Annotated in this window: 48 protein-coding genes and 1 tRNA gene (1 of these 49 running past the window's edge); 27 read left to right on the forward strand and 22 right to left on the reverse strand. The window is 66.8% G+C overall.

The features are described 5' to 3' along the window. The 7 genes from QU44_RS07735 to QU44_RS07765 form a co-directional block, all read right to left on the reverse strand. A protein-coding gene (locus QU44_RS07735; RefSeq protein WP_033921340.1) for an amidohydrolase family protein crosses the window boundary here: on the reverse strand, nucleotides 1-1,058 show its beginning. The gene continues 2,161 nt to the left of window position 1, outside the view; the window shows 1,058 of its 3,219 coding nt (coding positions 1-1,058); its start codon is at nucleotides 1,056-1,058; its stop codon lies off the left edge, out of view. Between the two features lie 77 nt (nucleotides 1,059-1,135). Then, complete coding sequence (locus tag QU44_RS07740) at nucleotides 1,136-1,630, reverse strand: nucleoside deaminase (RefSeq protein ID WP_033921341.1); 495 nt, start codon at nucleotides 1,628-1,630, stop codon at nucleotides 1,136-1,138. Between the two features lie 40 nt (nucleotides 1,631-1,670). After that, nucleotides 1,671-2,816: an aminotransferase class V-fold PLP-dependent enzyme gene (locus QU44_RS07745; RefSeq protein WP_156141016.1), complete on the reverse strand. Its 1,146-nt coding sequence runs from the start codon at nucleotides 2,814-2,816 to the stop codon at nucleotides 1,671-1,673. Then, complete coding sequence (locus QU44_RS07750) at nucleotides 2,813-3,571, reverse strand: tryptophan 2,3-dioxygenase (RefSeq protein WP_033921343.1); 759 nt, start codon at nucleotides 3,569-3,571, stop codon at nucleotides 2,813-2,815. The genes QU44_RS07745 and QU44_RS07750 overlap by 4 nt, the downstream gene beginning before the upstream one ends. Before the next feature lie 46 nt (nucleotides 3,572-3,617). Continuing rightward, a complete protein-coding gene (locus QU44_RS07755) occupies nucleotides 3,618-4,502 on the reverse strand; it encodes a general secretion pathway protein GspK (RefSeq protein WP_231621659.1) in 885 nt (294 codons plus the stop codon). Continuing rightward, nucleotides 4,499-5,065, reverse strand: a complete 567-nt coding sequence (locus QU44_RS07760; protein ID WP_443018083.1) for a type II secretion system protein GspJ — start codon at nucleotides 5,063-5,065, stop codon at nucleotides 4,499-4,501. Before QU44_RS07760 ends, QU44_RS07755 begins: the two co-directional genes overlap by 4 nt. A 53-nt stretch (nucleotides 5,066-5,118) precedes the next feature. Beyond that, entirely contained in the window at nucleotides 5,119-6,084 is a 966-nt protein-coding gene (locus QU44_RS07765) for an ABC transporter substrate-binding protein (RefSeq protein WP_231621660.1), read from the reverse strand. Nucleotides 6,085-6,098: 14 nt separating this feature from the next. Between QU44_RS07765 and gspN the strand changes: the two genes are divergently transcribed. Then, nucleotides 6,099-6,890, forward strand: a complete 792-nt coding sequence (gspN, locus tag QU44_RS07770; RefSeq protein ID WP_231621661.1) for a type II secretion system protein N — start codon at nucleotides 6,099-6,101, stop codon at nucleotides 6,888-6,890. Nucleotides 6,891-7,033: 143 nt separating this feature from the next. Here the strand turns inward: gspN and QU44_RS07775 are convergent, their stop codons facing one another. The 3 genes from QU44_RS07775 to QU44_RS07785 form a co-directional block, all read right to left on the reverse strand. Then, a complete protein-coding gene (locus tag QU44_RS07775; protein ID WP_033921346.1) occupies nucleotides 7,034-8,260 on the reverse strand; it encodes a type II secretion system F family protein in 1,227 nt (408 codons plus the stop codon). A 128-nt stretch (nucleotides 8,261-8,388) separates the two neighbouring features. Beyond that, entirely contained in the window at nucleotides 8,389-9,195 is an 807-nt protein-coding gene (locus QU44_RS07780) for a DUF1206 domain-containing protein (protein WP_033921347.1), read from the reverse strand. Nucleotides 9,196-9,258: 63 nt separating this feature from the next. After that, complete coding sequence (locus tag QU44_RS07785; protein WP_033921385.1) at nucleotides 9,259-10,305, reverse strand: NAD(P)H-binding protein; 1,047 nt, start codon at nucleotides 10,303-10,305, stop codon at nucleotides 9,259-9,261. A gap of 250 nt (nucleotides 10,306-10,555) precedes the next feature. Here QU44_RS07785 and QU44_RS07790 point away from each other — a divergent pair, with 250 nt between their 5' ends. After that, nucleotides 10,556-10,870 (forward strand): TfoX/Sxy family protein, encoded by a 315-nt coding sequence (locus tag QU44_RS07790; RefSeq protein ID WP_156141018.1) that lies wholly within the window; start codon nucleotides 10,556-10,558, stop codon nucleotides 10,868-10,870. Between the two features lie 9 nt (nucleotides 10,871-10,879). Further along, entirely contained in the window at nucleotides 10,880-11,215 is a 336-nt protein-coding gene (locus tag QU44_RS07795) for a VOC family protein (protein WP_033921348.1), read from the forward strand. Nucleotides 11,216-11,404: 189 nt separating this feature from the next. On the opposite strand, the gene gspE is transcribed toward QU44_RS07795, so the two are convergent. Genes gspE through gspL form a run of 3 tightly spaced genes read right to left on the reverse strand, consistent with a single transcriptional unit; the run spans nucleotide 11,405 to nucleotide 14,489 of the window. Next, entirely contained in the window at nucleotides 11,405-12,907 is a 1,503-nt protein-coding gene (gene gspE, locus QU44_RS07800) for a type II secretion system ATPase GspE (RefSeq protein WP_052134468.1), read from the reverse strand. After that, entirely contained in the window at nucleotides 12,904-13,401 is a 498-nt protein-coding gene (gspM, locus tag QU44_RS07805) for a type II secretion system protein GspM (RefSeq protein WP_033921349.1), read from the reverse strand. Before gspM ends, gspE begins: the two co-directional genes overlap by 4 nt. Next, a complete protein-coding gene (gspL, locus tag QU44_RS07810; RefSeq protein WP_033921389.1) occupies nucleotides 13,398-14,489 on the reverse strand; it encodes a type II secretion system protein GspL in 1,092 nt (363 codons plus the stop codon). Before gspL ends, gspM begins: the two co-directional genes overlap by 4 nt. Before the next feature lie 57 nt (nucleotides 14,490-14,546). On the opposite strand from gspL, the gene gspG reads away from it, so the two are divergent. The 5 genes from gspG (at nucleotide 14,547) to gspD (ending at nucleotide 18,896) form a co-directional block, all read left to right on the forward strand. Continuing rightward, nucleotides 14,547-15,050: a type II secretion system major pseudopilin GspG gene (gspG, locus tag QU44_RS07815; protein WP_033921390.1), complete on the forward strand. Its 504-nt coding sequence runs from the start codon at nucleotides 14,547-14,549 to the stop codon at nucleotides 15,048-15,050. A 3-nt stretch (nucleotides 15,051-15,053) separates the two neighbouring features. Beyond that, on the forward strand, nucleotides 15,054-15,512 hold the full coding sequence (locus tag QU44_RS07820) for a prepilin-type N-terminal cleavage/methylation domain-containing protein (RefSeq protein WP_033921350.1): 459 nt from the start codon (nucleotides 15,054-15,056) through the stop codon (nucleotides 15,510-15,512). A gap of 155 nt (nucleotides 15,513-15,667) precedes the next feature. After that, nucleotides 15,668-16,057, forward strand: a complete 390-nt coding sequence (gene gspI / locus QU44_RS07825) for a type II secretion system minor pseudopilin GspI (RefSeq protein ID WP_033921351.1) — start codon at nucleotides 15,668-15,670, stop codon at nucleotides 16,055-16,057. Beyond that, on the forward strand, nucleotides 16,054-16,827 hold the full coding sequence (locus tag QU44_RS07830; protein ID WP_052134473.1) for a type II secretion system protein N: 774 nt from the start codon (nucleotides 16,054-16,056) through the stop codon (nucleotides 16,825-16,827). The genes gspI and QU44_RS07830 overlap by 4 nt, the downstream gene beginning before the upstream one ends. 11 nt (nucleotides 16,828-16,838) lie before the next feature. Next, a complete protein-coding gene (gspD, locus tag QU44_RS07835) occupies nucleotides 16,839-18,896 on the forward strand; it encodes a type II secretion system secretin GspD (RefSeq protein ID WP_052134475.1) in 2,058 nt (685 codons plus the stop codon). Nucleotides 18,897-18,920: 24 nt separating this feature from the next. On the opposite strand, the gene QU44_RS07840 is transcribed toward gspD, so the two are convergent. From QU44_RS07840 to QU44_RS07850, 3 genes are read right to left on the reverse strand one after another with little or no spacing between them, the layout of a single operon-like run. Beyond that, nucleotides 18,921-19,337 (reverse strand): hypothetical protein, encoded by a 417-nt coding sequence (locus QU44_RS07840; RefSeq protein WP_052134477.1) that lies wholly within the window; start codon nucleotides 19,335-19,337, stop codon nucleotides 18,921-18,923. Continuing rightward, entirely contained in the window at nucleotides 19,328-19,792 is a 465-nt protein-coding gene (locus tag QU44_RS07845) for a hypothetical protein (RefSeq protein ID WP_033921352.1), read from the reverse strand. Before QU44_RS07845 ends, QU44_RS07840 begins: the two co-directional genes overlap by 10 nt. After that, nucleotides 19,789-20,334 (reverse strand): hypothetical protein, encoded by a 546-nt coding sequence (locus QU44_RS07850; RefSeq protein WP_033921353.1) that lies wholly within the window; start codon nucleotides 20,332-20,334, stop codon nucleotides 19,789-19,791. Before QU44_RS07850 ends, QU44_RS07845 begins: the two co-directional genes overlap by 4 nt. Before the next feature lie 183 nt (nucleotides 20,335-20,517). On the opposite strand from QU44_RS07850, the gene QU44_RS07855 reads away from it, so the two are divergent. Continuing rightward, nucleotides 20,518-22,998: a PhoX family protein gene (locus QU44_RS07855; protein ID WP_033921354.1), complete on the forward strand. Its 2,481-nt coding sequence runs from the start codon at nucleotides 20,518-20,520 to the stop codon at nucleotides 22,996-22,998. A gap of 69 nt (nucleotides 22,999-23,067) precedes the next feature. Here QU44_RS07855 and QU44_RS07860 read toward each other — a convergent pair whose 3' ends face one another. From QU44_RS07860 to QU44_RS07880, 5 genes are all read right to left on the reverse strand, one after another. Continuing rightward, nucleotides 23,068-23,421, reverse strand: a complete 354-nt coding sequence (locus QU44_RS07860) for a hypothetical protein (protein ID WP_033921355.1) — start codon at nucleotides 23,419-23,421, stop codon at nucleotides 23,068-23,070. After that, nucleotides 23,418-24,095 (reverse strand): TetR/AcrR family transcriptional regulator, encoded by a 678-nt coding sequence (locus tag QU44_RS07865; RefSeq protein ID WP_052134479.1) that lies wholly within the window; start codon nucleotides 24,093-24,095, stop codon nucleotides 23,418-23,420. The genes QU44_RS07860 and QU44_RS07865 overlap by 4 nt, the downstream gene beginning before the upstream one ends. Nucleotides 24,096-24,246: 151 nt before the next feature. Beyond that, nucleotides 24,247-25,551 carry an amidohydrolase family protein gene (locus tag QU44_RS07870; RefSeq protein ID WP_033921356.1) on the reverse strand — a complete coding sequence of 435 codons (1,305 nt, stop codon included), beginning with the start codon at nucleotides 25,549-25,551 and terminating at the stop codon, nucleotides 24,247-24,249. Continuing rightward, nucleotides 25,551-26,966 (reverse strand): amidohydrolase, encoded by a 1,416-nt coding sequence (locus QU44_RS07875; RefSeq protein WP_033921395.1) that lies wholly within the window; start codon nucleotides 26,964-26,966, stop codon nucleotides 25,551-25,553. The genes QU44_RS07870 and QU44_RS07875 overlap by 1 nt, the downstream gene beginning before the upstream one ends. Nucleotides 26,967-26,999: 33 nt before the next feature. Next, nucleotides 27,000-27,809: a hypothetical protein gene (locus QU44_RS07880; protein ID WP_033921357.1), complete on the reverse strand. Its 810-nt coding sequence runs from the start codon at nucleotides 27,807-27,809 to the stop codon at nucleotides 27,000-27,002. A gap of 107 nt (nucleotides 27,810-27,916) precedes the next feature. On the opposite strand from QU44_RS07880, the gene QU44_RS07885 reads away from it, so the two are divergent. The 15 genes from QU44_RS07885 to QU44_RS07955 all read left to right on the forward strand — a co-directional run bounded on the left by QU44_RS07885 (nucleotide 27,917) and on the right by QU44_RS07955 (nucleotide 39,589). Next, nucleotides 27,917-28,543 carry a hypothetical protein gene (locus QU44_RS07885; RefSeq protein WP_081987923.1) on the forward strand — a complete coding sequence of 209 codons (627 nt, stop codon included), beginning with the start codon at nucleotides 27,917-27,919 and terminating at the stop codon, nucleotides 28,541-28,543. Next, entirely contained in the window at nucleotides 28,540-29,739 is a 1,200-nt protein-coding gene (locus QU44_RS07890) for a DUF4350 domain-containing protein (protein ID WP_033921359.1), read from the forward strand. The genes QU44_RS07885 and QU44_RS07890 overlap by 4 nt, the downstream gene beginning before the upstream one ends. Then, nucleotides 29,736-30,692: an AAA family ATPase gene (locus tag QU44_RS07895; RefSeq protein WP_033921360.1), complete on the forward strand. Its 957-nt coding sequence runs from the start codon at nucleotides 29,736-29,738 to the stop codon at nucleotides 30,690-30,692. The genes QU44_RS07890 and QU44_RS07895 overlap by 4 nt, the downstream gene beginning before the upstream one ends. Then, nucleotides 30,689-31,990 carry a DUF58 domain-containing protein gene (locus QU44_RS07900; RefSeq protein WP_033921361.1) on the forward strand — a complete coding sequence of 434 codons (1,302 nt, stop codon included), beginning with the start codon at nucleotides 30,689-30,691 and terminating at the stop codon, nucleotides 31,988-31,990. The genes QU44_RS07895 and QU44_RS07900 overlap by 4 nt, the downstream gene beginning before the upstream one ends. 145 nt (nucleotides 31,991-32,135) lie before the next feature. Next, entirely contained in the window at nucleotides 32,136-33,131 is a 996-nt protein-coding gene (locus QU44_RS07905; RefSeq protein ID WP_033921362.1) for a stage II sporulation protein M, read from the forward strand. Then, entirely contained in the window at nucleotides 33,118-33,984 is an 867-nt protein-coding gene (locus QU44_RS07910; protein WP_033921363.1) for an RDD family protein, read from the forward strand. Before QU44_RS07905 ends, QU44_RS07910 begins: the two co-directional genes overlap by 14 nt. Before the next feature lie 127 nt (nucleotides 33,985-34,111). Then, nucleotides 34,112-34,324 carry a helix-turn-helix transcriptional regulator gene (locus QU44_RS07915; protein WP_033921396.1) on the forward strand — a complete coding sequence of 71 codons (213 nt, stop codon included), beginning with the start codon at nucleotides 34,112-34,114 and terminating at the stop codon, nucleotides 34,322-34,324. Then, entirely contained in the window at nucleotides 34,317-34,730 is a 414-nt protein-coding gene (locus QU44_RS07920) for a hypothetical protein (protein ID WP_033921364.1), read from the forward strand. Before QU44_RS07915 ends, QU44_RS07920 begins: the two co-directional genes overlap by 8 nt. A 31-nt stretch (nucleotides 34,731-34,761) precedes the next feature. Continuing rightward, on the forward strand, nucleotides 34,762-35,691 hold the full coding sequence (locus QU44_RS07925) for a TraB/GumN family protein (RefSeq protein ID WP_231621663.1): 930 nt from the start codon (nucleotides 34,762-34,764) through the stop codon (nucleotides 35,689-35,691). Nucleotides 35,692-35,770: 79 nt separating this feature from the next. Next, nucleotides 35,771-36,484 (forward strand): TlyA family RNA methyltransferase, encoded by a 714-nt coding sequence (locus tag QU44_RS07930; RefSeq protein ID WP_033921399.1) that lies wholly within the window; start codon nucleotides 35,771-35,773, stop codon nucleotides 36,482-36,484. Nucleotides 36,485-36,648: 164 nt separating this feature from the next. Continuing rightward, nucleotides 36,649-37,203: a TspO/MBR family protein gene (locus tag QU44_RS07935; RefSeq protein ID WP_033921365.1), complete on the forward strand. Its 555-nt coding sequence runs from the start codon at nucleotides 36,649-36,651 to the stop codon at nucleotides 37,201-37,203. Between the two features lie 18 nt (nucleotides 37,204-37,221). Beyond that, nucleotides 37,222-37,482 carry an accessory factor UbiK family protein gene (locus QU44_RS07940; protein ID WP_033921366.1) on the forward strand — a complete coding sequence of 87 codons (261 nt, stop codon included), beginning with the start codon at nucleotides 37,222-37,224 and terminating at the stop codon, nucleotides 37,480-37,482. Nucleotides 37,483-37,582: 100 nt separating this feature from the next. Then, the gene (locus QU44_RS07945) at nucleotides 37,583-38,092 is read left to right on the forward strand and encodes a YbjN domain-containing protein (RefSeq protein ID WP_033921367.1); all 510 of its coding nucleotides are present in this window, start codon (nucleotides 37,583-37,585) and stop codon (nucleotides 38,090-38,092) included. Next, a complete protein-coding gene (gene proC / locus QU44_RS07950) occupies nucleotides 38,089-38,925 on the forward strand; it encodes a pyrroline-5-carboxylate reductase (protein ID WP_033921368.1) in 837 nt (278 codons plus the stop codon). The genes QU44_RS07945 and proC overlap by 4 nt, the downstream gene beginning before the upstream one ends. 67 nt (nucleotides 38,926-38,992) lie before the next feature. Further along, on the forward strand, nucleotides 38,993-39,589 hold the full coding sequence (locus QU44_RS07955) for a hemerythrin domain-containing protein (protein ID WP_033921369.1): 597 nt from the start codon (nucleotides 38,993-38,995) through the stop codon (nucleotides 39,587-39,589). A gap of 32 nt (nucleotides 39,590-39,621) precedes the next feature. On the opposite strand, the gene QU44_RS07960 is transcribed toward QU44_RS07955, so the two are convergent. After that, complete coding sequence (locus tag QU44_RS07960; RefSeq protein ID WP_081987920.1) at nucleotides 39,622-40,140, reverse strand: MarR family transcriptional regulator; 519 nt, start codon at nucleotides 40,138-40,140, stop codon at nucleotides 39,622-39,624. 83 nt (nucleotides 40,141-40,223) lie between these two features. On the opposite strand from QU44_RS07960, the gene QU44_RS07965 reads away from it, so the two are divergent. The 3 genes from QU44_RS07965 to QU44_RS07975 all read left to right on the forward strand — a co-directional run bounded on the left by QU44_RS07965 (nucleotide 40,224) and on the right by QU44_RS07975 (nucleotide 42,319). Continuing rightward, a complete protein-coding gene (locus QU44_RS07965; protein ID WP_033921371.1) occupies nucleotides 40,224-41,321 on the forward strand; it encodes a branched-chain amino acid aminotransferase in 1,098 nt (365 codons plus the stop codon). A 47-nt stretch (nucleotides 41,322-41,368) separates the two neighbouring features. Continuing rightward, nucleotides 41,369-41,443: transfer RNA gene (locus QU44_RS07970), tRNA-Gln, on the forward strand. Between the two features lie 102 nt (nucleotides 41,444-41,545). Next, on the forward strand, nucleotides 41,546-42,319 hold the full coding sequence (locus tag QU44_RS07975; protein ID WP_156141020.1) for a hypothetical protein: 774 nt from the start codon (nucleotides 41,546-41,548) through the stop codon (nucleotides 42,317-42,319). The last annotated feature ends 6 nt before the right edge of the window (nucleotides 42,320-42,325 follow it).

Here is a 42,325-nt window from a genome sequence, read left to right on the forward strand (position 1 = left end):
TTGGCGACGCCGCGCGTGTCGTTGATGCGGAAGGGGATGTCGCTCGCCGCGCCGCTTTCGACATTCACCCGGCGCAGCTTGCCGCCTGCCCAAACGACGATCTCGCGGTCACCGGGCATCCACGCCATGTTGGGATACAGGCCGGTGACCGCCCAGGTTTCCTGCACGTCCTGGTCAAGCGCGTCATAAATCTTGCGCTCCTCACCCGACGCGAGATCGCGGACATATAGCTTGGACTTGGTTGCCTCGCGGCGGACGAAGGCGATCCGCTTGCCGTCGCGCGACGGCGTCGGGCGCACCGATCCGCCATTGCCCGAGACCATCGTCGTCGTCTCGCCGGTTTCGAGGTCGTAACGCTCGATATTGAACAAATTGGTGTTCGAATCCTGGGCATATTCGAAGATCGGACCCGGCGTGACGTTGCGGGTGAAATAGATGCCCTTGCCGTCGGGCGCGAAGATCGGCTCGCCCAATTCCTTCTGGTGGCGCTCATCGGGGCGCTTAACCAGCTTCACCCCGGTGCCACCCGAGACGTGATAGAGCCATATTTCGCCGGTGCCGAGCGAACGCCCGGTGGTGAAATGCTTCTTGGCGGCGATGAAGCGGCCATCGGGCGACCAGCTCGGCTGGTTGAGCAGGCGGAAATCTTCCTTGGTCACCTGGCGCTTGTCGCTGCCGTCGCGGTTCATCACCCAGATATTGTCGCCGCCGCCGCGATCCGAGGTGAAGGCGATGCGGCTGCCATCGGGCGAAAAGCGCGGTTGCACCTCCCATGCCAGCCCCTCGGCGATCCGCGTCGGCGTGCCGCCGCCGATCGGCATGGTGTAGAGATCGCCGAGCAAAGCAAAGGCGATCGTGCCGCCATCGGGGCTGATGTCGAGGTCCATCCAGCTACCCTCGTCGGTCGCGATCGGCACCTGGCGGATGGTCGCGCCGGTGGGGGCGTTGACGTCCCATTTCGGCTTGGCATCGGGCTTTGCGGTCGTCGGGACAGTCTGGGCAGCGGCGGCCCCGAGCGAAATGGCGAGGGCGATAATGGACGCGGCGCTGCGCAGCATGGACGGTAACTCCCTGGGGTCGGCTTGTTATGCCGCGACCCTAGAGCGCCGACCGCACCTGCACAACGGCGGCTGAATCAGATGTTGCCCTGCTCGTCGACCGGCACGTCATCATCGGGACCGAAGTAAAGCTTGGCACATTGCGCGGCGAGCACCCCGCCCTCGATCGACAGATCGTCGCGCCAGGCGTCGCGGATGAAATCGATCGTGTCGATCTGGCGATCCTCGAAATACATCGGATGTACGTCCTCGCGCCCGGCACCGAAGACGACGCGCCCCAGCTTCGACCAGATCGAGGCCATCGTACACATGCCGCAGGGCTGAAGCGTCGAATAGAGCGTCGCGCCGCGAAGCTCCATGTCGCCGATCGCCGCCCCCGCCGCGCGCATCGCGACGATTTCGGCATGCGCGGTGGCGTCGCAGGTTTCGACGGTTTCGTTGCAGCGCGCGGCCAGCACCTTGCCGTCGCGCACGATGATCGCGGCGATCGGCGTGTCCGATGGGTCGCTGCCCTTGGTCAGCGCCAGCGCAATCGCTTCGCGCATCCAGCGTTCGTCTTGCGGGTCGGGCATATGAAATCCTGTTGCTCCGCCCGCCAACGGCTATCGGCGGTTAAAGCTCCGATGCGATCGCGCAAAAGCAATCAATGTCGCGTTCGTCGTGATACAGGCCAAGCCCGATCCGCAGCACATCGCCCCGCACATCGGTGATAACGTCGCGCGCCGACAGCGCCGCCTGCCAGTCACTGGCATGCGGGCTGCGCAAGGCGATGAAGCGGGCCTGCGCTCCCTTGCCCGGCGGGTTGACCAGTTCGGCATGCCCAAGCGGCGAGCGGCCAAGGCCACCGATCAGCCGATCGCGCAGTGCCGCGACGTGGGCGCTGACGACTCCGGTCGAAATGCCCTCGCGCGCCAGCATGTCGCGGACCGCGACGAAGCGGTACAGTCCCGATGGATCGAAGGTAGCGCCGAGAAACCGGCGTGCATCGGGGGCATAACCGACCTGTTCGGGCGGCAGCGCGAGATCGTCGAACGCGCCGTACCAGCCGGTCGCCACCGGGCGCGGCGCAAAGCCGGCGGGGGCATGGAGAAAGCCGACCCCCTCCCCCGCCATCGCGTATTTATAGCCACCGCTGGTGTAGAAGGCGCGATCGGCAATCGCCGACAGATCGGTCTCAACCGCCATGAAGCCGTGATAGCCGTCGATCAACAGCCACGGTCGTTCGGGTCGCGCGACCTGCGCCAGCGCATCGAACCCGCCGACGATTCGGCCCGTGCCGAACATCACCTGGCTGACGACGATCAGGTCGTGCTCGCCGCTCGCCGCGCGATCGAGCAGCCGGGCTTCGAAACCGTCGCCCACCGGCACCCGCTCGACCACAACTTCTCCAGCTTCGACCCAGCGCAGCGCCTGGCGGGTGAAGCTGTGGAACTCGCCATCGGTGGTGAGGATGCGGATCGGGCGGCGCTCGATCGCCGAGGCGATACGCAGCAGGAAATCATGCGTGTTGCTCGAAAAGCAGACGGTCGAGGGATCGGGCAGGTCCAACTCGTGCGCGACATGCTCCTGCGCCGCAGGCCAGATTTCCTCCATCACCCGCCGCCATTTGCGATCGGCGAGGCGCGCGGCGTCTTCCCATGCCGCTTGCTGGCCAAGCCAACTCGCATCGGGCCACAGATGATGGCTATGTGCCGCCATATGCAGCCGATCGGGTGCGGCGGCGGTCGCGCGCTGGAACAGGTGCTTGTAGCTCGTCACAAAGCGGTCCTCAGCGACCAGAGTTCGGGGAAGGCGCGCTTGGGTAAGGTCGCCTCGAGATAGGAAACGCCGGTGCCGCCGGTGCCCTGTTTATGGCCGATGATCCGCGATACCGTCATGACATGCTTGTGCCGCCAGACCGCAAAGGCTTCGTCGAGATCGACCAGTTTTTCGGCGAGCTGATACAGCGGCCACCATTTGGCTTCTTCGCGATACACTTCGCGCCACGCATCCTCGACGCGGCCGTCGGGGGCATAGGGCGCTGGCCAGTCGCGGGCGAGCGCATCGGCGGGGATTGGCAAGCCGGCGCGGTGCGCGGCGGCATTGGCTTCGTCCCACAGGCTGGGGCGTTCGGCGGCTGCACGGGTGGCGGGGCCGTGGCGCGGGCCGTCGCGAAAGCCCAGCATCACCTCGACGGTGCGGAACTGATCCGACTGGAAGCCCGACGAGGTGCCGAGGACGCGGCGGAAGCGCAGATAGTCGGTCGCGGTCATCGTCTGGAGCACGTCCCACGACAGCGTCATCACCGCCTGGATCCGGCTGACACGCGCCAGCGTCTTGTAGCTTTCGACCAGCCGGTCGGCGCGGATCAGCTCGATTGCCAGACCCAGTTCGTGGATCGTCTGGCGCATCCACAATTCCTTGGTCTGGTGCATGACGATGAACAGGGGTTCGTCGTGATGGTCGGAAATCGGCTGCTGCGCGGCCAGCAACTGGTCGAGCGCGAGATAGCTGTCATAGGTTATGGTGGACATGGGGACAGGCTTACCGCGTCGACGACCGGCTAGAAAGCCTTGCGGATCATGCGGGGGCGACGAAGGCGGGAGCCTCGGGCGGGACCGCGGCGTTGCGCCAGCGTTCGACGGTGACGGTTTCGATGCTGCCATCCTCGCGTCGCCGCCGCTGGATCAGCGCAGCCCCCGATTGCGCGGTGCCGCCGATCGTCGCGCGGGTGCGGACCCAAAAGGTGTTCGACGCAAAGCGCGTGCCCGGCGGCGGGCTGACGTTCTGGTCGCTTAAATCCTTCGGCGTCAGAAAGCCCTGCCGCTTGCGCACCGCGATCAGCCGGTCGACCACTGCGGGATCGTTAAACAGCAACAACAGCATCTCGCGATCGGCGGCATTCAGGTTGATCTGGGTGATGCCGGGCAAGGCGGTGACCAGCCGCTGCAGCCGATCGGCGACCGCCGGCTCGACCCCGGCGAGACGGATCGGGCGAAGATCGGTAACCGGCCCCTGCCCGCGCACATAGGCGATCGCGAGCAGCATCTGTTCCTCGTTAAGCCCCACCTGCCGCGCGATCGTGCTGAACATGATCACCGGCGCAGCCTCGCCCGATCGCAGGCTATTGATGTTGAATCGCCCCTCTGCATCGGCGATCACCAGGTCGAACGTGCCGCCATCGATCGCGATACCGCTTTCCGCAAGCGCGCCCCAGGGTTCGGCGGCGTGATCGACCTGCGGGGCCTCGATCGCGTCGCGGCGAAGCGCCACCAGGGCGGAGACTTCGCCGCCGCGCACGATCGCCAGCGCGCGCGAAGCCTCACGCATCCGCAGCGCACCGTCGAGCGCAAGTTCCTCGCGGTTGACCATCAGCAGCACGAGGCCGGTGGCAATCGCGACGAACAGCAGGACATTGATGAGGATCATGCCCTCTTCGCCGGGCGGCGGCGGCCGCTGAGTCACGGAGCCTGCTCGGGGCGGGCGGGGAGCGCGACGACGCGGCGCAGCGTGCCGCGTCCTTCGATGCCAAGCTCCATTTCGATCGCGCGGGGCCAATCCTCCGCTGCTTCCTCCGACAGCGGCCAGCCTGCGCGCCAGCCGCCGTCTTCGAAGCGGAAGTGCGCGGCGGTGACGCCCGACAGCAGCCGCTGCGGCGCGCCGCCGATCGAGCGCAGCAGCGTGCCGCCTGCGAGCGTATAGCGCACCTCGACCGGCGGGCCGCCGAAGCCGGGGGCGACGCGAGTGAAGATCAGGTCGCGCCCGTTCGAGACGACGCGGCCGCGCGCGATCTGTTCGAGGTCGCTCGACACGACGAACATCGCGCGGCTGACGTTCGAGAGCGAATCGAGCCGGGTGGCGGTTCGGACCTGAACGCCGAGCACGCTGTCGACCAGCGCGAGGCCGGCGACCGCGATGAGCGCGAACAGGCCGAGCGAGATCATCAATTCGAGGAGGGTGAAGCCGGCTTCTCCCCTCCCGCTTGCGGCAGGGCAATTCGCATCACCAGGGACATGGACTAGCGACAGCCCCTCCCCCGACCCCTCCCGCAAGCGGGAGGGGGGAAGAAGAGCCCCTGCCCTCATGCGCCCCGGCTCATCGCGACTTTTTCATAGCCGTCAGGCCCCGCCACGACGATCGCCATGTCGCGCGCCACGCTGCCGTCTTCGCGGAAGCGCAAGGGGCCGGTCGCTGCCGGATAGGCGGGTTCTGCGAGCAGCCCCGCGCGGTCGAGCGTGCTCTTTTCGCGAAGCTGGCGGCAGATCGTGACTGCGTCATAGGCGAGTGCGGCGATCGCGCCGGGGGCACCGCCCATCCGGCCTTCATAGGCGCTGGCAAAGGCGCCGAACGCCACCGGATCGGGGCTGGCGAGCCAGGCACCATCGAGCAGTTCGAGCGACGCCGGGCGATGATCGAGCGCCTGGACGGTGCCGAGCAACTGGATGCCGCTGCCCTTTAGATTGCGCGCCGCCGCCATCATCGTCTCGCCGCCGCCGGGGATCATCACCGCGTCGGGCGCGTCGCCCGCGCCCGGCACGACGCCGCCGGGCAGCACCTCGATCCGCTGGACCGCCATGTTGAGTTCGCCCTGCAACGCTTCGGCGGCAGTGGCGGCGGCGGTGGCCCAGGGGTTGCCGTCGCCGATCACCGCTACCCGCCGGATACCGCGAGTGCGGGCGTAGCGCAGCACCGCGCCGGTTACCTGGGTCGCGGTGATCCCCATCACGAAAGCGCCGGTCGATCGCACGGCGGGGTCGTTCGAGAAGCAGATCACCGGCGCGCGGCCCGCGACCGCCTGCACCACCGGGCCGGCTTCGGCGGCGAGCAATGGGCCAAGCACCATCGCGCATCTGGCCTTCATCGCCGCCAGCGCCGCAGCCTGCGCGCCTACCGGCGTGCCGCCGGTATCGAAAACCATCAGCCGCGAGGGCGTGTTTTCGGCAAGCATGGCGGCGCGCTGCATGCTAAGTCCCAGCGCCGAATGGGGGCCGGTCAGCGGCACCAGCAGGGCGATCGGCCGCTTGTCGGCCTTCTTCGCCGCCAGCAAGGGGGATGCGGCCCATGTCGCCGACGATACGACGAGGGTGGATCGCAGAAAGCGAAGCGCTGCCCGCCGGTTCATCGCCGCTACTCCAGGATACAAGAATTCAGGCACGGCGGCGTATTACGCTGTTCGCCGGCATCGGCATAGCCGCTTACGGCGCGGCGATGGTGGCGACGATGCCCGCCAGCGTGTTCCTGAAGAACAAGCCGTGGCGCACCGGGGTGGCGGGCACGGTGTGGAACGGCGAAGTCGGGGTTGCCGGGGGCAGCGTGGTGGCGTGGCGCTGGGCACCGCTGCGCTCACTGACCAGCCTGGGCTTTGCGGTCGATTGGACCGCCAAGGGGCCGGATAGCGACATGGGTGGTCAGGCGCTGCTGCGCGGCGGCGGGGTGCGGCTCGACCATGTCAGCGGGTCGGCGGATGCGTCGCTTCTGGGCGCGGTGTTTCCCAAGCTACCCTTTGCCTGCCAGTTGACGATGCAAATCGAGCTGCCACGGCTTCGGCTGGGCGGCGAGGGGCAATTGGTCGAGGGCAATGCGACGATCGATCCGGGTAGCTGCTCGGCACGCGCCAAGAGTGCAGCGGTGCCCGGGATCGCCAGCGCGACGCCGGCGATGATCCTGACCGCCGAGCATATCGGCACCGAGAGCCGGATCCGGCTGGCCCCGATCGGCCAGCGGCGGCGGACGCTGATCGACGCGACGCTTAGCGAGGATGGCGGGTATAAGGTGCAGTTGACCAAGGATGGCGCAGCGATGCTGCCGTTTACCGGACTGCCCGCGGGGGTCGGGATCGAGAGCGACTTATAGGGTGGAAAGATTTTAGGCTGATCCATCAGTCGTTTCTTCGTCATTCCCGCGAAGGCGGGAATCCATAACCACCGCACCGGAATATGGATTCCCGCCTTCGCGGGAATGATGAAATAAATGCGTCAGCATCGGACCAACCTGTTCTAAATTGCGACCAGATTGTTGAGGTTGATGATCGGCAGCAGGATCGCCAGCACCATCATCAGCACCAGCCCGCCCATCAGCAGCAGCACCATCGGCTCGACCAAAGCGACCAAGGTGGCGACCAGCCCGTCCAACTCGCGTTCGAGCTCGCCCGAGGCGCGGGCGAGCGCGGGGGCCAAGCGGCCGCTGGCTTCGCCGCTGGCGACGATCGCGACGAGCATCGTCGGGAAGACCCCCGATTCGGCCATCGCCGCGCGCAGGCTTACCCCTTCGCGGACGCGCGCGGCGATGCCCAGCGCCTTGGTGCGGACATGGAGGTTGGGGGTGACCGCTGCGGCGGCCTGCAACGCCTCGACCAGCGGCACCGCGCTGCCGACGAGCGTCGCCAGGCTGCCCGCGAAGCGCGCGGCGTTGAACTGGCGGCTGAAGCGCGCGAACGGTTTGGTCTCGCTGAAAAAACGATGCAGCCGCAGCCGGTTGGAGGGCACGCGCGACCAGCGACCGAACAGCAGGAAGCCGATCGCCGCCGCCAGCAACATATACAGGCCATAATGCTGCAACCCCGCACTGACCGCGATCAGCGCGCGCGTCAGGAACGGCAGCGCGGCCCCGCGCGAGACGAATACGCGGACGATGTCGGGGACGACATAGACCATCAGCAGCGCCATCATCCCGAAGCTGACCGTCGCCAGCAGCGCCGGATAGAGCAATGCCAACTGCATTTTTTGCCCATTGGCCTGGCGCGATTCGACGAATTCGGCGAGGTGATCGAGCACGCTGGGCAGCTTGCCCGATTGTTCGCCCGCCGCAACCGAAGCGCGGTAGAATTCGGGGAATGCCTGTGGCTGTTGCCCCAGCGCGGCGGCGAAGCTGCGCCCATCGAGGATCGCGCCGCGCACGTCGGTGAGCAGCGCCGAAACGGCGGGGACTTCAGACTGCGCCGCGACCAGGCGGACCGATTCCTCGATCGGGATGTCCGATCCCACCAGCGTCGAAATCTGGCGGGTGACGGTCGACAATTGGCGCGCGCTCAGGCCCTTACGGCGAAGCGACGGCAGGCGGAACGACCCGACCGACGGCCCGCGATCATTGGCGGGCTCGACCGAAAGCGGCAGCAGCGCCTGTTCACGCAGCGCCGCGCGCGCGGCGGCGGGGGACGATGCCTCGATCATACCCTTGCGCGATGCGCCGCTGCGATCGGCGGCGCGATAGGCATAGGCGGTCATCGTGCGGCCCCTGTCGCGCTGCGCTGCGGGCGAAGGTTATCGCATGCAATAGGGACAGGGACGGTCATGCGCCGCGTTTAAGCACAACCGGCGCATGGAGGACAGGTTTGTCGATGGGGGCGAAGCTATCAGCCGGGCAGATTGACGTGCATGCGCCGGAAACGCGCTTCGATCAGGCTGTACACCCCGAACAGCGCCAGGCCGATGCCGGTCGCGGCGAGCAGCCATTTGCCGCCGGGCTGCGATTCGAGCGCGGCGAGCGCGTCGGCCATGCCGCCAGCTTGGCTCGCGCGGGACTGCCACGCAGCGACGGTGAAAAAGCCCGCGATGATGAGGAACACCAGCCCGCGCGCGCCATAACCGATCCGGCCCATCGTGCAGACATAGCCGGGTGCCGGCGCATTGCCGCGCAATTCGCTGATGAAGTCGCCCTTATACGCCTTTTTAAACTGCTGGAACGCGGCGACCAGCAGCCCGATCGCGACGGCGGCGACCAGGAAGCGGCCAAGTGGCTGTGTCAGCAGCCACGCGGTCCAGTCGCGCGCGCTTTCGTCGCCGGGCGACGAGCCACCTGCGGAGCCGAGATCGAGCGCCAGCTTGGCGGCGGTCCAGGCGAGGATGACGTGCGCGGTGCCGCTGATCGCGTGGGCGGCGCGCTTGAGATTGCCCTTGCCGTCATGCGCGATCCGTTCGGGATCGGCGATGGCTTCGGTCAGCCGCCAGACGGCATAGCCGAGCAGCCCCGCCGCCACGACCGCCAGCACGATCTGCCCGAACGGCCCGCCCGCCAGCGAGGCGATCGCGCCCTGATTGTCGGCGGCCTGCCCCCCGCCCATCGCGGCGGTGATCGCGAACCAGCCGACCAGCACATACACCAGCCCGCGCGCGGCAAAGCCCAATCGGGCGAGCATGGTGGCGTTGGCATCGGACAGCATCGCGATTTTCCCCTTATCGTTGCGGGGGCTTAACCGGCGGCGGCGCGCGCGGTTCCTGTGCGATCAGAACACCGCGTGATCGCCGCGTTCGGCGCTGGCCTGCCCCGCGAGCAATTGCGCGTGATAGCCGCTGAGCGTCTGGGTGCCGGTCGAGGGGGTGGCGTCGGCGTCGTAGCGACCGGTGTGCGGATCGAGCACGAGCATCGATTCAGTGGCGTAATAGCGCCCGATCCGCGCGAGTTCGGCCTTGGCGGCAAGCGTCGGCGCTATGCGGCCAAGCGCCGACAGCACCGCGATGATCGTATCGAGCAGCTTCACCGGCACCTGGCGGAAGCGTGGCGGGCGGCCGAGCAAGGCGAACAGCGCCTCCCCTTGCTGGCGCGGGGTCTGCGCCGGGCCGGGGCCGCCGATCGGCAGGATGCGGTTCCATCGGCTGGGGTCGTCGAGGCAATCGACCAGATAGGCGGCGAGATCGTCATCGCTGATCGGCTTGCACGCGGTGAGGCTGCCGTCGCCGAACAGCAGATAGGGTTTGCCGCTGCGGACTCGCTCGACCTGCCCCGATAGCGATTTGAAGAAAGCGGTGGGGCGGACGATCGAATAGCGCACGCCTGAGGCGATGAGTTCGGCTTCGAAGGCGAGCTTGGCATGCTGGAAGGCAAGCAGCGGCTTCTGGACGCAGATCGCCGAGAGCTGGATGAAATGCGGGATGCCGGCGGCCTTGGCGGCGGCGAGGGCGTGGATGTGGGCGGCATGGTCGATCGCCCAGGCGTCGGCGGGCGCGCCGGTGCGCGAGGCGAGGCACGAGATGATCGCGTCGAAGCTTTCGTTGGCGATGGCGGCGCTGAGCGCGTCGGGATCGGTGATGTTGCCGTGGCGGAGGATTGGGTTTTGCCCCCCTCCCGTTCGCACTGCGCTTGTGGAAGAGCCGTTCTTTTCTTTGGTGGTATCGGGAGGGAAGTTGGCGTCCACGTCGGGCGTTGCTCTTGGGCGCACGAAGCAGATGGTTTCATATCCGCGTGCCACCAGCGCTCGAACGGTCGCGCGGCCGATGGTGCCGGTGCTGCCGAGGACCAGGATGCGGCGAGGCTGTTGGCTGGGGTGGGTTATTGCATCCTCCTCACTGACCGTTCGCCTCGAGCGTAGATTGGGTCCGTCGCCACACGTCCAACCTGCCAACCCTATTGCAGTCATGAAGTGAAATGCTAGCCTGCCCGGCAAGAAGACAGGGCTGGTAATGTCGTTTGCGGCAACGCCTTCACTGAACAGCCGAGGCCCATGCTATCGGCAGAGCATACCATAAGACCGCAATAAGGAAGTCCCCGGCGTGGCACACGACCCCAAGCTGTTGCAGCCGATTTTGGCCGGCGCGGCACCTCCCGATCTGAATGTCACGTTTCGGCCGATGTTCGGCGGGGTCTTTGCGTATGTCGATGGCAAGCCGTTTGCTTCGCTTTCCGACGTCGGACTGGCCTTGAAGTTTGCTGGCAGCGAGCGCGACGCTTTGCTGGCCGTGCCGGGAGCCGAACCGCTTCGCTACGAAGCCGATCAACCGGCCAGCAAATCCTATGTCGTCGTTCCCGAATCGATGCTGTCGCAGCCGGACCAGCTAAGGTCATGGGTAATCCGCAGCGCTTCAGCCCTGCCCGCGAAACGTGTTCGCAAGCAAGCATAGGAGATCCGCATGGCACGCATCAACTTCATCGAGCTTCCCGCGCGCGACCTTGGCGCGGCCCAGGCGTTCTACGCAGCCGTGTTTGATTGGGAACTGACCAACTTCGGTCCCAGCTATGCATGCACCATGACTGGCGACGTCGACCTCGGGCTACAGGGGGACATGACCGAAGCGCCAACCATGCCCCTGCCGGTGGTACTGGTGGACGACATCGAAGTGGCCCAGACCGCTGTTGAGGGGGCCGGGGGGAGCATCAGCAAGCCGATCTTCGCATTTCCCGGCGGGCGACGCTTTCACTTCCGCGATCCCAACGGGCTTGAACTGGCGATCATGCAGACGGACTAATCGAAAGTCCCACGCATTGCATGACATGCGCATTGTCGGAATTTTTCCGACACGCCCATGTCATCGAAAGTCCGGGAAAATTGCGGTGCCTGTTAGGCTGGTGCCCTATAGCGCGCGTTTTGGATCGGCGTAGCCGCCGCGCGCTTCGCAAAGCTCAGCCCTAGTCAGGACGAACGGTATGCGCGGGTATCACGCCTCATCCCTTACCACCCGCGCGACCTCTTCGACCGTCGTTACCCCTGCCCGCACTTTCGCCACGCCATCGTCGAGCAGCGACGGATTGTCGCCGCCCCTGGCCGCGCGCTCGAGCTCGGCTTCCGAAGCACCGTCGTGGATCATCGCCTGAAAGCGATCGTCGACCGCCACGACTTCGTACAGGCCGGCACGCCCGCGATAGCCGTCGCCATTGCATTCGTCGCAGCCGACCGGACGCCACACCGGGTCGCCAACCGCGAGAACATTGCCCAGCAGCAGCGCGTCGCTGGGGGTCGCGACATCCTCGCGGCGGCAGTGCGGGCATAGCCGGCGGACCAGCCGCTGCGCGCACAGGCCGACGACCATGGGGGCGAGCAGATAGCGCTCTACCCCCATGTCGATCAGCCGGGTCACCGATCCGACCGCCGAATTGGTGTGGAGCGTCGAGAGCACGAAATGGCCGGTCATCGCCGATCGCACTGCGGTCTGCGCGGTTTCCTGGTCGCGGATTTCGCCGACCATGATGACATCGGGGTCCTGGCGCAGGATCGCGCGAAGGCCGCGCGCGAAGGTCATGTCGGTGCGCGGGTTGACCTGCGTCTGGGCGATGCCGGCGAGCTCATATTCGATCGGGTCTTCGACCGTCATCACGTTGCGCCTGCGATCGTTGAGCCGGGTTAGCGCGGTGTAGAGCGTCGTGGTCTTGCCCGAGCCGGTGGGGCCGGTGACCAGCAGGATGCCGTGCGGGCGTTCGAGCAGGCGGGTGAAGACGCTGCGATCACGGTCGCTCATGCCAAGCTTGCCGAGGTCGAGCGTCATGCCGCCGCGTTCGAGCAAGCGCATCACCACGCGCTCGCCATGCTGGGTGGGAATGGTCGAGACGCGCGCGTCGACATCGTGGCCGCCGATCCGCAGCGTCACGCGGCCATCCTGCGGGGTGCGCTTTTCAGCGATGTCGAGCTTGGCCATCACCTTGATCCGGCTGACCAGCAAGGGCGCGAGCGCGCGCTGCGGCTCGACGATGTCGCGCAGCACGCCGTCGATGCGGAAGCGGACGACGAGGCGCTTTTCCTGCGTTTCGACATGGACGTCGGACGCGCCTTCCTTGATCGCTTCGAGCAGCAGCGCGTTGATCAGGCGGATGACAGGCGAATCATCGCGGGTGTCGAGCAGATCGTCGACCGCCGCCGCCGAATCGGCGAGCGCCGCGAGGTCGGTTTCGGTGATCTCGAAATCGGCGGCGTTGGTGCTGCGGTCGCCATAGCCGGCGCTCAACGCGGCGTCGAAAGCGTCGTCGGGCACCGCGACCATCGCCGCGCCGGGAGCGATTCGCTGGATCTCGATCAACGCGTCGAGCGTCACGTCGGCGCGATGGACGCATTCGGTGCCCCCCTGCCCCGCGCGCAGCAGCACGCCGTGCTTGCGGGCAAAACCATAGGGCAGCCGCGCGATCGGCGGCGGGGTGGTGGTTTCGGTGATGATCAGCGTGTCGGTCATGGCGCGAACTCGACCGTGGCGGTGACATGGCCCGGCGTCGGGCGGCGGACGATGTCGGTACGGACGACGCCGAGTGCCGAGGAACGGCTGACTTCGGCGATCCAGCCGACGACATTGTCGTAGCTTGCGTCGGTGACGACGGCGCGGACGCCGCCTTCGATGGGGGTCACTGTGGGAACAAGGCCGAAGCCCTCCGCCGCGCCGGTGACGATCGCTTCGGGCGGGCCTTCGCGGCGGGTGCCACCCGGGGTGAGCGTGCCCGCGGCGCGGATCCGGGCGTTGAGCGTTTCATAGGTGCGGATGTCGGCCTGCGCCTGCGCGCGCGCGGCCTGGATCGGCTTGACGACGCCATAGACCAGCACGACGCCTGCAAGCAGCGCACCGAGCACCGCGACCAGGATGCGCTCGCGCTGGGTCAGCCCGCTCCACCAGCTGTCGAGGCGGAGCAATGCGCCCTCGATCCGGCTGCGTTCGATGATTCGGATCGTCCTCATGCGCCGGTCGCCGTCAATCGGAGGGTGCCGCCGGGGCCTTGCACGACGCGGCCATTGATCCGCGCGTCGGCCAAGGCCGTGGTGATTCGCGCGGCGGTGCCCGGCTGGAGCGGATCGAGGTCGAGGATCAGCGTCGATCCCTCAAAGCGCATCGAGCGGACGGTGATCGCGCTCGCGACCGGGGCGAGCGCGCCCGATACGCGGGTGACCAGCGGCAGGAAGGCGCTGGCGCTGCCGGGTTCGGGGAGCATGTCGGCGACCGAGCCCGCAAGGTCGGCGGCGTTGGTGGGGGTGCCCGGCGCGGCGGTGGCGACGAGCAGCCGCGTCTCATCCTGGCGGCGATCGGCGATCGTCTGGAGCATCAGCGTGTCGGCGAGCGCGATCGAGGCGTGCGCCGCGATGCCGAGACCGATCACCCAGGCGAGGCGGCGGCGATAGCTGGGCACCGCGACTCGGCGGCGGGCATAGAGGCCGGTGCGAAGATCGAGCGCGGGGTTCGCCAGTCGACGCACGAGCGGGGCGTCGCCCATCTCGGCGGGCAGCGCGTCCATATCCTCGGGCAGCAGCGCGCCATAGGAGCGGATCGCGGGGCGGCCGGCGGCGTCCCAGGCGGTTCGCAGGACGGGCGCGGGCAACGCGAAGCCGGTGCCATCGCCCGCGCGCACCACCGCGCGGGTGTCGCCCAATTGCACCGCCCATTCGCCCGGATCGGGCTGTGGCAGCGCGAGCGAGTCGGGAACGATCGCGGCTCCCCCCAGCCCGGCCTCGTCGGCGATCGCCGCCCAGATTTCCATCCTTTCGTGGCGGACGACGCCAACCAGATAGCGTTTGGGGGCGATTTCGGCCCCAAGCACCAGATGCACCGAATCGAGCGAATCGGCGATCATCTCTTCGATCGCGAAGGGCAACGCCTCGATCCGCTTGGCGCGGGTGGGCAGCGGCAGGTCGACCGCGAGCAGCCGCACGTCTTCGCTGGGCACCAGCAAGGTTGCCGGGCCTTCGCCATCGGCTATGGTGACGCCGCCGCCGTCGAGCATCCAGACGCCCGCTGCGGGGCGCTGATCTGCGGAGGTTCGCTGGTGGCTCATGCCGGGGGCGCCATCGATTGTAACATTGCTTTCATGGACCGGTCGCATGGGGCGTGGATGCGCATCTTATTGAAACAGTTTCATGACAGCCGGTGTGCCCGCGGACAATCCCGCGCGCGCACCATCGCTCAAAACCCCAATGTCGCGGAAAACGAGGCGGGGCTGACCCTGGTCGAGATGATCGTCGTGCTGGCGATCATCGCGCTGGTGGCGGCGCTGATCGTGCCCAACGTGATCGGGCGGCCCGACGAAGCGCGAGTGACGGTGGCGAACACCGACATCCGCACGATTTCCGCCGCGCTGAAAATGTACCGGCTCGACAATGGCTCGTACCCGACGACGGCGCAGGGGCTGAAGGCGCTCGCCGAAAAACCAACGACCCCGCCGATCCCGTCGAGCTGGTCGTCGGAGGGGTATCTGGGGCAGGTGCCCGAAGACCCTTGGGGCAATCCGTATCAATATGCTTCGCCCGCACCCGGCGGGTTCGCGCTGAAATCGCTCGGCAAGGATGGCCAGCCCGGCGGCGAGGGTCTCGACGCGGACCTGACGGGCGGGAAATAAGCAATGCCCGCCCGGCGTGCCGGCGAGGTAGGCATGACTCTCATCGAAATGCTGATCGTGCTGGCCATCATCGCGGTGGCGGCGGGATCGGTGACGCTGGGGATCGGCGCGGCGACTCGCTCGCCCTCGGCCGAGAGCGAGGCGCGCAGGCTGGCGCAGCGGCTGCAGGCGGCGGCGGACGATGCGATGCTGGGCGATACGATGGTGGCGTTTACCGCGCTCAAATCGGGATACGGCTTTGCGCGGTTTGGAGCCGGCGGCGAGATGCTGCCGTTCGAGGGCGATGCGCTGGGGTTTCACCAATTGCCGGGGGGAATGACGATGACCTTGTCGCTGCGCCCGCCGGTGGTGCTGGGGCCGGACGGCGCTGGCAAGCCGATGACCGCGACGGTGGAAGCCGGGTCGCAGCGCTGGGTGGTGTTGTATGACGGGCTTACCGCCAACGTGATGCCGGCGGCGTGAGGGGGGTGCGATCTTACGGGCGCATGTCCCCCTCCCGCTTGCGGGAGGGGTTAGGGGAGGGCTTGTCCCTTCACGGATTGTTTTTGCGGACAAGCCCTCCCCCGACCCAGTTTCAGGTGAACGATGCCCCGCATCGTTCAGGTCATGCCGGGGGCATGACCGACCTGAAACTCGCAAGCGGGAGGGGGGAAGAAGCAGGCTTCTCATTAATCGAGGCGATGGTGGCGCTGGCCATTCTCGCGATTGCCACTGTGGGGCTGATCCGCACGACCGAGACGCATATCGATTCGACGCGGGGCATGGAGCAGCGGGCGGTGGCGATGTGGGTGGCGGAGAATCGCCTGGCCGAGCTCGAGATCGGACTTGCCCCGACCGATCAGGTCGAGATGCTGGGCCAGCCCTGGCGCGTGGCGGTGCGAAGGACCGGCACCGACGATCCCGAGATCGAGCGGGTGCGGATCGAGGTGTTCGCGAGGGACGCCAGCGGACGCAGCGCATCGCCGCTTGCATCGCTCGACGGTTTCCTTGACGCAGGCGCGCTATGAACCGCCCGATCATCATGACCCCGCGCCAGTCGAAACTGGCGATCGACCTGTTCACCGGTGCCGTGGTGGCATCGGTCGCATGGGCGCTGGCCGGGCTGACCTGGCGGATCGCGGGCCATGCCGGACAAGGCGCGATCACCGTGCCGTCGGGCACGCGGCCGGTGAGCACCGCGCCCGACATCGCGCCTGCGCTCGCGCTCGCTCCCTTTGGCAAGGCGGCGCAGGTGTCGGCAGCGCAGGCGACGGGATTGCAGATCACGCTGAAGGGCGTGGTGTTCGCGTTGCCCGCCAGCTTCTCGGTCGCCTATATCGCCACCGCGGACGAGGCAGCCAAGCCGTTCCGCATCGGCGACAGCGTCGGCGGCGCGACGATCGAGGCGATTCAGCGCGACCGCGTGCTGCTGAACAATGCCGGGCGCACCGAATTCCTGGCGTTTCCCGATCCCGCCGCCGGGCCACTGCCGCCGCCGGGCACACCGGCAGCCCCCGGCACCGCGCCGACTGCCACGCCCCCTGCCCCCGCCGCACAGGCCGGCGCTTCACTGTTACAACGCTTCGACGCGACGCCGACAGAGGGTGGCTATGCCGTTGGTGAGAACGCGCCGCCGGGGATGCAGCCGGGCGATGTCGTCCAGTCGCTCAACGGCCAGGCGCTGGGGCGCGGCGCCGCCGATCAGGCCGCCTTCGCCGCTGCCGCGCGTAGCGGATCGGCACAGATACAAGTCGTGCGCGACGGCAAATCGCGCACGCTCACCATCCCCTTACGCTAGAGAATCGACTCGTGGCCAAACGCACCTTCTTGCTCCTCGCGCTCGCCGCGACCGCGCTCCAGCCGCTCGTCGCGCAGGACGGGCCGCCGGGCGACATCGTCGTCAACATGCGCGGGGTCGAGATCGCCGATGTCGCCGACCAGATTTCGCGGCTGACCGGGCGCACGCTGATCCTCGACCCGGCAGTGCGGGGCACGGTGACGGTGACGTCGGCGCAGCCCTTGTCGGCGGCTGGGGTGTGGGAGCTGTTCCAGTCGGTGCTGCGCGCCAACGGCTTTGCCGCGGTGCAATCGGGGCGCGCGTGGCGGATCGTGCCGCAGGCCAATGCGGTGCGCGACGGCGGCGTGCGGCGTTCGGGCGCAGGGCAGGAACTGACGACGCGGATGATCCGGCTGTCGAACGTGCCCGCTGCCGAAGCGGCGCGGATCGCGCGGCCGCTGGTGGCGACCTTCGGATCGGTCGAGCCGCTCGCCAGCCCCAACGCCATCGTCATCACCGATTATGCCGACAATGTGCGCCGCGTCGAATCGCTGATGCGCAGCCTGGACGGCGGCGGCGGGCAGACCTTTGCGACGATCCCGCTGCGCAACGGGTCGGCCCCCGAAGTGGCGGCGGCGATCGCGCAAGTATTGGGCGAAGGCGAAGCCGGCGGCGCGCGCGTTGCCGCCGATCCGCGCAGCAACATCGTGGTGGTACGCGGCACGCCTTCGTCGGTGACCGAGGCGCGCCGCATCGCACTATCCCTCGACACGCCGGGCGGCGCGACGCCGATCACGCGGGTGTTCCGGCTGAACTATGCCGATGCCGAAAGCGTCACCGACGTGTTGCGCGGGGTGTTGGGGCAGGAAGGCGAGGCGAGCAATCCGGTCGCGCGCAGCCTGCAATCGCGCGGCACCCGCAGCGGCATCGGCGGCGGCGGGCGGGCCGATCCCACCGCCGCCCTGTCGGGGCTGGTCAATTCGAACGGCGGCGGCGCGGCAGGTGCCCTGGGCGGCGCGACCGGCGGCGGTGGCAGCATCAGCACCGTCGGCGAGGGGCAGCGCGACCAGCCGGCACAGGGGTTTTCGACGCCCGACCTGACCGTCCAGCCCGCACCCGACATCAACGCGATCGTGGTGCGCGGCACGCCAAGCGCCGTCGCCAGCATGGAAACGATCGTCACCGATCTCGACGTCCGCCGCCCGCAGGTGATCCTGGAGGCCGCGATCGCCGAGATCACCGGCGACGAGGGCGAGCAGCTGGCGGTGCAGATCGGCACCGGCGGCGCTGTGCTTAGCCGAGCGGAGGGCGCGGCGACATCGTTCGGCGGGCCGGGACAGGTCAGCCTGGGGGCGATTCTGGGCACGCTTGGCGTTCCGATCGCCCGACTGCTGGGGACGGGCTTCACCGGCAATCTTGCGATCGGCGACGATTTTTCGATCCTGGTGCAAGCGCTCGGCACCTCGCAGCGATCGAATCTGCTGTCGACGCCATCGGTGACGGTGGTCGACAACAAGGTGGGTGAATTCGTGGTGGCGCAGGAAGTGCCGTTCATCACCGGATCAATCCTGACGCAGAATGCAGGCGCGACGCCCTTCACCTCGATCGAGCGCAAGGACGTCGGCATCACGCTGCGTGTGCTGCCGCGGATCAATGCGGGCGACACGATCCGGCTCGAAATCAGCCAGGAAGCATCGTCGATCGCCCCGACGCAGTTGCAGCAGGCGGCGGACATCATCACCAATCGCCGCGCGATCAACACCACGGTGCTGGCCGATAATGGCCGCACGATCGTGCTGGGCGGGCTGATCTCGGACGACTACACCCGCCAGCGCAGCCAGGTGCCGATCCTGGGCGATATTCCGATCCTGGGCGAATTCTTCAAATCCCGCCGTGAATCACGACAGAAGCGGACGCTGTTCATCTTCCTGAAGCCGACGATCCTGCGATCGAGCGACGATGCGGCACGCGAATCGGACGAACGCTACCAGCGGCTGCGCGATGCCGAAGCGGCAACGACCGAGCGCCGCAGCCTGTTGCTCAAGCCCCCCGCCCCCCGGCTGACGGTGGAAATCGACGGGATTTATTGAGGGGGCCCGCGGCAACGCTGGCCGCTACTCCTCGCTGCCGGGCATCGGCACGCGCGCTTCCTGCGTGCCGCGGGTGAAGAAGGCGGCGTCGATCGCCAGCGCGCGCAGCTGCCAGCCATCGACGGCTTCGCCCACCGCCAGCGTTCGGCTGGTGCCATCGGCGGTGCGGACCAATGCGACCGCGTCGATGTTGAGCCGGCCGGCGATGCCGATCAGCGCCGGGGCGTCGGCGGGGGTGGTGCGCGCTTCGGTGACTGCGCCAAAAAGCGGGCGGGCGAGCGCTGCATCGAGCGGCGGCGGTGTGCCGCGAATCGATGGTGCCGGCAATTTGGGTGGCTGGAGGGCCTCAGGCGACGGGGCCAGCGCCACCATCAAGGGCGTGGCAATCGCCAGCACGGCAAGCGCGGCGCACCAGCCGGTCTGTTCGCGAGTCAGCGCCATGGCACCAGTACCTCTCCCTCGACCCGCACCGCGCCGCCGGGAATGCTCGCCAGCCGCCAGCGCCGCCAGCGCAGCACCGGATCGGCGCGCTCAATGCCATCGGCGAAGGCTAGCACCGCCTTTTCGCTGCCCGACGCCGACAGGGTGAGCCGGGCGACGTGCGGGCTGGCGGGGTCGATCGTGGCGAGCGTTTCGACCAGCACCCCGCCGGCGGTGGCGGCGCGCCGTATCCTGAGCGCAGCGGCGCGCGCGGCGGTGTCGGCATCACGCGCTGCAGTGATGCGATCGTCGGGCAGCAGCGGCGGAACCGGCGGTGCTTCCCGTTCGGCGGCAAGGGCGGCTCGCGCCGCGCGGACGCTGCCGAGGTCGTCGATCGCGTGCAGCATCGGCCAGATCGAGGCCAGCGCCGCCGCCAGCCCCATCGCGCCGCCGATGATCGTCCAGCGGCTGGTCATGGTGCTGTCTGTCGCAAGCGGACGAGGATGACGCCGTCGCCGCGTGCCTGATCGATGTCGCGCAGCGCGGCGGTGCGCGGATCGCGGCGAAGCGCGGCGCGCAGCGTGTCGGGATCGGGGGTCGCGACATCGGCGCTCAATCGCGCATGTTCGTCGGCGGCGACGGCGGCGAGGCGGGCGTCGCGCGGCAGTGTCAGCGCAAGCGCGTTGAGGATGTCGGCGATTGCCGGCGCGGTGGTGGTCAGCGCGGCGCGATCGGCCAGGGCGGCGGCGCGGGTGGCGAGCGCGGGCGCGGCGGTACGGCGCTGTGCCTGGATTTCCTGCCGGATCGCCGCCGCCTGCCAGCTCGCCACGCCCCAGCTCAGCACCGGGCCGGCGGGTAGCAGGATTGCAAGCGCGATGCCGAAGCGGCGCGAGCCGGGGGCAGCGGGCGCATTGCTTGGCGATGCGCGATCGACTGGTACCGGCGTCCGTGGCCGCTTCGCACGGATCGCTGCGATCAGGCGGTCGGCCAGGCTGGGTGGGTCGGCGGCAGGGTGCATGGCTTCGCCTAGCCGCTCACCCCCCGGTCAAACAAGCACCGCCCTGCCCGGAAAGCCTTGTCTTAAACGTGACTTCTCAATTACGTCGATCGGTAACCAAAGGTGCATGTGGCTGTAAGGCTGTAGGCCCAAAGGGCTATCGAATGCGAATTGCATCGTGAAATGCGAAGATATGGGGATATTATGAGCGACAGCATGGACATGACGGCGGGCTATACCGATGGCGACATCGATACCAACCCGACCAGCAATTCGCATCTGAGCGACCTGATCGACCGGCGTTATTCGCGCCGCGAAACGCTGCGCGGCGGTGTGTCGGCAGCGGCGCTGGCGGTGTTCGGCGGCACATTGCTGGCAGCTTGCGACGATGCGGACGATGCCGATGATTCGGCTCCGGTCGTCACCGCCGGATCGAGCGGCGCGACCAGTGCGGGCCGGATCGTGACGCTGACCAGCACCGCCACCGACGATGGCGGCATCGTCACCTCCGCCTGGACCCAGACCAGCGGGCAGACCGTGACGCTGACCAACGCACGGACCGCGACCGCGACGTTCATCGCACCGTCGGTAACCGCCGCCACGCCATTGGTGTTCCGCTACACCGCCACCGACCAGGGCGGCCAGGCCAGCAGCGCCGATGCGACGGTGACGATTTCGCCGGCGCAATTGGGCTTCACCGCGATTGCCAAGAACCGCAACGACGTGGTGACCGTACCAACCGGCTATTCGCTGGGCGTGCTGGCGCGACTGGGCGATCCGATCGCCGCGGGCGTCGCTGCCTATGCCAATAACGGCACCGATACCAATTTCGCGCAGCGGATCGGCGATCATGGCGATGCGCTCTATTATTACGGCCTGAATTCGGCTGGCACGCGCGACGATTCGAGCAGCATTCGCGGGTTGCTGGTGCAGAATTACGAAAACCTCAACGAGCAATATCTGCACCCCAACGGCCCGACCGGCCTTGGCGGCAGCGGCGTTGCCCCTGCCCGTCCCGAAGGCGAAGCGATCAAGGAAATCGAAGCGCATGGCGTCGGCGTGATCGAGGTGATCCAGACCGCGACCGGCGGCTGGGCCTATGTCCAGGACAGCACCTTCAACCGCCGGATCACCCCCAACACGCCGATGGTGATCAACGGGCCGGTGCGCGGTAGTGCGCTGGTGCAGACGGTGTTTTCGCCCGGCGGCACCGATGGCCGCGGCACGATCAACAATTGCGCCAATGGCGTCACGCCTTGGGCGACCAACCTGACCTGCGAAGAAAATTGGGCCGGCTATTTCCGCCGCCCGCCCGCGTCGGACGATGCCCGCCGGACGGCCAAGGAACTGGTCGCGCTGAACCGCTATGGCGTTCGCAGCGTGAACGGCAATTATGCCTGGGCTTCGGTGACCCCCGCCGATGCCGCCAGCACGATCTTTCGCAAGTGGGACGCACAGGCAACCGGCGCGAGCGCGACCGCCGATTATCGCAACGAGCCGAACCAATATGGCTGGTGCGTCGAAATCGATCCCTATGATCGCACCAGGGCACCGCGCAAGCGCACCGCGATGGGCCGTATGAACCATGAGGGTGCTTGGCCCGGCAATTTCGTCGTTGGCCGTCGCCCGGCATGGTATCAGGGCGATGACGCGCAGAACGAGTATCTGTACAAATTCGTGTCGGCCACGCCGTGGGTCGCCGCCGACGCGAACGCGACCGATCGCCTGGCGATGGGCGACAAATATCTCGATAACGGCACGCTATATGTCGCGCGCTTCAACGCCGATGGTTCGGGCGCATGGCTGCCGCTGGTGTTCGGCCAGGGCAACGTCACCTCGACCAACGCGACCTATGCCTTTACCGATCAGGCCGACGTTCTGACCCACGCGCGGCTCGCCGCCGACGTACAGGGCGCAACGCGGATGGACCGTCCCGAATGGACCGCCGTCAGCCCGACCACGGGTGAAATGTACCTGACGTTGACCAACAATTCGTCGCGGACCGTCGCCAATGTCGACGCGGCGAACCCACGCGCCTATGTCGATCCGCCCAGCACTTCGATTGGCAATCGCAATGGCCACATCCTGCGGCTGCGCGAAACCGGCGACACGACCGAAGCGACCGCCTTCACCTGGGACGTCTATGTCTTTGGTGCGGGATCGGATCTGGATGCGACCAACATCAATCTGTCGGGGCTGACCGCCGACAACGACTTCTCCAGCCCCGACGGCCTGTGGTTCGGTCGACCCAGCAACGCATCGGGCCAGGGCAATCCGCTATTGTGGGTGCAGACCGACGACGGCGCATTTACCGATGTCACCAACAACCAGATGCTGGCGGCATTCCCGGGCCGGGTGGGCGACGGCGGCCCCCGCACGGTCACCAACTCGGCGGGCGGTGCCACCAGCACGGTAACCACGCGGATCGGCGCGGCACCGGGCACGCAGCTGCGCCGTTTCCTGACCGGACCGATCCAGTGCGAAATCACCGGTGTCGATTCGACCCCCGATGGCCGCACCTTGTTCGTGGGGATCCAGCATCCGGGCGAAAACGGAACGCCGGCAGCACCAAGCAGCGCCTGGCCGGCAACTCAGGGGGCCGCGACTGCGCCGGCAGCGGGCACGCGCCCGCGTTCGGGCGTCGTGTTCATCCGCAAGAATGATGGCGGCGTCGTCGGGCTGTAACCGCCGACCTGCCATATCGCCGGCAAGACCCTCTCCCGCGCATGGGAGAGGGTCTTGCAGGAAATTCTACTATTTGGCCGGCTGATTGGCGGTCGCGCGGGTCGAAACCTTGGCGTTACCGTCGGCCTCGATCGAAATGATGTGATCGACACCATCGTCGCAGCGGGCACGCCATACCGAGCCGGTATCCCCCTGCCGCTCACTCGACGTAACGCCCTGACAGGGAAGCCCTGAATCGCGAATCGCACGAATGAACACGCCGTTGCGCTGCGCCTCGGGCAAGGCCGCCACCGCCGCCTGATAATCGGTGCCGTCTGCCGCGACCGCATTGGCAGGCGGGGAGGCAGGTGCAGGCGCGGGCTCGCTGCCGCAACCGGCAAGCGTGAATGCAGCGGCCAGCACGGGAATCAGGATATTCTTCACGTCGTTTCTCCTTCGGCAACGGGTTTGGGAGACTGCGGCGAATAGGCGCGCAGGAACCGGCTGGTGCCGCGCGCCGCTCGCGCCCGCACGATTTCGGGCGTGGGTTCGGGGATCATGCCGAACATCAGTTCGATGTCCGAAAAACCTTTCCACATGCCGACCAGATCCTCGGCAGCGCGCAGCAGGTCGTCGGCCTCGAGCAAGCCTTCGCGATGTCCCTCGGCAATCATCTCGCCCAGCCGTTCGCGGCACAATGCCGGGCCGGCGCGAAAGAAGCGCTCGGCAAGCGCCGGCACCTGGGTGATTTCCTGCGCCAGCATCCGTTCGAACACCGCATGGTCTTCGTGGAAGATGAAGTTCAGCAGGCCTTCGCCAAACAGGTTCAGTCGATCTTCCAACGGCAGGTCGCCTTCTTCATCCATTGCCAAGGCGCTGTTCATGCGCGGCATTTCGCCGCGAATGACCGCTTCGAACAATGTCTCCTTGTCGCCGAAGCGATTGTAGAGCGTCACCTTCGACACGCCGGCGCGGTGCGCGATGTCTTCGATCGTCGATGCGTTGTAACCGCGTTCGATGAAGGATTCGCGCGCGGCGCTGATGATGGCATCCTGCTTTGCCGGGTCGCGCGGGCGGCCTGGCCCGGCCTTGCCCGGCGTGCCGCCGCGACAAGCCAAGGCCTTGAACCTTGCACTGCTTTCCTTAACGATCGCTCATCCTTCCACGCACACGACAGCGGCACTGGATCCAACCAATGCTCGCTACCATGCAAACGTGCAAGCCAACCCTGAGGTCCGTAGCAATGCTGCGGGCTGCAGCGATTGGCGATCAGTGCTGATACGCCTTGGGCAGCGCGCCCTCCTTGGGATCGAGATAGCGCTGGCGCAGGCGGGTCTGGCGGTTTTCGAGCGATTGTTCGACGCCGTCGATGAACACCGTGGTGGCCGCGGTGCCGACTTCGAGCGGGTCGCCGTCCCAGATCACGACATCGCCGCGGCGACCGGGGCGGAGCGAGCCGATCTCCCCGGCCATGCCGATCGCCTCGGCAGGCTTTGAGGTGATCGTCGCGAACGCTTCGTCCCAGCTGAGGCCCGCCGCGCCGGGGATTCTGGTGAGCGCCACCAGATTGCCGGCATATTGCTTCACCAGCCGCGCCTGACGCGATTCATCGTCGTTGATCTGGCCGATGCCGACCAGCACGCCCGCCGCCTTCAATCGCCCGATGTTCGATTGGGTCGCCGCCAGTTGCTCGAACGAGGCGGGAAGATCGGCGAGCGCCGAGGCGATGACGGGGATTTGCGCGGCGGCGATGTCGCGCGCGACCATCCAGCCTTCGGTCGCGCCGACCAGCACCGGCCTGATCGTGGGGAACTCCCGCTTGAGCGCGACGATCGTCAGAATGTCCGACGCGCGTTCGACATGCACCAGCAGCGGCATTTCGCCGCGCAGCACCGGCCCCAGTGCCTGCGCGTCGGCGCGGGTAAGCAGCGCATCCTTGCCGCGATCATTGTAGCTGGCGGGATTGGCGGCATAGGTGCGCGCTTCGAACAGCGCGTTTCGCAGCATCGCCATTGCGGCGGGGCGGCTGCCCCCTGCCCGCTCGCCGCCGGTCTGGCCCCATTCCATGAACTGGAACGCCTTGGCGCGCGTGATCGGGTTCATGTCGCCGCCAAGATCGATGACCGCGCCCTGCCCGGCAAAGATCGATCCGCGCGGATCGGGCGCGACGATCGCGCGGGTGATCCCTTCGGTGCGGTTGACCGCGATCGGCCCCGATAGCGGGTTGACTGCCGAGGCGACGTCGATCGCGGCGTTGAAGGGCGAGGTGGCAGCCGAGGAATCATTGGTCTCGCTGACACCGTCGACTTCGATGATTCCCATCCGGCTGAACCCCGCGACGATGCCGGGCGATACCCAGCGACCACCGGCATCGATCGTGCGACCGCCGGCAGGGGCTGTCCCGCCCGGCCCCGCCGAGACGACGCGGCCACCGCGAATGACGACGGTGCCGCCCTCGATCGGGGCCGAGCCGTCGCCGATCACCAGCTTGGCATTGGTGATGACCACGTCCTGCGCGGCGGCGGGGATAGCGGTGCCGGCGAGCAATGCCGCCGCGAAAGCAAGGGCGCGCATTACTTGGTGTCTCCTTCGCCGGGCTGGCCGAGTTCGAAATCGGATACCGGGCGCATCTTTGGGTTGTTGGCGTCGTACATCAGCGCGCCGTCGATCCACACGCGCTCGGGGCGGGTGTAGACGCTGAAGGGATCGCCGTTCCACAGCACGACATCGGCCATCTTGCCGGGCTTGAGGCTGCCGGTCTTGTCGGCGACGCCGAGCGCGGCGGCAGGGCCGATGCCCAGCCAGCGCCAGGCGCGCTCCTTGGAAATGTCCATGCCGGCGCGGCGCGCGGCGTGCCATACTTTGGCGACTTCCTGGTTCAGCCGCTGGATGCCGTTGGCGTCGTCCGAATGGATCATCGCGCATGCGCCCTCATTTTCGAGGATCGCGAGGTTTTCGGTGACCGCGTCGTAGCTTTCCATCTTAAAGCCATACCAGTCGGCCCATACGGCCGAGCAGGCACCATTGGCCTTGAGCAGATCGGCGATCTTGTAGCTTTCGACCGCGTGGTGGAAGGCGGTGACCTTGTAGCCAAACTCCTTGGCCATATCCATGACGATGGCCATTTCATCGGCGCGGTAGCAATGGTTGTGGACCAGTATCTCGCCTGCCATCACGCCGCGCAGCGTATCGAGCTGAATGTCGCGGGTGGGCGCATCGCCGCCGCTGGTTTCATATTTGTCCCATTTGCGGGCATATTCGGCAGCCTTGGCCCAGGTCGCGCGGTTGACCGCGACATTGCCCATCCGGGTCGAGGGCGCGCGCCCCTTGCCGCCATAAACTCGCTTCGGGTTCTCGCCGCAGGCCATTTTGAAGCCATAGGGGGCGTCGGGAAACTTCATCCCCTGCATCGTGCGGGCATAGACGTTTTTGAGCGTCACCGAACGGCCACCCATCAGGTTCGCCGAGCCGGGCAGGATCTGGAGCGTCGTCACCCCGCCATTGGCGAGCGCGCGGCTGAAGCCGGGGTCTTGCGGCCAGACCGAATGTTCGGCCCAGACTTCGGCGGTGATCGGCGAGGTCGCTTCGTTGCCGTCGGAATGCGCCTGCACGCCGGGCGAGGGATAGTCGCCAAGGTGGCTGTGGACGTCGATGATGCCGGGGGTGACCCATTTGCCCTGCCCGTCGATCACCTGCGCGTCGGCGGCGGCGATCTGCTGGCCGACCTCGACGATCTTGCCGTCGCGGAACAGCACCGCGCCATTGTCGATCCGCCCGCCTTCGCCGTCAAGGATCGTCACGTTGGTGATGAGCGTCGGCTGGCCGGGATAGGCGCGGTAGGTCGAGGGATAGGGGTTGTGGTCGAAGCCCTTGCCCTTGCCGGGGGCTGCCGCCTTGGGGCTGGCCGAGGCGGTCTTGGGCTCGCCGGCGCCATTGGCGGCGCAACCGGCAAGGCTTGCGGCGGCCAGGATCGTGATCGCGCTACGCATGTTGTTGCATTCTCCCTGTCGGTATTTTTTCATTCAGGCGAACACCTGTTCAAGATCATTGACGCGCAGCCCCTCTTTCTGGGCACGCAGCGTGTGATAGGCCGAAGCGGCCACGGCGGGCGGGATCATGCCCAGCATCGCGGTGAGGATGGTGTAGACGATGGTGGACGCCAGCCCATCGCCGGTGATCGCGGCGAGGCCGCCGATCATCGCCTGCGCCACCGTCCAGAAGATACCGCCGATCACCAGCAGCAACAGCAATTGCCAGCGGACCCCGGCGGTAAGCTCGGCACTACGCGCGAAGCTGGCGAACGCGCCCAGCCGTTCGGCGACCATTGCGGGGGTGACGACGAACCACAGGCAGGCAAGGACCAGCGCGGGAATGACGAAAAAGGCAAAGCCGACGCCGATCGCGAGCCAGAACAGGATCAGCAGCAGCATTGCCGAGGGCAACAGCGGCAATATCCGCGCCAAGATAGCCCTGAGTTCAAGCGGTCGCCGATCGAGCAGGTCAAGCGTGGCCGCGACCAGCAACAAATGGCCGATCTGGCCCAGTACCAACGCCGTCAGCCCGAGGCCGAAAGCCGCGAGGAGCGGCGGCGACGGCCCCCAATCGATCAATCCGATCATCGTGAACGCAGCCGCCATCGGTGCGCCGCTGGTGATGAGCACGATGACCGCGAAGAGCAACGGTGCCTGCGAAATCGCGCCAAAGGCATCGCCGATCACGCGCGACAGTTCGAAGCTCCAACTGCGATTGCCGGCATTGCGCATCGCCATGCCGATCGCGACCGCCAGCGCCACTGCAAGCAGCAGGAATGTCAGGATGATAATCGTGAACAAGCGCGCCCCCTTGGTCGATCAAGGTGGAGCGAAAACCATTGCGTGTAAATCACGAACTGCGTCAAAAGACAGTTGTCGCCGCGCCGGGCGGCGCACCGGAGTCGAGCTTGCCCCCACCCACCGTGCCCGACGAAGCCGCGATCCGCGCAGTGCATGCGTCGGTGCGCGCGGATAGCGCGATCCAATATGATTTTCCGTGGCGACGGATCGAGCCCGAACCCGATTCCCCGTGGCTGACCGCATTGGGCGAGGCATTGCAGCGCTTTTTCGTCGGGCTGGGGCCGGTGTGGGAAGTGATATTCTGGGGCATGCTGGCGGTGCTGGCGGCGATCCTGTTCATCAGCCTGTTCCCGCCCGCGCGCGCCTGGTTCCTGGAACATGTGCGGCGGCGAAAGCCACCGCCGGTGGCCGAGGAGAGCTGGGTGCCCGAGGCCGGGGCGGCGCGCGCGTTGCTGGCCGAGGCAGAGGCGCTGGCCGGGGCGCAGCGTTATGACGAGGCGGTGCGGCTGCTGCTTCATCGCAGCATCGAGGATATTGAGCGCTGGCGCGGCGGCGTCGTTCGACCGTCGCTGACGTCGCGCGACATCGCTGCGGTCGATGCGTTGCCGGGCAATGCGCGCGCGGTTTTCGCGCGGATCGTCGCATTGGTCGAGCGCGGGCTGTTCGCGCGGCGGCCGCTGGGCGCGGCGGAATGGCAGCGCGCGCGCGACGATTATGCGGCATTCGCGCTGTGACCGACGCTGCGACAGGGGCCAACCCCGCCCCGTTCGGAACCCGCGCGGGCATCGTGCTGACGGTGCTGGGCGCGGTGCTGTTGCTTGGGTTTCTGGTGCTGTCGGGCTTTGGCGACGAGATCAACCGGCAGGTGGGCCGGGCACCCGGCCCCGCCGCCAAGGGTGCCACGGGCTTTCTGGCGCTGCACGACATCCTGACGCGGACACCGGGAATCGACGTGCGGATGCTGCGCGACCCCAACGATTATGCGACCGACGATCTGGTGATCCTGACCCCTGATCGCAGCGTGACGGCGGCGGACCTGCGCCACATTCTGCGCCAGCGCGGCGATGGCCCGTCGCTGATCATCCTGCCCAAATGGCAGACCGAGCGCGACGGGCTGTCGAGCACGCGCGAGCGCCGTATCGATGGAGCCGATTTCGGCACGGGACGGATCGCGGCGATGCTGTCCGATTTCAGCAAGACCGAATATGAACAGATGGACGGCGTTCGCCGGCCACAGAACCAGTCCGATCTTCCCGCCTTTGGCCCGATCGAACGGCCCGCGACGATTACCGGCTCGGGCATCACGCCGATGGTATCGGTGCGCGGCAGCGGCGCGCTGCTGGGGCGGATAACCGGCAGCAACGTCTATGTGATGGCGGACCCCGACCTGGCGAATAATTACGCGATGCGCGACCCGCGCAATGCCGTTGCGATGATCGCCGCGCTCGAATGGATGGGCATCGCCGCGCCGGGAAGGATCGCGTTCGACCTGACGCTGCAATACCGCCCCGGCGACCGCAATTTGGTGAAATTAATGTTCACCCCGCCCTTTATCGCGGTGACGATCGCGCTGCTCGCTGCCGCCGCGCTGGCCGGCTGGGCCAGCGTCGCGCGCTTCGGTCCGCCGCTGCGCGATGCCCGCGCATTGGCGTTCGGCAAGGCGGCGTTGCTCGACACCATTGCCGGGCTGACCCGCGCGGCGGGCAAGGCGGGCGCGGGCGGCAGCGCCTATGCCGATACAATGCGCGACTGGCTGGGCCAGCAGATGCGCGCGCCGGGGCATATCAAGGGTGAGGCGCTGGCCAACTGGATCGAAGCGCAACAGCCCGGCTATACGCTGCGTGACCAAAGGCTGCGGCGCGCAACCAACGAAACCGAATTAGTGTCGGCGGCGCAAAGCCTGCACGACTGGCGACAGGAGACAGCATGACCCTCGACGAAGTCCGCGCATTGGGCGAGGCGATCGACGCCGAAATCGCCAAGGCGGTGGTCGATCAAAGCGACGTCGTCCGCTTCCTGCTGGTCGCGCTGTTGTCGGCGGGGCATGTGCTGCTCGAAGGAGCACCGGGCACCGCCAAGACGCTGTTGGCGCAAAGCTTCGCGCGCACGACGGGGCTCGATTTCGGGCGGATTCAGTTCACCCCCGATCTGATGCCCGGCGACATCGTCGGATCGAACCTGTTCAATTTCCAGACCAGCCAGTTCGAACTGACTCGCGGGCCGGTGTTTTGCGAATTGCTGCTGGCCGACGAGATCAACCGCACCCCGCCCAAGACGCAGGCGGCGTTGCTGGAGGCGATGCAGGAGCGCGCGATCACGCTCGATGGCAATACCGAGCGTTTGTCCGATCGCTTCACCGTGCTGGCGACGCAGAACCCGATCGAGCAACAAGGCGTGTATCCGCTGCCCGAGGCGCAGCTCGACCGGTTCCTGTTCAAGATCGCGATCGGCTATCCTTCGGAAGCCAGCGAGCGCGCGATCGTCGCGCAATATGGCAAGCGCACCGGCACCCCGCGCCCAGAGGACAGCGGCGTCGGCGAAGTCGCGACGCGCGATCAGGTGGCCGCCGCGATCGATGCGGTGCGCGGGGTGACGCTGGCCGATCCGGTGATCGACTATATCGTCGCGCTGGTGCGCGCGACGCGGACGCATCGCGATTGCGCCAGTGGCGCATCGCCGCGCGCGGCATCGGCGCTGGCCGGCGCGGCGCGCGCGGCGGCGGCGCTCGACGGGCGCGATTATGTGATCCCCGACGATGTGAAGGCGCTGGCCCCCGCGCTGCTGCGCCACCGCATCTTGTTGTCACCCGCCGCCGAGATCGACGGGCGGCGGATCGACGATGTCGTGGCCGAACTGATCGAGGCGACCGAGGCACCGCGTTGATCTATCCCACCCAGCGCGCGGCGATACTGGTCTCGGTGGCGGCGCCGGTGGCGCTGGCGCTGGGCGTCGCGGTGCCCGGCGGCTGGGTCGCGGCGATCGGATGGGTGGTGGTCGTGATGGCGGCGGTGTTCGTCGACGGGATGCTTGCGCCTTCGCTGGCGGGGGCGCCGACGGTGGACGTGCCCGCGATGGTGCCGGTGGGGGGCCGGGTTTTACTTAGCCCTGCGATTGCGGGTGGGGTGGGGGCGGAATTCGCGGCTGAGGTCAGCGCTCCGCTCGAGAGGGCTCGCGCCCCCTCCCCCGTTCGTGCTGAGCTTGTCGAAGGGGGAGAGGGTATCGAAGATGCGCTGGCGTATGACGCCCCCCGCCGCGGGACCGCGCATGTCTCGGCGCTGTGGGCGCGGCATCGCGGGCCGCTGGGGTTTGCTTGGCGGCAGCGGCGGATCGCCACCGATACCGCAATCCGCATCGTCCCCGATATTGGCCCGACCCGCGAACAGGGCATGCGGCAATATCTGCGGAGCGCGCAGTTCGGCACCCGGATGCGAACCGAAAGCGGCGACGGGCAGGAGTTTCAGGCGCTGACCGAGTTTCAGCCGGGGATGCAGCGCCGCGCGATCGATTGGAAAGCGTCGGCGCGACATTTGTCGCTCTATGCCCGCGAATATCGCACCGAGCGCGACCATGCCGTCGTGCTGGCGATCGATTCAGGGCGCGCGATGGCCGATCCGGTCGATGGCGTGCCGCGAGTCGATCGTGCGGTGTCGGCGGCGCTGCTGGCGGCGTTCGTCGCGCTGAAATCGGGCGATCGGGTGCGGCTGTTCGGCTTTGCCGCGCGGCCCCAGGTCGACAGCGGATCGCTGACCGGCGCGCGCAGCTTCGCCAGCCTGCACGCGCATGCCGCCGACATTGATTATGGAGTGGGCGAGAGCAATTATACGCTGTCGCTGACCGCGCTCGACCAGCGGCTCGACCGGCGATCGTTGGTGGTGATCTTCACCGAATTCACCGATCCTACCGCCGCCGAATTGCTGCTGGCGGCGGGGCAAAGGCTGCTGAGGCGGCACCGCGTGCTGTTCGTGCTGTTCCACGATGTCGAGCTGGAGGGCTTTATCGCGGCGCCGCCGCAGGGTGCCGACGACGTGACCCGCGCCAATGTCGCGCAGGCGCTGCTGCGCGAGCGGCGGATCGTGATCGAACGGGTGAAACGAATGGGGATCGAGGTGATCGAGGCCGATCCGGCGGCGATGCCGCTGGCGCTGGTCGAACGGTATCTGGCGTTGCGGGAGCAGGGGTGATGGGGTGCAACCATATTCTTCCCGGGCACGGGGAGGGGGACCGCCGCGAAGCAGCGGTGGAGGGGACTCTCCAGCCACGGATCGCTTGGGGAAGCCCCCCTCCACCAGCTTTGCTGGTCCCCCTCCCCGTGCCGGGGAGGAATATATGACCCCCTTTTTCACCGCGCGGAATTTCCGGGCTGAGCGTGAGGGCGATTGGGCGCGGCTGGAGGCGTTGCTCGATATTGTCGAGAAGCGTTCGGCCAAGCGGCTGTCGCCCGCCGAACTGGTCGAGCTGCCGCGCCTGTATCGCGCGACGCTGTCGGCGCTGTCGATCGCGCGCGAGACGTCGCTCGACGCCAGCCTGGTCGGCTATCTCGAGAGCCTGGCGACCCGTGCCTATTTCATCCTCTACAGCGGGCGCACGCCGATGCTGCGCCAGTTGATCGGCTTTTTCGCGCGCGGATGGCCACAGGCGGTGCGCGGGATCATGCCCGAGATATTGCTGGCGCTGGCGCTGTTCGCCGCGAGCGCGCTGGCCGGCTATGCGCTGGTCGTGGCCGATCCGGCCTGGTTTGCCGGCATCGTCGATGACGGCATGGCCAACGGGCGCGATATGCAGGCGAGCAAGGCGTTTCTGCAGGATTCGCTATATGGCGAGCCCAAGGCGAATGGGCTGGACGTGTTCGCCACCCAGCTTTTCACGCATAATTCGCAGGTGTCGATCCTGGTGTTTGCACTCGGCTTTGCGTTTGGCGTGCCGACGATGTTGCTGCTTGCCGCCAATGGCGCGCTGATGGGGGCGTTCTTTGCGGTGTATGTGCCCAAGGGGCTTGGCTGGGGGCTGCTCGGCTGGCTTTCGATCCACGGCACGACCGAGATTTTCGCGATCCTGATCGCGGCGGGGGCCGGGTTCCATATCGGGCGCGCGGTTGCCTTTCCCGGCGCGCGCACGCGGATGGCGGCGGCGGCGGAGGCCGGGCGGCGCGCGGCGATCACGATGATCGGGGTTGTGGTGATGCTGCTGGTCGCCGGATTGCTCGAAGGCTTTGCCCGCCAATTGGTCCGCACCGACGATGCGCGCTATGCGATAGCGCTGACGATGCTGGCGGCGTGGAGCGGCTATTTCGCGTTCGGGGGGCGAGTGCGTGGCAAGGCGTAAGCGCAAGCGGATCGGGCTGGAGCGCCGGCTGGTCACGCCCGAGGGGGTGACGCTGCACCTGAAGCTGGCGGGATCAGGCGCGCGGGCAGGCGCCTTCATCATCGACGCGCTGGTGATGCTGGCGATCCTGATCGGCACCACCCTGGCCATCTTCGCCTTTCATTCGGGGCTGGGCAGCGCGTTTGGCAGCCTGATGTCGATCCTGTGGATGCTTGGCTTTTTCGTCCTGCGGAACTTCTATTTCATCCTCGCCGAAAGCGGCGCGCGAGCCGCGACCCTGGGCAAGCGGGTGATGCGGCTGCGGGTGATCGCGCGCGATGGCGGGCGGCTGACCGGCGGGGCGATCGTCGCGCGCAACCTGATGCGCGAGATCGAGGTGTTCCTGCCACTGATGTTCACCGCCTATAGCGCATCGCAAGGGATTGGCGATCGCTGGGCGGGCGCGGCGGGGCTGTTGTGGGCGGCAATCTTTCTGTTTTTTCCCGCCTTCAACCGCGATCGGCTGCGCGCGGGCGATGTGGTTGCGGGCACCTGGGTGATCGAAACCGAACGGCGGCGGATCGGGGCTGACCTGCTGGCAGCCGCACCGCCGGCGGCGACTACCGCCTTCAGCGCCGAAGAGCTGGACGCCTATGGCCAATATGAGCTGCAAAAGCTGGAGGAGGTGCTGCGCCGCGCCGATCGCGATTCGATCACGACGGTCGCGGCGGCGATTCGGCGCAGGATCGATCGCCACGACATGCCCGACGACCGGGAATTCCTCGACGCCTATTACGCGGCGGTCCGCTTGCATCTGGAACGCAAGCTGTTGTTCGGGAAGCGAAAGCTCAACAAATTCGACGCAGCGGCATAAGGCAGAGGTAAGGGTTGCGAGACCTTTAGTCATGGGTGCTTGACATCACCACTACCTCGCAGCATTTTGTCATGGTCCCCTGACATTCAGTCAGCTAGACATGGCAGGGGAACCCGCCGAGGTGTGGATGAAAAATCGCCTGAAAGTGTTGCGCGCCGAACGGGACTGGAGCCAGGCCGAGCTTGGCGGCAGGCTGGGCGTGTCGCGCCAGGCGGTGAACGCGATCGAGACGGGGAAATACGATCCCTCGCTGCCGCTGGCGTTCAAGATCGCGCGCCTGTTCGATTCCCCGATCGAGGAGATTTTCGATGATGAGCATGGGAACGCGCCCAATGGCTGAGCCGATCGGCCCCGGCGAACTGGCCGCAGCGCGCCAACGTCGCCGGCTGATGGTGACCGTCGGGATATTGGCTGCGGTCGGCTTTTTCGCGGGACTGGGCACCGCGCTGGTCGAGGACGAAAGCAGTGGCACCCTGCCCGCCGGCTGGGCGATTGCTATGGTAGTGATCGGCGTTACCGCAATTTGCCTGGGCAGTTGGCGGCTGTGGAAACAGGCCGACGAATATGATCGCCGTGATCATCTGGCGGCGACGACGATGGGGCTGAACGTCTATCTGCTGCTCTATCCTAGCTGGTTCGTACTGGCCAAGGGCAAGGTCGTCGGCGAACCTGACGATCTGATCATCTTCATCGCAACCTATCTGGCTGCGGCAGGCACGTATGGCTGGCGCAAGCTGCGCCGCTGAATATCAACGCATTTGTGACAGGAGAATCACCGTGAAATCACTCTGGAAGACTGGTGCCGCGCTCGCAATCGCGTTTCTGCCGGCCACGCTGTTTGCGCAGGCCGTTCCGGTGCCCGCACCGGCGGCGGCGGCACCGGCGGCCGCCAAGACGGTCGATGCCGATCCCGCCTTGTGGGTGGTGCGCGACGAGGACACGACGATCTATCTGTTCGGCACCATCCATGTGTTGAAGCCCGGGCTGTCCTGGTTCGATGATGCGGTGCGCCGCGCGTTCGATGCCAGCGACCAGGTGGTGCTGGAAATGGTGACGCCCGACACCCCGACGATGCAGAATCTGGTCATCAAAATGGCGGTGAACCCCACTGGCCCGACGCTGACCGAGAAGCTGCCCGCCGACAAGCGCGATGCCTATGCCAAGGCGGTGACCGGGCTTGGCCTGCCCGCCAATGCGTTTGACCGGCTCGATCCCTGGTTCGCCTCGATCAATCTCAGCCTGCTGCCGTTGCAGAAGCTTGGCTATGATCCGGCCAATGGCGTCGAGGCGCAGGTGACCGCGGCGGCAAAGGCAGCGGGCAAGCCGGTGATCGGGCTGGAGACCGCCGAGCAGCAACTGGGCTATTTCGATACGCTGCCCGAGCCGACGCAGATCAAGTTCCTGATGTCGACGGTGGACGAGGTCGACAAGATGGGGCCGATGATCGACACGATGGTGAAGGCATGGGCCAAGGGTGATCCCGAGCAACTGGGCAAGTTGATGAACGACAGCCTGCGGGAGAACCCCGAAATCGCCAAGGTGCTGTTGAACGACCGCAACGAACGCTGGGCCGATTGGATCGAGAAGCGGCTGGAAACGCCGGGCACGGTTTTCATGGCGATCGGCGCGGGGCATCTGGCAGGCTATGACAGCGTGCTGGCGAAGCTGACGACGCGCAAGGCCAAGCTGGTGCGGCTGGCATACTGATCGCCCGCCTCGCGTCCGCGCTGCTGTCGCCCCCAGTGCTTGAAGGAGCCGCCCCGTGCCCAAGCTGCGCGTAGACCAGATGCTCGTCGATCGCGGCCTGGCCGAAAGCCGAACCCGCGCGCAGGCGCTGGTGATGGCCGGGCTGGTATTCGCGGGCGATCGCAAGGTGGAAAAGCCGGGTCAGGCGCTGGCCGACGACGTGGTGCTCGATGTGCGCGGGCGCGATCATCCCTGGGTCTCGCGCGGCGGGGTGAAGCTGGCGCATGGCCTCGCGCATTTCGGCTGGACGGTCGAGGGGGTGGTCGCGATCGACGTGGGATCATCGACCGGGGGGTTCACCGACGTGTTGCTGACCCAAGGGGCGACGCGGGTCTATGCGGTTGATTCAGGGACCAACCAACTGGCGTGGAAGCTGCGGCAGGATCCGCGCGTGGTGGTGCACGAACAAACCAGCGCGCGGATCCTGACGCCGGTGCACATCCCCGAGCCGATCGACCTGGTGGTGTGCGACGCAAGCTTTATCGGGCTGGCCAAGGTGCTCGATCGGCCCTTGTCCTTCGTTCGGCCCGGCGGGCGACTGCTGGCGCTGATCAAGCCGCAATTCGAAGCGGGGCGCGATGAAGTGGGCAAGGGCGGCGTGGTGCGCGACCCGGTGGTGCATGCGCGGGTGTGCGACGACGTTGCCGGCTGGCTTGGCGGCATCGGCTGGACGGTCGAAGGCGTGGTCGAAAGCCCGATCACCGGGCCGGAGGGCAATATCGAATTCCTGATCGCGGCAAGCCTGCCTGGATGAAGGCACAATGTCGGGCGGCCAAGAAGCACCGCGCGCCGACCAAGCCGATACCCGCAGCGACTTGAAAAAACGTCCCATTGCGGTGCGACACAAGTCATTTCATCGCGCCGCGTCTTGGTTTAGGGCGGTGCGCCGTGCAGATGCGGCCGACGAGAAGGAACGGCATGCGCGAATTAGCGTCACGGGGCCAGTTGCGACTATCCTTTCTGCGTTGGGCGATGGTGACCGTCCCCGCGATAGTGTTGTTAGGGTTTCTTTCTGGCCGCATCGCGCCGACGGGATCGCAAAATCCGTGGTATATGGCGCTGGCCCGGCCCGATTGGCAGCCGCCCGGATGGGCGTTCCCTGTCGCATGGACGACGCTGTATCTGTTGATGGGCGTCGCGCTGGCGATCGTGCTCAATGCGCGCGGCGCACGCGGGCGCGGGCTGGCAATCGGCCTGTTCATCGTGCAATTGCTGGCGAACCTTGCCTGGGCACCGTTATTCTTTGGCGCGCACATGGTGAGCTTTGCAGTGATCCATATCGCGATCATCCTGGTACTGGCGATCGCGACGACCTTTCTGTTCAGCCGCGTTCGCACGCTGGCGGCATGGCTGCTGGTGCCGTATCTTTGCTGGCTAAGCTTTGCTTTGCTGTTGTCGTGGGAGATTGACCGGTTGAACCCCAATGGCGAAACCCTTGTGCCATCGGGCGCGTCCACCCAAATTGAGCTTTAAAGCTTCAAGGAACCCAACATGCAGACCGAAAACCGCCTGTTCGACGATTTCGCCAAGATTCTGAACGGCGCGGCCGGCACGATCGCAGGCATGGGCCGCGAGGCCGAAGGCGCAGCGCGCGACCGCGCCCGCGAGTGGATCGGCGGGCTCGATTTCGTGGCACGCGATGAATTCGAAGCGGTGAAGGCGATGGCAGCCGCCGCGCGCGACGAGAATGACGTGCTGAAGGCCCGGATCGACGCGCTTGAAGCGCGGCTGGCGACGCCCCCCGCCACTTGACCCACCGTCCACAGGTTCCTGCACGCAAGCGGCGCAACCCGCTTGCGTGCCTCACAGTAGCAAGACACGATTTGCATCGGGCACACGGGCCGTGCAAAGGATGACCATGCTCGAAGAAGCCGATTTCGACCGCGACGATGCGGCCCCTATCGACATGCTCGAGAGCTATTTCTCCGCGCATGGCTGGAGCCATGAGCGCGAAGACGATGAGATCGTTGCTCGGGTAAAGGGTAGCTGGGCCGAATATGAGCTGCGCGCGATCTGGCGCGAGGACGATAACGTCCTGCAGTTCCTGGCCTTTCCCGATGTACGGATCGCCGATGAGCGCCGCGCGATCATTTACGAGACGATGGGGCTGGTCAACGAACAGCTATGGATCGGCCATTTCGAGCTATGGTCGAGCAGCGGCATCCTTCTCTACCGTCATGCCGCGATGATCGATGGCGAAGACGGCGGCACGCTGTCGCTCGAACAGGCCGAAATGCTGATCGAAAGCGCGATCGACGAATGCGAGCGCTTTTATCCGGTGTTTCAGTTCGTATTGTGGGGCGGCAAGACCCCCAAGGAAGCCATCGCCGCATCGCTGATCGAAACGCAGGGCGAAGCGTGAGCGGCCAAGGCGGCGCGCCGACGCTATGGCTGGTGGGCGCGGGCAATATGGGCGGGGCGATGCTGCGCTGCTGGATCGCCAGCGGCATGCCCGCCGACCGTGTCACCGTGATCGATCCTGGCCTGCCCCCGGTGCCAAAGGGGGTGACGGTGCTGGCGGACGCCCCCGATACCGCGCTGCCCGGCGTGCCGACGCCCGACATCGTCGTGCTGGCGGTGAAGCCGCAGTTGATCGATCAGGCGCTGCCCGGCTTGCGCAAAGGGGCCATGCCGGTGCCGGTGCCGGTGCCGGTGCCGTTGCTGGTGTCGATCCTGGCCGGTGTCGAACTGTCGACCCTGGCGCAGCGCTTCGCCGCCGATTCGGTGGTGCGCGCGATGCCCAATTTGCCGGTCGCGATCGGCAAGGGCGTGGTGGCGCTGCATGGCGATGCCGCCGGGCGCGCAGCCGCCGAGGCGCTGATGGCACCGCTGGGGCTGGTCGAATGGATCGAGGACGAGGCGCTGTTCGACGTCGTGACTGCGCTGTCGGGCAGCGGGCCGGGCTTTACCTATCGCTTTATCGATGCGCTGGCCAAGGGCGGGGCGTCACTCGGATTGCCCGCCGATCAGGCGCTGCGGCTGGCGCGGGCGACGGTCGAGGGATCGGCGATCATGGCCGCCAATGCCGAGGAGAATCCCAGCGTGTTGGCCGATCGGGTCGCCAGCCCCGGCGGATCGACCCGCGAGGGGCTGAACGTGCTCGATGCCGACGATTCGCTGGTCACGCTGGTCACGCGCACGCTGGCGGCGGCGACTCGCCGCAATGCCGAGATGGCCGCCGCCGCGCGGCGCTGAACCCGCGCACGGAACGCGCCTCGCCCTAACCCGTTGTCTTGCTGATGCGATGTAACGGAGGCGAGTAATGACGACGACGACCATGACCGAACGCGAGGGCGAAGACCCCGCCAACGCTGAAAAGGCCAATTTTTCCGTATTGGCGGGCGCGGCGACGGCGGGGGTGGCATTGGGTATGCTCGCGATGATCGGGCGCAAGGCGGCGGTGCAGGCTCCCAGCGCCTTTGCCGGGGACTGGGTGGAAGCGCTGACGCTGGAGCACAAGGCGGTGCTCAAGATCTTCGACGCGCTCGAGGCGACCGACACGCGCAACACGATCAAGCGCGGGATGCTGCTGGCGCAAATGAAGCATACGCTGATGAAGCATGATGTCGAGGAAGGGAATGTGATCTATCCGGCGCTGCGCGAGGCGGGCCAGGTCGACGCCGCCGATCACCTGACCCGCGATCATGGCTATGTGAAGCAGCATCTATACGATCTGGAAAACACGCCCAGAAGCGCGCCCGATTTCCTGATCAAGGTCCGCAAGTTCCGCGCCGACATCGAACAGCACATGACCGAGGAAGAAACCGAATTATTCCCGGCCCTCCGCGCGCAGTTGTCCGAACAAAAGAACAAAACGCTGACGAACGCGGTGAACAAGGAGGGGTTCAAGGTCGCATGATGCGCCTCCCCTCCCGCAAACCGGGAGGGGGGTTAGCGACCCAGCGCGGCGATGCGGGCGCGTTCGGTTTCGGGGATCAGCCCTTCGAGTACTGCCCAAAAGCCGCCGACCGCGCCCTGCCCCGCGCTGGCATAGGCCGCCGACAGGCGTTCGCGCAGTTGATCGAACAGCGCGGTTTCGAGCGCAGTGCCCTCGCCGGTGAGCCGCAACAGTCGCTGGCGGCGATCTCGGTCGCCCGGGCGCATTTCGACCAGGCCGCGCTCGATCAGGTCGTTGAGCACGCGCCCCAAGGATTGCTTGGTAATCGCCAGCAGTGCCAGCAATTCGCTCACCGTCAGGTCGGGCTGGCGGGCGATGAAATAAAGGGCGCGGTGATGCGCCCGCCCCAGCCCGCGCGCCGCCAGCGCCTCATCGATCGCGCGCGTCAGATGGCTGTAGCCGAAATAGAGCAATTCGACGCCCTTGCGGATTTCGGGTTCGCGCAGGAACAGCGGCGATGCGGTCCGCATGGGATCTGATCGGATCGGATCGGGGATAATTGGGCCAGCCATGTTGACCTGTTTTGACAGCGCTACTACCGTTCGGCAACCCTTGGCCGTGGCGCTCCCATGGCTGCTTCAGCCTGGATGCCCCGATGCCCGACGCCGCGATGCTGCCTTTTTCGATCGAAGCCCATCCCGCCCCGGTGCCGGTGGCAGAGCGCGAGGCGCTGTTGGCGAATCCCGGCTTCGGGCGGATTTTCACCGACCATATGGCGATGATCCGCTGGAATACCGAGCAAGGCTGGCATGATGCGCGAATCTGCCCGCGCGCGCCGCTGCAAATGGACCCGGCATCGTCGGTGCTGCATTATGCACAGGAGATTTTCGAAGGGCTGAAAGCCTATCGCACCGATGACGGCGGCGCGACGTTGTTCCGGCCCGACGCCAATGCGCGGCGCTTTGCCGAATCGGCGCGGCGGATGGCGATGGCCGAATTGCCCGAGGCGCTGTTTCTCGAATCGATCCGTGCGCTGGTACGTGCCGATCGCGACTGGCTGCCCAGCATCGACGGCGGATCGCTGTATCTGCGCCCGTTCATGATCGCGAGCGAGGTGTTCCTGGGAGTGAAGCCTTCGGCCGAATATCTCTACATGGTCATCGCATCGCCCGCCGGGGCTTATTTCAAGGGCGGCGCACCATCGATCACGGTGTGGGTGTCGGATGACTTCACCCGCGCCGCGCCCGGCGGCACCGGCGCTGCAAAGTGCGGCGGCAATTATGCCAGCGGGCTGCTGGCACAGGCAGAGGCGATTCGCCAGGAATGCGACCAGGTGGTGTTCCTCGACGCGGTCGAGCGTCGCTATGTCGAGGAACTGGGCGGCATGAACACGTTTTTCGTGATGGACGATGGCAGCCTGCAAACGCCGCCGCTGGGGGGGACGATCCTGCCCGGCATCACCCGCGATTCGATCCTGACGCTGGCGCGCGACGCCGGCATGACGGTGTGCGAGACGCCCTATGCGATCGACCAATGGGAGGCCGATGCCGCCAGCGGACGACTGCGCGAGAGCTTTGCCTGTGGCACCGCGGCGGTGGTGACGCCGATCGGCCGGGTGCGCGGCACTGCGCGCGATTTCCGAATCGGCAATGGCGGGCCGGGCGAGGTGACGACCAAAATTCGCGCGCAATTGGTGGCAATCCAGCGCGGCCAGGCACCCGATCCGCACAATTGGGTAGAGCACCTGGCCTAAAACCCCCTTCCCTAACCCGCGCGCACGGTTATAAGCGCCCTCCTTGCTGGGGCGTCGCCAAGTGGTAAGGCAGCGGCTTTTGATGCCGCCATGCGCAGGTTCGAACCCTGCCGCCCCAGCCAATTTCTCTGCTAAGTGCCTGATTTAACTGGCTAGCCCCGGTTCGGACATCCCAGCGTGTACATTCGAGTGTGCCAATGGGCTGTCCGGGGAGATCATCTACCTTGGCCTCACTCCAACACATTTATCGCCGCGGCCATATTTTCTGGTGGCGCAGAGTTCATTTTTCGTTCCATAATAAGCCCATTGATATTCGCCTGTCGCTCGGGACCCCCGACCGGCTGCAGGCACGGAACCGGGGCGCGGCATTGACCGCGTCCTATGATCGGGTGGTTAATGTGCTGAACCAACGCATGCGCGCCGAGCGCGACCTGACTGAGCGCGAGCTGCAGAGGATCGCCCGCGACATGTATGAGGCACGCCTTGCGGAGCTCTGCACGCAGCAGCGTGCAGCGCCGGGCGATGCTGAGCTCCTGTCTGCCGCCAATAATGCCTATGTCGATTACTTCGACCGGCTGGCCCGGGTGGGCGGCCACCTCTCCTTCATGCCCGAAGAGGAGGACCGGCTGCGGTCTGAAGGCTGGGACGAGCGCCGGGTTGCCGACCTGCGCCAGACGATTGGGCTGCGCGAAGAGCGCGGAATCACGCCCGTTCGACCAAGCGAATTAAACCAGCATCTTGGGGAGGCTGGTCTTGAACCCGACGACAATCTCCGATGGAAGGTCGAGCTTGTGCTCTACCGCGCCTACCGGGATGCGTACGCCGATGCCGAGCGCCAGCTCCAATCCGAATCGGGCTTTCACGCACCGGAAGCGCCTCTTCGTGCACGCACGCCTATGCCAAGCAGCGATACGGAAGCGCTCGCCATTCCCGAACGCTGGCGCACATGCACGCCGACCCAAGCCGCCGAATGGATGTACGCCGACGTGGTGCGCTGATCCTTT

The organism is Sphingomonas sp. 37zxx, from assembly GCF_000786205.1.
Lineage (GTDB): Bacteria > Pseudomonadota > Alphaproteobacteria > Sphingomonadales > Sphingomonadaceae > Sphingomonas.

Excerpts from the sequence above, each read along its gene's own strand:
- QU44_RS07945 (WP_033921367.1), top strand. The coding sequence starts at position 37,583 with ATGACCATGCTCGAAGAAGCCGATTTCGACCGCGACGATGCGGCCCCT.
- gspG (WP_033921390.1), top strand. The coding sequence starts at position 14,547 with ATGCGCATCTTATTGAAACAGTTTCATGACAGCCGGTGTGCCCGCGGA.
- QU44_RS07915 (WP_033921396.1), top strand. The coding sequence starts at position 34,112 with ATGAAAAATCGCCTGAAAGTGTTGCGCGCCGAACGGGACTGGAGCCAG.
- gspI (WP_033921351.1), top strand. The coding sequence starts at position 15,668 with ATGACCGACCTGAAACTCGCAAGCGGGAGGGGGGAAGAAGCAGGCTTC.
- QU44_RS07830 (WP_052134473.1), top strand. The coding sequence starts at position 16,054 with ATGAACCGCCCGATCATCATGACCCCGCGCCAGTCGAAACTGGCGATC.
- QU44_RS07840 (WP_052134477.1), bottom strand. The coding sequence starts at position 19,337 with ATGGCGCTGACTCGCGAACAGACCGGCTGGTGCGCCGCGCTTGCCGTG.
- gspL (WP_033921389.1), bottom strand. The coding sequence starts at position 14,489 with ATGAGCCACCAGCGAACCTCCGCAGATCAGCGCCCCGCAGCGGGCGTC.
- QU44_RS07740 (WP_033921341.1), bottom strand. The coding sequence starts at position 1,630 with ATGCCCGACCCGCAAGACGAACGCTGGATGCGCGAAGCGATTGCGCTG.
- QU44_RS07895 (WP_033921360.1), top strand. The coding sequence starts at position 29,736 with ATGACCCTCGACGAAGTCCGCGCATTGGGCGAGGCGATCGACGCCGAA.
- gspM (WP_033921349.1), bottom strand. The coding sequence starts at position 13,401 with ATGAGGACGATCCGAATCATCGAACGCAGCCGGATCGAGGGCGCATTG.
- QU44_RS07905 (WP_033921362.1), top strand. The coding sequence starts at position 32,136 with ATGACCCCCTTTTTCACCGCGCGGAATTTCCGGGCTGAGCGTGAGGGC.
- QU44_RS07750 (WP_033921343.1), bottom strand. The coding sequence starts at position 3,571 with ATGTCCACCATAACCTATGACAGCTATCTCGCGCTCGACCAGTTGCTG.
- gspN (WP_231621661.1), top strand. The coding sequence starts at position 6,099 with ATGTCGCCGACGATACGACGAGGGTGGATCGCAGAAAGCGAAGCGCTG.
- QU44_RS07930 (WP_033921399.1), top strand. The coding sequence starts at position 35,771 with ATGCTCGTCGATCGCGGCCTGGCCGAAAGCCGAACCCGCGCGCAGGCG.
- QU44_RS07845 (WP_033921352.1), bottom strand. The coding sequence starts at position 19,792 with ATGACCAGCCGCTGGACGATCATCGGCGGCGCGATGGGGCTGGCGGCG.
- QU44_RS07820 (WP_033921350.1), top strand. The coding sequence starts at position 15,054 with ATGCCCGCCCGGCGTGCCGGCGAGGTAGGCATGACTCTCATCGAAATG.
- QU44_RS07870 (WP_033921356.1), bottom strand. The coding sequence starts at position 25,551 with ATGCGCGCCCTTGCTTTCGCGGCGGCATTGCTCGCCGGCACCGCTATC.
- QU44_RS07850 (WP_033921353.1), bottom strand. The coding sequence starts at position 20,334 with ATGCACCCTGCCGCCGACCCACCCAGCCTGGCCGACCGCCTGATCGCA.
- QU44_RS07955 (WP_033921369.1), top strand. The coding sequence starts at position 38,993 with ATGACGACGACGACCATGACCGAACGCGAGGGCGAAGACCCCGCCAAC.
- QU44_RS07775 (WP_033921346.1), bottom strand. The coding sequence starts at position 8,260 with ATGACCGCCTATGCCTATCGCGCCGCCGATCGCAGCGGCGCATCGCGC.
- QU44_RS07795 (WP_033921348.1), top strand. The coding sequence starts at position 10,880 with ATGGCACGCATCAACTTCATCGAGCTTCCCGCGCGCGACCTTGGCGCG.
- QU44_RS07855 (WP_033921354.1), top strand. The coding sequence starts at position 20,518 with ATGAGCGACAGCATGGACATGACGGCGGGCTATACCGATGGCGACATC.
- QU44_RS07960 (WP_081987920.1), bottom strand. The coding sequence starts at position 40,140 with ATGGCTGGCCCAATTATCCCCGATCCGATCCGATCAGATCCCATGCGG.
- QU44_RS07920 (WP_033921364.1), top strand. The coding sequence starts at position 34,317 with ATGGCTGAGCCGATCGGCCCCGGCGAACTGGCCGCAGCGCGCCAACGT.
- QU44_RS07875 (WP_033921395.1), bottom strand. The coding sequence starts at position 26,966 with ATGCGTAGCGCGATCACGATCCTGGCCGCCGCAAGCCTTGCCGGTTGC.
- gspE (WP_052134468.1), bottom strand. The coding sequence starts at position 12,907 with ATGACCGACACGCTGATCATCACCGAAACCACCACCCCGCCGCCGATC.
- QU44_RS07940 (WP_033921366.1), top strand. The coding sequence starts at position 37,222 with ATGCAGACCGAAAACCGCCTGTTCGACGATTTCGCCAAGATTCTGAAC.
- QU44_RS07965 (WP_033921371.1), top strand. The coding sequence starts at position 40,224 with ATGCCCGACGCCGCGATGCTGCCTTTTTCGATCGAAGCCCATCCCGCC.
- QU44_RS07935 (WP_033921365.1), top strand. The coding sequence starts at position 36,649 with ATGCGCGAATTAGCGTCACGGGGCCAGTTGCGACTATCCTTTCTGCGT.
- QU44_RS07780 (WP_033921347.1), bottom strand. The coding sequence starts at position 9,195 with ATGCTGTCCGATGCCAACGCCACCATGCTCGCCCGATTGGGCTTTGCC.